This is a genomic window from Methylosinus sp. DMC45, from assembly GCF_056313885.1.
The window spans coordinates 282,641-333,301 of record NZ_JBQUZK010000019.1; the positions used below are offsets into that span (position 1 = coordinate 282,641).

Sequence of the window (50,661 nt, forward strand, 5' to 3'; positions counted from 1 at the left end):
TCGGGATCAGTGATCGGCAGCGAGCGGTCGGTCGTCGGCACATTATGGTCGACGACGGCCAGCGTCTTGCCCGGCGCGCGGACCTTGCGGCCGGAGGTGCGCAGCCCCTCGAAGGCCTGCGGGCTCGTCACCTCATGGATCAGATGGCGATCGATGTAGATGAGGGACGCGCCGTCCTCCTGCTCGTGAACCACATGATCGTCCCAGATCTTGTCGTAGAGCGTGCGCGGGCGTCCTGCCATTTGTCTCGTTCCTGCTCCGAGCCGTAAAAAGAACCGTAATTCGGCCTCGACCGAACCGCGTAGGCTGTTCTACTCGCAACATGGGCGGCTTGGAAGCATGTAATCTCGCCAACGCCCCAGCGGGAGGTCCCTTCGACGTGACGCGAATATCGACGGCGCCGCCACAGGAGCTGACGGCGGCGCTGGAACGCCTATTGGACGAGCGCTCGCGCCGAGCGCTGGCGGAGCGGGCGGCGCGCATTTCCGCGCTCTATCGCTCCGGCGGGACGACGGCGCAGGCGATCCTCTGCGAGGACGACGCTCTCGCCTACGCCCTCTACCGGCTTCCGGCGACCTATGCCGCGACCATCCATATTCTCGGCCGGCTTGCCGAAAGGGCGCCGGGCTTCTCGCCGCGTCGCATGCTGGACCTCGGCGCAGGCCTCGGGACCGCGAGCCTCGCCGCGCGCGCGATCTGGCCGCAAATCGACGAGAATACGCTGCTCGACCGCAGCGAGCCCTTTCTCGCGCTCGCCAGCCGGCTCGCCGGCGCGGCGTTGGAGAAGGCGCGAATCGTCGCCGGCGATCTTTCCGCGCCGCCGGAGCTCGGCGCGCCTTTCGATCTCGTCGTCGCCAGCTATGCGCTGACCGAGATCGCGGAAAGCAGCCTCGACCGCGCCGTGGACGCCGCCTGGGCAAATTGCTCCGGCGCGCTGGTCCTCGTCGAGCCCGGCACGCCGCGCGATCATGCGCGCCTGATGCGCATGCGGGCGCGGCTCGTCGCCGCGGGCGCGCGGGTCTCCCTGCCCTGCCCGCATTCGGCGCCCTGCCCGCTGCAGCCGCCGGACTGGTGCCATTTCTCGGTGCGGCTCGCCCGCTCGCGCGACCATAAGCTGCTGAAAGGCGCCGACGCGCCCTTCGAGGACGAGAAATTCGCCTATCTCGTGGCGACGAGAGAGGAGGCGGCGATCGCGCCGGCCCCGGCCCGCCTGCTGGCGCGGCCGGAGGCTCTAAAGCATGGATTAAGGATAAAGCTTTGCACTGTGGCGGGAATCGAAGAAGTTACGGTGGCGAAGCGCGATAAAGCGGCTTACGCGCCTATAAAAAAGAAAGATTGGGGCGACGAGATCGTCCCTGGGGAAACACCGGCGAGGGAATGACATGCAGCGCCCGAGGGTCGCGCCCTATCTCACCGTCTCGCCGGCCGCCGGCGCGATCGCTTTCTACACCGCCGCCTTCGGCGCGCAGCAAAGGGCGCTGATGCCTTCCGTGGATGGAATGCGCATCGCCCATTGCGAGCTCGCCATCAATGGCGGCTCCGTCATGCTCGCGGACGTCTTTCCAGAATTGGGCCACGCCCGCATGCCGCTGCCAGGCGAGCAGGTCACCGCCTCGGTGAGCCTGGAATATGACAAGGCGCATGAGGTGGACGAGATCGTCACCCGCGCGACCCAGCTCGGCGCCAAGGTCGAGACGCAGCCGACCAATACATTCTGGGGCACGCGCTACGCGGCGCTGCGCGATCCCTTCGGCCACAGATGGATATTGAACGCGCCGCTCGATTCCTCGGGCGGCTGAGCTTCAGCAAGCGCCCGCGTCACGGCTCGACGAAGAAAGACCGCCGCATCGACGTCCAGGTTTCGAGCGCCAGCTCGATCTCCGACGGCGATTCGCAGCAGAATTGCGCGAGCGGCGAGGCGTCGCCGACCAGAATGGACGGAACCACCGCCGCCCGCGCCGGCAGCACGGCGCCGGCCACGCTGGCGGCGATGACGAAAGCCTGATCGAAAGGCCGCGCGGCCTCTATCGCCCGCGCCAACGGCTCCGCGCCCTCGCCGGCGTCATGGAGCCCGACGAATTTGCCGGCGAGGCCCAGGCCTTCCGCCACGGCGGCGAGGTCCTGCGTCCCCGCGGCGAAGGCGATATGGGTCCAGCCCTTGGCGGCCAGCGCCTCCAGCGTCTCCGCCGCGCCCTCCACCAGCCGCCAATCTGGCGCGCGACGCGCGACGACGCCCTCGAAATCCCAGAACAGGATTTTGCTCATCGATTCTCTCACATAGAAACGATGAAGCGATCCTGCGGCCTGCCGCCGGATCGCTCCGCCAAACTCGCAATGTCGGGAAAGGCTCCGGGAGCCTTACTCGGCCGCGGGGGCCGGCTTGTCCTTGGCCTTGGCCTTATTGTCGATGCGCTCGGCGATGCGGGCGGATTTGCCGCGACGGTCGCGCAGATAATAGAGCTTGGCGCGGCGGACCTTGCCGCGGCGGACCAGCTTGATCGAGTCGACCAGCGGCGAATGAAGGGGGAACACGCGCTCCACGCCCTCGCCATAGGAAATCTTGCGGACGGTGAAGGCCTCGTTGAGGCCGCCGCCCTGACGGGAGATCACCACGCCCTCATAGGCCTGGATGCGGGAGCGGTCGCCTTCCTTCACCTTCACATTGACGATGACGGTGTCGCCGGGGCGGAATTCCGGGATCGACTTGCCTTCGAGAAGGCGGGCCGATTGCTCGGCGTCGAGTTGCTCGATGATGGAGGGCATGAAAAAAACTCCTGCCGTTTCGCCTTGCGCCGGACGGCGTGGCGAGCGTTTCGGGACGCTGTTTTGATTTGGACGCGCCGCAATACACGAGGCGGCGCCGATTGTCGAGAGCGGGCGGCGAACCAAGGAACGCGCGCTCACGCTCCCCGGGGCGTCGCCCCTCTCGAAGGGGAGGCGAGCCGCCCTCTTCTCTCTCGGCGCTCGGCCGGTTGGCCCCGTCTTCGCATAGCGCGGCCGGAGCGGCGCCGAGGGCGCCTATAGAAGCGCGAGACCGAACAATGGCGCAAGATTTTCGCAGGATCGACGTCGCCGCCGCGCGCGACGTGATGAGCCGCGGCGAGACGCTCGTCCTCGACGTGCGCGATCCGCAATCCTTCGCGCGCGGCCATATAGAGGGCGCGGAAAACGCCTCCCAGGACGATATGACCTATTATCTCTTCGAGACGCCGAAGGACAGGCCGGTCATCGTCTGCTGCTATCACGGCAATTCCAGCCAGTCCTACGCCCGCATCTTCGCCGATATGGGCTTTGCCGAGGTCTACAGCCTCGACGGCGGCTATGAGGCCTGGGCGGCGGCCGAGCGGGGCTGAGGCGGATAGTTGCGCTCGGGTTCTTGCGCTCGGGCGCCCGCATTGTCATAAGGGCCGCCGGCCTCAACCACTCGGCGCTCCTCATGACCAGCTTTCCGCAGCGCGTCTTCTCCGGCGTGCAGTCCACCGGCAATCTGCATCTCGGCAATTATCTCGGCGCGATCGTCAAATTCGTCGAGCTGCAGCAGAGCTTCGACTGCCTCTATTGCGTCGTGGACCTGCACGCCATCACCGTGCCGCAGGACCCGGTCGCGCTGCGCAACAACACGCGCGAGATCGCCGCGGCCTTCATCGCCTGCGGCATAGACCCGAAGAAGAACATCGTCTTCAATCAGAGCCAAGTGGCCGAGCACGCCGAGCTGGCGTGGGTGCTCAATTGCGTCGCCCGCATCGGCTGGCTCAATCGCATGACGCAGTTCAAGGACAAGGCCGGCAAGGATCGCGAGAACGCCTCCATGGGCCTGCTCGACTATCCTGTGCTGATGGCCGCCGACATTCTGCTCTATCGCGCCACCCATGTGCCGGTCGGCGAGGATCAGAAGCAGCATTTGGAGCTCGCCCGCGACATTGCGCAAAAGTTCAACAACGACTTCGCCGAATCGATCGCGCGCAACGGCTTCAACGACGCTTTCTTCCCGCTGCCGGAGCCGCTGATCTCCGGTCCGGCGACGCGGGTGATGAGCCTGCGCGACGGCACGAAGAAAATGTCGAAATCGGACGCCTCCGATTATTCGCGCATAAATCTCTCCGACGACGCCGATCAGATCGCGCAAAAAGTGCGCAAGGCCAAGACCGACCCCGATGCGCTTCCTTCGGAAGAAAAGGGCCTCGAGGGACGGCCGGAGGCGGATAATCTCGTCGGCATTTTCGCAGCGCTGTCGCAGCGCACGAAAGCCGATGTGCTCGGCGAATTCGGCGGCTCCAATTTCTCGACCTTCAAGGTCGCCCTCGTCGACCTTGCCGTAGCGAAGCTCTCGCCGATCACCGCCGAAATGCGCAGACTGACAGCGGACGCAGCCTATATCGACGATGTGCTGCGCGACGGCTCCGCGCGGGCGCGCGAGCTGGCGCGCACGAATATGGATGCGGTGAAGGATATCGTCGGCTTTTTGCGCTGAGGCGCTGTCATCGCGAGGAGCGCAGCGACAACGCGATCCAGAGCCGCGAGGCGGCCCCTGGATGGCTTCGCTACGCTCGCGATGACGGAAATGGCTTCGGCCCGCCACTCGCCCAATCGAGCAATTGCACGGTGTGGGTGATCGGGATTTCCGTCCCCTGCCCGATCTGAATCATGCAGCCGAGATTGCCCGCAGCGATGACCTGCGGCGCGACCAATTGGATATTGGCCACCTTGCGCTCGCGCAACGCGCTCGCCAGCTCGCCCTGCAACAGATTATAGGTTCCCGCAGAGCCACAGCAGATATGGCTCTCGGGAACGGGAACGACCTCGAAGCCCGCTCTGCGCAGCAGCTCCATCGGCAGATCGGCGATCTTCTGCCCATGCTGCAATGAGCAGGCGGAATGATAGGCGACGCGCAGCCTGCCGACATCGACCGACGGCGCGAAATCGAGCGCGGCGATCACCTCCGTCACGTCGCGCGCCATTGCGGCGATGCGCGCGGCCTTTTCCGCGAGCGCAGGATCGTCGCGGAACATATGGCCATAATCTTTGACCGTGGTTCCGCAACCGGATGTGTCGATGACGATATGATCGAGCCCGCCGCGCTCGATCTCGCGCGTCCAGGCCTCGATATTGCGGCGCGCGAGCGCATGTGAGTCCGCGCTCTTGCCGAGATGATGCGGCAGCGCGCCGCAACAGCCGGCGCCTTCCGCCACCACCAGCTCGGCGCCGAGCCGCGTCAGCAGACGCGCGGTCGCCTCATGGATTTTCGTGTCGAGCACGGTCTGCGCGCAGCCGCTCAGCAGCGCGACGCGCATTTTGCGCGCGCCCTGCGCAGCGACGATTTGCGGGCGATCGATCGGCGAAGGCGCAGGCAAATGCGCCGGCGCCATTGCGATCATGTCTCGCAGACGCTGCGGCAGCAGGCCCGCGAAAGGACGCGCCAACGCCGCGGCGCGCATGGACTGGCGAAACAGCGCCGGCCGCGTCAGCACGAAGGCGAGCGTCGCGCGCAACATGCGATCGAGGAGCGGACGCCGGTAGGTCTTCTCTATATGCGCGCGGGCATGATCGACGAGATGCATGTAATGCACGCTCGACGGACAGGTCGTCATGCAGGAGAGGCAGGAGAGGCAGCGGTCCACATGCCGCACGGTGCGCTCGTCTGCGGCGCGGCCGTTCTCCAGCATCTCCTTCATGAGATAGATGCGCCCGCGCGGCGAATCGAGCTCGTCGCCTGTGAGCAGATAGGTCGGGCATGTCGCCGTGCAGAAGCCGCAATGCACGCAGGCGCGCAGGATTTTCTCCGACTGCGCCATGTCGGAATCGGCCAGAAGCTCGGGTGAGAATTGCGTCAGCATCGCTTCTTTCGACTTGTCTCGAAGAGGCCCCCTCCCTCACCCTCCCCCGCTTTGCGGGAGAGGGTGCTGCCGACGTATCGCGCACTCTCGATGAAGCGCGCAATCTGCTCCCTCTCCCGCAAAGCGGGGGAGGGCTGGGGAGGGGGCGTCCGCGCCATCAGAACTCCGCGCGCAAGCGGCCGCGCTCCAGAATGAAGCGCGGATCGAAAGCCTCCTTCACGCGCCGCGTCAGCGCGGCGAGAGCGGAGGGCTGCGGATGAAACACATCCACGCGCGCGCGAATATCGGCGTCGGCGCGGATCAGCGTCGCATGGCCCCCGAGCGCATCGACGATCGCGCGAATGGCCGTCGCATGGGCGTCGGCGGCCGTCTCGAGGCGCAGCCAGACGAGGCCGCCGGCCCAATCATAGACATGCGCGACGATCGGCGCGCCGGCGCCGCGCAGCCGCTCGACGAAGGCAAAACCGTCCGTCGGCGCGAGCGAAACGCGCCATATGACGCCCTCCCCCGCGATCGGCTCGGCGTCGCGAAGGCGCAACCAGAATGCGCGGCTTTCCTCTGCTGCGAGAACGCTCGTCGCGCCGCCGAAATCAGCGAGAAAGCGCGTGAGATCGTCGCGGCGCGTCGTGACCGAAATCCGAGGCCCTTCGAGCCGCAGCGCAGCGGCGTCGGCCTGCGGATCATAGGCGAGGCTCGACACTTCATAAGGCGAGCCGGACGCCTTGCGCAGCGCTGCGAGGCCCTTTTCGGCGCCGAGGCCGGAGAGCAGCAATGTCTCCTCCGTCTCCGCCTTTGGCAGCACCTTCAGCGTCAGCTCGGTGAGCGCGGCGAGCGTGCCATAGGAGCCGGCGACGAGCTTGGAGAGATCATAGCCCGTGACATTCTTCATCACGCGGCCGCCGGATTTGACGATCTCGCCGCGGCCGGTGACGCTGCGAAAGCCGAGCAGATGATCGCGCGCCGCGCCGGCTTTAATCCGTCGCGGGCCGGAGGCGTTGGTCGCAATGACGCCGCCGATGGTGGCGTCGTCGCGCGCGCCGCCGAGCAGCGCCGCATGATCCATCGGCTCGAACGCCAATTGCTGATTTTGCGCGTCGAGCAGAGCGACGATCTCACGCAAAGGCGTGCCGACGCGAGCGGTGAGCACCAGCTCCTGCGGCTCATAGAGCGTGACGCCGGTGAGCGCGGCGAGCGAGAGCACGCGCTCGCGCTGCGTCGCGCGGCCGAGCCCGGCTTTGGAGCCATGGCCTTCGATCGACAAAGGCGCATCCTCCGCGAGCGCGGCGCGGATAGCCTCGACGACGTCTTTCTCGTCTCTCGGAGTCAGCGGCATAGGACGCTGCTCCCGAGTCGCGGCGCGCGAGTCCTTCTCCCACTCGTGGGAGAAGGTGGCCCCGCAAAGCGGGGTCGGATGAGGGTCCTCGACCTATCGCGAGAGAATTGCGTGCTCGCTCCCGCGCTCAGGCCTGCTGCGCGGACCCTCATCCGACCCTCGCTGACGCGAGGGCCACCTTCTCCCACGAGTGGGAGAAGGGACGCGCGCGAAGATTGTTGGAAAACGGCCGGCGTCATCAAAACCTCGGCAGCTCTGGAAACGGCAGCTTGCCGCTCTGCACATGCATCATGCCGAGCTCGGCGCAGCGATGCAGAGTCGGAAACACTTTTCCCGGATTGAGCCTGTGCTGCGGATCGAAGGCGCATTTGACGCGCTGCTGCTGCGCGAGATCGGTCTCGTCGAACATCTCGCCCATCAGATCGCGCTTCTCGACGCCGACGCCGTGCTCGCCGGTCAGCACGCCGCCGACCTCGACGCAAAGGCGGAGAATATCGGCGCCGAGCTTTTCGGCGCGCGCGATATCGCCCTCTTTCGAGGCGTCATAGAGAATGAGCGGATGCAGATTGCCATCGCCGGCATGAAACACATTGGCGACGCGAAGCCCATGAAGCTTCGCCAGCCCGTCCATGCGCGTCAGCACTTCCGGCAGGCGGCCGCGCGGGATCGTGCCGTCCATGCAGAGATAATCCGGGCCGATGCAGCTCACCGCCGGAAAAGCGTTCTTGCGTCCGGCCCAGAAGCGCAAGCGCTCCGCCTCATTCTGCGAGATTCGCGTCTGCGTCGCGCCTTCGTCGCGGGCGATGCTCTCGACGACGGCGACAAGATGATCGACCTCCGCCGGCGTGCCGTCCAGCTCCACGATGACGATGGCGCCGGCGTCGAGCGGATAGCCGCAGGGCTGGAAGCTCTCGACCGCGCCGATGGTGGCGGCGTCCATCATCTCGAGCCCGCCCGGAATAATGCCATGCGCGATGATGGCGCCGACGCAACGCGCGCCGGCCTCCACAGTCGGAAAAGCGAGCAGCAGGCCGCGCGCGGACACGGGCTTTTGCAGCAGCCGCACCGTCACTTCCGTCACCACGCCGAGCAGACCCTCGGAGCCCGTCATCAGCCCAATGAGATCATAGAGCTCGCTGTCCAAATGCTTGCCGCCGAGGCGCAACACCTCGCCGCCCATCAGCGCGACCTCGAGGCCGAGGATATTATTGGTGGTGAGGCCATATTTCAGGCAATGCACGCCGCCGGCGTTCTCGCCGACATTGCCGCCTATGGTGCAGGCGATCTGCGAGGAGGGATCGGGCGCATAATAGAAGCCGGCGTATTCCACCGCTTTCGAGATGGCGAGATTTTGCACGCCGGGCTGCACGCGCGCGCAGCGATTCTCGAAATCCACCTCCAATATGCGGTTGAACTTGGACATTCCGAGCAGAATGCCGTCCTCGAGCGGCAGCGCGCCGCCGGAGAGCGAGGTGCCGGCGCCGCGCGGCACCACTTTCACATTCATCTCCTGCGCCAGCGCCATGATCGCGCTCACCTGCGCCACCGTCTCCGGCAGCGCCACGACCAGCGGCAGCGCGCGATACATGACCAGCGCGTCGCATTCATAGGCGCGGCGCGCAGTCTCGTCGGCGATGACATTGGCGGCGGGCAGAATGGCGCGCAGGCGCGCCAGCAGCTCCTCGCGGCGCGCCAATATCGCCTGCTCGGGTAGCGGCATGAGAAGGGACATGCGGTCTCGCTGAAAATGCCGAAACTGTGGCTCGGCGCTGCGGCCGGCTTGCGCGCGCCGGCCGTTTCGTGCTCGTTACCTCCCTATTCGAGCGGGCGCCGGCGCGCAAGCCCGCCGCTCGCCGCGGCCGCGAAGGCAAGGGATCCATAGAGATGAAGACCAGATTTGCGCTCACTCTCGCCGACGCCAGACGCGTCGCCGCCGCGGCGGAGGCCGAAGCGGTGAAGAATGGCTGGAGCGTCGTCGTCGCCATCGTCGACGAAGGCGGCCATCTCGTGCTTTTGCAGCGCATCGACGGAACGCAGCCCGCCTCCGCCGAGATCGCGACACAGAAAGCGCGCACCGCGGCTTTGTTCAAGCGTCCGAGCAAGGCGCTCGAGGATATCGTCGCCGGCGGCCGCGTCGCCATGCTCAGCCTGCCCGGGATCACGGCGGTGGAAGGCGGCCTGCCGCTCGTCTATCGCGGCGATATCGTGGGCGCGATCGGCGTCTCCGGCGTGCAGTCCTTCCAGGATGGACTCGTCGCCAAAGCGGGGGCGGAGAGCCTGGATGATGGGCAATCATGACGAAAAACGGCGATGATTCGGCGCCCAGGCTCCGTTGCGCCGCTTTCGCGCCTCATTCCATAATGGGGCCGGACAGCGCCATCAGCGCCGCGACGACGCTTTCGGGCGAAATATTTTCTCCGCTGGCGAAATCGATGAGAAGCGGCTCGTCGCCGCAAATATGCGCGAGCAGAGCGATCTGAAAGCCTTCCTCGGCCATCAGCGCGCGAATATCGCCAGGATCGACGCCCGTGAGCGCCAGAAAACGCCCCATGCGATCATCATCGGCAGCCAGAAAAACCAATGATCGCAAGGCCATAGATCGTGCGTCCGATTTCGATGGCGCCGCCGCCCGCTTTTCGCCACCGAGACGGTGTCTAGTCTTTTCGATTTTCATTTCATCAATCTTCATCTGCTAACCCGAAGGCGAGATCGTCTTCGAACGCACCGGCTTTCGATTTCGAGACGAGACGGAACCTTCCGCCGCCGCCTCCGGGAACGAGACGCCAATGGGCGCGAGCCGCGCCGAAACGAGAGCAGAATCGCGAGAGCGGAGCCAATGCCCAAAACAGTCCTCATCGTAGAGGATAACGAGCTCAACATGAAGCTCTTCAACGATCTCCTCGAGGCCAATGGGCATTCGACGCTGCAGACCAAGAGCGGCGTCGAGGCGATCGCGCTAGCGCGCAGCCACTCGCCGGACCTCATATTGATGGACATTCAGCTGCCGGAGATCTCGGGACTCGAGGTCACGCGCTGGATCAAGGACGACGAGCAGCTGCGGTCCATCCCCATCATCGCGATCACCGCCTTCGCAATGAAGGGGGACGAGGAGAAAATTCGCCAGGGCGGCTGCGAGGCCTATCTCTCGAAGCCGATTTCCGTGGCCCGCTTTCTGGAAACAGTGAACGCATTTTTGGCGGACAGGTGAGAGGCCGAGCGTCATGACCGCACGCATTCTGATCGTCGATGATCTTCTGCCCAATATCAAATTGCTCGAGGCGCGTCTGACGGCCGAATATTTCGACGTCCTCTCGACGACCAATGGGCCGGAGGCGATCGCGCTCTGCCGCGAGGAACGTTGCGACATCGTGCTGCTGGACGTGATGATGCCGGGCATGGACGGCTTCGAGGTGTGCAAGCGCCTGAAGGCCGATCCTCTCACCGCGCATATTCCGGTGGTGATGGTCACGGCGCTCGACCAGCCGGCCGATCGCCTGCGCGGCCTCGAGGCCGGCGCCGACGACTTCCTCACCAAGCCCGTCGATGAGATCGCGCTCATCGCGCGCGTTCGCTCGCTCGCCCGCCTCAAGGTGATGCTCGACGAATTGCGCGCCCGCGCGGACACGTCCGCCAGCCTCGGCCTCGGCGACAAGGGCGCCCGCGCAATGGCGGACGCCGGCAAGAACGGCCGCATTCTCGTGCTCGAGGATCGCGGCGGCTCGGCCGAGCGAATCACCATGGCGCTGCGCGATCAGCATGAGGTGACGATCGTCTCCGATCCGCAGGACGCGCTGTTCCGCGCCGCGGAAGGGAATTTCGATCTCATCGCCGTCAGCCTCGATCTCAATGGCTTCGACGCGCTGCGCTTCTGCAGCCAGATTCGCTCGCTCGAGCGCACGCGCGCGCTGCCCATTCTCGTCATGGCCGATATGGACGATCGCAGCCGCATATTGCGCGGGCTCGATCTCGGCGTGAACGACTATATCGTGCGGCCGGTCGATCGCAACGAGCTGGTCGCCCGCGTGCGCAGCCAGCTGCGCCGCAAGCGCTACGCCGACAGCCTGCGCTCCGACCTTCAGGCCGCCATCGAGCTCGCCGCCGTCGATTCGCTGACCGGCCTCAACAACAGGCGCTATCTCGAGACGCATCTCTCCGCTCTGCTCGACCAGGCCGCTCATAAGGGCCGCGCGCTGACGCTGATGATGCTCGACATCGATCATTTCAAATCGGTCAACGACACGCATGGCCACGACGCCGGCGACGAGGTGCTGAAGCATTTCGCGCAGCGCATGAAACGCGTGGTGCGCAGCGCCGATCTCATCTGCCGCCTCGGCGGCGAGGAGTTCGTCATCGTCATGCCGGACACGCCGCTGGTCGTCGCCGCCAAAGTGGCGGAGCGCGTGCGCGCCGCCATACAGTCCGAGCCCTTCTGCATCGACCGCAGCGGCCGCACCATTCCCGTCACCACCTCGATCGGCATCGCCGAGCGCGGCAAGGACGCCAACGCCGAGGCGCTGCTGCGGCGCGCCGACAAGGCGCTCTATGAGTCGAAGAGCGGCGGCCGCAATCGCGTCACCGCCGCCGCGGCCTGACTTCACCCTCTTAAAAAAAGACCCGCCCGAGACCATCGTCATCGGGCGGGGTTGAAAGTTGGGAGCCCCACTCGGAGGAGAGCTTCCGAGTGAAGAGGAGAGGCGTGCGCCATCTTATGGGCGCTGCGCCGATGGGATCGCCTTCAGAGCCGCGAGCCGATGCGTTTCGAGACGCGATCGCTCGGCGAGACACGGGCGGAAATTCGTCAATTGAAGGACGGGGAAGAGCCGATCGCTCTCCAAACCCGCTTTCAGGCGTCGCGATCGGCGGCGAGAGGCGCTTCGATCGTCGGACGCGGCCTGCTCCCGGGTCGAGGACGGCAAAATGCGCCCCCGATGTCACAATGGGATCAGGCGAAGGCCGCGGGTGGAGCGCGTGGCGAGAGGGGCCGCAGTTCCGGCGGCGCGGCGGCGGCCTCGGCCGTCCGAGCGTCGAACGCCGGCGGAGACGCCGCCGGGAAGTCGAAAGCGAGGACGATGACCACGGCGTCGGAGCCCTCGACCTCGGCCGCCGCGCTGCAATGGAGCATGCAGCAGGGGCCGACATGCTTATCGACAGGCGTGGTGTCAGAGGAGGGAGAACCCGATTGGGCGGTGACGCAGACGACGCCGAAAGCGCTCTGCTTCGCCATGGCCCCGGTGGCGAAGCCGACCGCCACGATCTGCAGCAGAAGAACAGCAGCCGTCAGCATGCCGACGACGGCTCTCTCCATTCTGAAGATCTTGTGGGTCTCGACTTGCACGGGCCGCCTTCTCCGAGCTGCGAGCCTTCACGCTAGGGGAGCGCCAGCGAAGGGTCAAGGCGCCCTCGGACTCTCTCCTGCGGCAAGTTGTCGCGCGCGAAGGCGAAGGCTCAGCGATAGCCTTCCTCGGCCAGCACCTGCCGCACCGTCGGCCGCGTCTTCATCAGCTCGTAATGGGCGCGGCAATTGACGGGCAGCTCCATGCCGATCTTGTCGGCCCAGAACTCCACATAGAACAGGCCGGCGTCGGCGATGGAGAAGGCGCCCGCCGCATAATTCTTGCCGTCGAGCTCGCCACTCACTTTCGAGAGCGCCTCGGCGACGATCTCGCGACCTTGCGCCTTCACCGCCTCTATGTCGCCGGCGACGGCGTAGCGCTCCGGCGTGAAGACGCGGCGGAAGCCCTCGCCATGAATGTAGCGCGTGGCGAAATTGAGCACTTCCATCGCCCGCTCCTTGCCGGCGAGGTCCTCGGGCAGCAGCTTGCGGCGCGGATAGGTCTCGGCGAGCCATGTCGCGATCGAGACAAAATCGCAGAGCGCCGTGCCATCGTCGCGCACCAGCGTCGGAATCGTGCCATGCGGGTTGATGGCGAGATATTCCGGCTTCAAATGATCGCCCCGCGGCAGATTGAGGATATAGGCCTCGAACACGAGGCCGATCTCCTCGAGCAGAATGTGAATTCCGGTCGAGCAGGACCCCGGCGTCATATAGAATTTCATTGCGCGCCTCCGCTATCGCGGGAAGCAAGTTGCGCGCCGGCCCCTCATCCGTCGCACCTTCGCGCGACACCTTCTCCCACAAGTGGGAGAAGGAGAACGCCTCTTCTTGAAAGACGACAGGAATTTAGACGCCGCGGCCCTTCTCCCGCGAGCGGGAGAAGGTGGCCCTCGCGTCAGCGAGGGTCGGATGAGGGCGCGCTCGGCGCGCCCCCTCCTCACGCCGCCTTTTCGGCCCCGAAGCTCCGCCGACCGATCGGCCGCCCATCCAGCGTCAGCCCCTGGCTGTCGGTCGAGACCCACACGGTCGAGCCATCCGCTATGTCGCCGCCGAGCAGCGCCTCGGCGAGCGGGTCCTGCAGCTCCTTCTGGATCACGCGCTTCAGCGGACGCGCGCCATAGGCCGGGTCGTAGCCCTTGGCTGCGAGCAGAGCGCGCGCCTTCTCGTCCAGCTTCAGCGTGATCTTGCGATCGTCCAGCAGCTTTTGCAGCCGCTTGATCTGAATATCGACGATCGCGCCCATATCCTCGCGCCGCAGGCGATGGAACAGAATGATCTCGTCGACGCGGTTCAAGAACTCCGGCCGGAAGTGCGACCGCACCACCTGCATCACCTCGTCATGCACGGCGGAGGAATCCTCGCCCTCCTGCTGCATCACCAGGAATTCGGCGCCGAGATTGGACGTCATGATGATGAGCGTGTTCTTGAAGTCCACCGTGCGGCCCTGGCCGTCGGTCAGGCGGCCGTCGTCCAGCACTTGCAGGAGCACGTTGAACACATCGGGATGCGCCTTCTCGATCTCGTCGAACAGCACGACCTGATAGGGCCGGCGCCGCACGGCCTCGGTGAGCGCGCCGCCCTCCTCATAGCCGACATAGCCGGGAGGCGCGCCGATGAGACGCGCGACCGAATGCTTCTCCATATATTCCGACATGTCGAGCCGCACCAAAGCGGTCTCGTCGTCGAAGAGGAAATTCGCCAGCGCCTTGGTCAGCTCCGTCTTGCCGACGCCGGTCGGCCCCAGGAAGATGAAGGAGCCGATCGGGCGATTGGGGTCCTGCAATCCGGCGCGTGCGCGGCGCACCGCCGTCGAGACGGCGGCGACCGCCTCCTTCTGCCCGACGACGCGGCGCGCCAGCTCGTCCTCCATATGGAGCAGCTTCTCGCGCTCGCCCTCGAGCATTTTATCGACCGGAATGCCGGTCCAGCGCGAGACGACCTGCGCCACATGCTCGGGAGTGACCTCCTCCTCGAGCATCTTCTGCGCGCCCTCTTTCTCGCTCGAGGCGAGCTTGCGCTCGAGATCGGGGATGAGACCATAGGCCAGCTCGCCGGCGCGCTGAAACTCGCCGCGGCGCTGCGCCTGCGCCAGCTCATTGCGCGCGTTCTCCAGCTGCTCCTTCAGCTTTTGCGCATGGCCGAGCTTGTCCTTCTCGGACTTCCAGCGCTGCGTCAGCGCCGATGATTTCTCGGTCAGCTCGGCGAGCTCGGTCTCCAATTTGGCGAGCCGATCCTTCGAGGCCGGATCGGTCTCCTTGCGCAGAGCCTCCTGCTCTATGCGCAGCTGAATGATGCGCCTGTCGAGCTCGTCCAATTCCTCGGGCTTGGAGTCGATCTGCATGCGCAGGCGCGAGCCCGCCTCATCGACGAGATCGATCGCCTTGTCCGGCAGAAACCGATCCGAGATGTAGCGATTGGAGAGCGTCGCCGCCGCCACGATCGCGGCGTCGGTGATGCGCACGCCATGGTGCATCTCGTATTTTTCTTTCAGCCCGCGCAGAATGGAGATGGTGTCCTCCACCGTCGGCTCATCGACGAACACAGGCTGGAAGCGCCGCGCCAGCGCCGCGTCCTTCTCCACATGCTTGCGATATTCGTCGAGCGTGGTGGCGCCGACGCAATGCAATTCGCCGCGCGCCAATGCGGGCTTCAGCAGATTGGAGGCGTCCATCGCGCCATCGGCCTTGCCGGCGCCGACCAGCGTATGCATCTCGTCGATGAACAATATGATCCCGCCCTGCGCGGCGGTGATCTCGTTCAGCACGGCTTTCAAGCGCTCCTCGAACTCGCCGCGATATTTCGCGCCGGCGATCAGCGCGCCCATGTCGAGCGCGAGCAGCTTCTTGTCCTGCAGCGATTCGGGCACGTCGCCATTGACGATGCGCAGCGCCAGTCCCTCGATGATCGCCGTCTTGCCGACGCCGGGCTCGCCGATCAGCACGGGATTATTCTTGGTGCGGCGCGACAGCACCTGAATGGTGCGGCGAATCTCCTCGTCGCGGCCGATCACCGGATCGAGCTTGCCCTCCCGCGCGGCCTCGGTGAGATCGCGCGCATATTTCTTCAGCGAATCATAGGCGCTCTCGGCCGAAGACGAATCCGCCGTGCGGCCCTTGCGCAAATCTTCGATGGCGGCGTTGAGCGTCTGCGGCGTCACGCCCGCCTCGCTCAAAATGCGCGCGGCCTCGGTCCCCTTCTCGAGCGCGAGAGCGAGCAGCAGACGCTCGACGGTGACGTAGGAATCGCTGGCCTTTTGCGCGAGCTTCTCGGCGTTGTCGAAGAGCCGCGCGGTGGCCTGATTGAGCGAAGGCTGTCCGGCGCCGCCGCCGGAAACTTTCGGCAGCTTGGCGAGCGCGGCTTCCGTCTTGGCGAGCGCCTCGCGCGAGCGGCCGCCGGCGCGATCGATGAGGCCGGCGGACAGACCCTGCTCATCGTCGAGCAGAACTTTCAACACATGCTCGGGCGTGAGCTGCGGATTGCCCTCACGCGTCGCGAGCGACAGCGCGGCCTGCACGAAGCCCTGCGCGCGCGTCGTGTATTTGTCGAAATTCATGGAAACCCTCCGGTCTCGAGACGCCACGCAAAGCGGCGCGCCTCGTCCCTATATGGCGTGAAAACGGCCCCTTGCGGCGACCTTCACGGCCGATATGGGAAAGACCCTCGCGCTCGAAAAGAGGGTGCGACGACTGGAGCGCGAGGGAATTCTCGTCAGATCAATCGGCGAGCGGCAGCTCGCCCGTCCGCGGCGTCTCCTCCGCGACATTGCCATTCGCCTCCTCGCCTTGCGCGCGCGTGCGGCGGCGGCGGCGCTGGTTCAGATGAAAGCCGGCGGCGGCTTCCTCATGCTCGCGAACGACGGCGCGCTCGGAACGCGCGAAAGCCTCGCCCTCCTCCGGTCCGGCGGCGCGGATCGGCGCAGTGATGAAGGACGGCAGGGCGGCGGCGGGCGCCTCCTCCTGCGCGGCGGGCTGCACGCGCGGCGGGAAGCGACGCTCGCGATTGCGATCGAAATTCTGGCGATGCGGACGCTCGCCGCCGCCCTCGGCGTTCGCCTCGCCGCCATTGCCATTGTTGCGGTCGCGACGATCGCGGAAGCCGCCGCGATCCTGACCGCCGCGATCTTGCCCACCGCGATCCTGACGCGGCTGGCGCTCGTAGCGCGGCTGCTCGCCGCCGGCGCGATCGCCGATCGGGCGCTCCTCATAGGGCTGCGGCTGCGGCGCGAATTGCGGCTGCGGCGTCGGCTGCGCATAAGGCGCGGACGCATAGGGCTGCTGCGGCGGCGGCTGATAGCCGGCTGTCTGCGGCAGACGCTCGGACAGCGGCGCGAAACGATCCGAAATGCCGCTGAAATCGTCATCGTCGTCGACATCGGAGTCCGATGTCTCATAGGGCCTGCCGCCATAGCCGCCCTGCGCCTGCTGCTGCGCGGCCTGAGCCGCGGCGATCAGGCGGAAATAATGCTCGGCGTGCTGGAGCAGGCTCTCGGCCATGATGGTGTCGCCGGAGGATTGCGCGTCTCGGGCGAGCTGGAGATATTTCTCGGCGACATGCTGCGCCGTGCCGCGGATTTTGACGTCGGGACCGTTCGACTCGTAGGAACGCGTGAGGGGATTGGGTCCTTTTCGGCCGCCATTACGGCCGCGGATGCGTTTATTCTGTCCTGGTCTCATCGAATATCCCCGAGAAGGTCCTTACGCTTTGCCGGCTCGGCGTCGCGCTTCGGCGGAACGCGCCGAAAGGGACGAACGCTCGAAACTGCGTCAGAGGCGGAAGCCGGGCGCGGCCATTGCCACAAGAGCCCGATCCAACGGAGCGGCTCCGCTCGACCTCGAGCGGCGCGTCTATCCGTTCTGTCGCTTGCGCGATCCCGGCATGGATCGCGCGGCCGGCGCGGCGTCCTGATGGAACGGCCTGCGCCGAATTCTCATTTTTCACCCGAGCCAATTCACTCGAGCGTCACGCTCGGCGCCGAACCCACATCGCACGGCCATGAAAGGCGGCGAAAGGTTCGGCTCGCGGCGAGCGCAGCTGCGTGTCTCACGCCGTCTTCGCGGTCACAGTCCGATCACGAAACCGTCGCTCACGCTCGATTGCTCGATCACATTCCGTGTCGCGCCGAACATTCGACCATGCAGTCTTCTCGCATCGTCTTGTCTGGTTCGAGCGGCTGCGCCGGACTCCGGCCCCTGCGGCGCGGGATGCGCGCCATCGGCTAATTCGGGGACCGGCCGTATTCCCCCTCATCCGCGCTCGGCGTCGCTCACGACGTTCAGCGTCTTTTCGCGAGCGACTATAGTCCACCGCAGCCGCCTCGCCAAGGGCGCGAATGTTCTGTCCCTCACATAAATAGGAGGTGTAGCCAATTTGTCACGACCAGCGGATGCGTCAGCTGCGGCGACGCGCCGCGACGGCGCGCTCGCGCCCGCCCGCGTCCTTGCGAATTCCGGCCGGCTCGAGGCCTTTCTCCGCCATCAGCGCGGCGACGCTGCGCGCCTGGCCGTCTCCCGCCTCGAGCACGGCCGCGCCCCGCTCGGCCAGCAGGCGCGGCAGATCGTCGATGATCTCGCGATAGCAGGAAAGGCCATCGGCGCCGCCGTCGAGCGCGAGGCGCGGATCATGGAGACGCACCTCCGGCTCGAGCGCATCCAATTCGCCGCTCGCGATATAGGGCGGGTTGGAGACGATGAGATCGAAGCGCGCGGCGAGCGCATCGGCCCAGCGCCCGCGCAGCAAGGAGGCGCGATTCGCAAAGCCGCAGCGCGACAGATTGAGCGCAGCGGCGGCGCAAGCCTCCGCGGAAAGATCGACGCCGATCGCCTGCGCTGCAGGAAATTCCGAGAGCAAGGCGCAGAGAACGGCGCCCGAGCCGACGCCGAGCTCGAGAATCAGCAGAGAGTCGCGCCGCCGCTCGCGCATCAGCTCGAGCGAAAGCTCGATCAGCGTTTCCGTATCCGGGCGCGGATCGAGCACGCCCGGCGCGACGACGACATCCTGAGTCCAAAAGCCGCGCGCGCCGATAATGCGCGACACCGGCTCGCGCGCCGCGCGGCGCCGCGCGGAATCGCGCAAGGCGGCGCGCGCCGCCTCGCTCAGCTGCGCCATCGGCTCGAGCAGCAGCTCCGCCGCGCCAAAGCCGCCGGCGGCGAATAGAAGCGCGCGCGCGTCGCGGCGCGCATCCTCTATCCCGTTGCGCTCGAGAAAGGCCGCGACCTCCTCGAGCGCCGCGGCGCGGCGCGCATCCTCGAGCGCGGGAGCGATCATGCGGCCGCGTCAGCTCTTGGCCAGCAGAGCGGCGACGCGCTTGGCGAAGGCGGCGGCGTCGAGCGGCGCCTCGCCATCGGCGATGCGCGCCGTGTCGAGCAGCAGCCACAAGCCGTCCTCCGCGCCGGCGCGATCGGCCTTGGCCTTTTGCGCGAGCGCCAGCACCGCCTCATGGCTGGGATTGATCTCCAGCACCGGCTTGCCGAAGACGCCCTTATTGCCGCTCTCCTGCAGCATGCGCGCGAGCTGCAGATCGAAGCCGTGATCAGCGGCGATGAGACAGGCGGGACTTTCGCGCAGCCGAGTCGAGACGCGCACATCGTCGATATGCTCGGCGAGCGTCTCCTTCAGCACGGCGGTGAGCAGCGCGACATCGGCGCTCGCCTCGGCGGGCGGCGTCTCGGAGCCTTCCGGCGCCGGCACGGCGTCTATGTCCGCGGCGCCCTGCGTCACCGATTTGAACGGCTTGCCGTCATAGCCGACGGCGCTCGTCACCCAGAAGGAATCGACCGGATCGTCCAGCAGCAGAACGTCGATGCCCTTGGCGCGATAGCCCTCCACCTGCGGGCTGGAGGCGAGCCGCTTCTTGTCGTCGCCCGTGATGTAATAGATCGCGGTCTGATTGGGCCGCAGATTTTCCACATAATCCTTCAGGCTGCGCCCGCCGTCCTGATGCTGCGACGTCGCAAAGCGCGCAATGGCGAAAATCTCGTCGCGGCGCGCCGGGTCCTCGTGCAGGCCCTCCTTGATGACGGCGCCGAAATTCTTCCACACGGATGCGAATTTCTCCGCGTCATTTGCGGCAAGATCGGCGAGCTCCTTCAGCACGCGCGTGCCGATCGCCTTGCGGATGGCGCCGAGAATCGGATTGTTCTGCACCATCTCGCGCGAGACGTTGAGCGGCAGATCGGCGCTGTCGACGACGATGCGCATGAAGCGCAGCCAGGGCGGCAGAAGATCGGCCTCGCGCGAGATCAGCACGCGGCGCACATAGAGCTTGGAGCGGCTCTTGCGCTGCGGATCGAAGAGATCATAAGGCCGCGAGCCGGGCGCGAAAGCGAGCACCGTATATTCGGTGCGCCCTTCCGCGCGCCAATGAATGGTGAGCGCCGGCTCGTCGAACTGGCCGGAGATCTGCTGATAGAAATCCTTATAGTCCTGCTCGCTGATTTCCGATTTCGGCCGCGTCCACAGCGCCACGCCGTCGGTGAGGCGACGCGGCTCCTTGCCCTTCTCCTCGACGAGGTCGATCGGTATCGCTATGGCGCCCGAATGCTCGCGCAAAATCTGCTCGATGCGATAGGGCTCGAGGAACTCCTCCGATTCCGCATTGAGATGCAGCGTCACCTTCGTGCCGACGGCGGGCGCATCCTCCAAGGCGAGCGGCGCGATCTGGAACGAGCCCTTGCCTTCCGACGTCCACAGAAAGGCTTCGGACGCGCCGGCGCGACGCGTCGCCACCTCTATGCGGTCGGCGACCATGAAGGCGGAATAAAAGCCGATGCCGAAGCGCCCGATCAGCGAGCCGCCTTTGTCGGCGCCGCCCTTGGCCTCGAGATCGTCGAGAAAGGCGCGCGTGCCGGAGCTGGCGATGGTGCCGAGCGCGGCGACGAGATCCTCGCGCGACATGCCGACGCCATTGTCCGCGACGCTGAGCGTGCGCGCCTCCTTGTCGAGCGCGATGGTGACGAGCGGCGCGCCGGCCTGCGCCGCCAGCCCTTCGTTCGCCACTGTCTCGAAGCGCAGCTTCTCGATCGCGTCCGCCGAATTGGACACGAGCTCGCGCAAGAAAATATCGCGCTCCGAATAGACAGAATGCGTCATGAGCTCCAGGAGCCGCGCGACATCGGCCTGAAAGCCGTAATCGCTGCGCTCGGTCGTCTGGGTCTCGGCGTGGTCGTTCACGGGCGTCGTCTCCGCTTTTCTGTCGGCTCCCGCCGCGCGCGCCGCTTTCCGCAAATGAAAGCGTGGCCGACGGCGCGCTGGCTCTGGCCGGGATATAGAGATCGTCATTGATCGGCAATGGCGTCCGCCGAGCCGCCTCGAGCGGAACGCGCCTGTGATATCGGGGATCGTCCGCGAAGTTGCAAGACAGCCGAAATCCAGACGGCCGCAATCGGGCCTCGAAGGCCGCGCGACTTGCGAGAGAGAGGAAAGCCGAAAACAAGACGGGCCGCCCGAGCGTCGCCCGGCCGGCCCGTCCATCGCCACGAACTCATGTGCTCGAAAAGCGCCCTTCCGGGGGGCTGGGGGGCTGACGAAATCCGGAAAAACCGCTTCTCGAGCGTGTCGAGGCAATGGGCTAGATATTGGTCGGCTCCTTTGGCGGACAAGGGGCTCGATATTGGCGAAAATGTGAAATCTCGGCTTTGCGCGCACGGACGTCGTCGTCTCATTGTCATCTTTGTCTTGCTCTCGCGCATTCGCCGCGCGATCATGCCCGAGAAAATCGGGGAAAACGGCATGAGCGAGACGGAGACGACCGATCCCAGCCGGCGGCGCGGCCTGCTCTCTGTCGTGGCAGGCCGCGCGAGCAATGAAGCCGATCGCGCCAGAGGCGCGCCCGAGCGCAGCGCTCCGCTCGTGTCCTTCGACCGACGCGAGCTGCGACTGCTGCTCGATCTCTATGGCGCCAAGGTCGCCGCTGGCGAATGGCGCGATTACGCCATCGATTTCTCGCCCGCCAAAGCGGTGTTCTCGATCTTTCGCCGCGCCAGCGAGGCGCCGCTCTATCGCATCGAGAAAAATCCCGATCTGGCGCGCCGCCAAGGCGCCTATTGCGTCGTCGCCGCCGGCGGCCTCGTCATGCGCCGCGGCCCTGATCTCGCGCGCGTCGTCGCCGTGCTGCAAAAGAAGCTGGAATTGGTGCGCGACTGACAAAAAGAAAAGGCCCCGCCGGAGCGGGGCCTTCCTTTATCCCGGATCGGATCCGCGATCCGATCAGTCGTTGCGCTCGCCGAAGAGGTAGAGCAGCGACTGGAACATGTTGATGAAGTCGAGATAGAGCGACAGAGCGCCGAAGATGCTCTGCTTCTGCACCATCTCCTGGCCATAGCCGGCGTTCTGATAATAGCCGTCCTTGATCGACTGCGTGTCCCAGGCGGTGAGGCCCGCGAAGATGAACACCGACAGGATCGACAGAGCGAACTGCATCGCGCTGCTCTGGAAGAACAGATTGACGAGGCTCGCCAGCACGAGGCCCCAAAGGCCCATCACCAGGAAGGAGCCGAAGGCCGAGAGATCGCGCTTCGTCGTGTAGCCATAGAGGCTGAGGCCGCCGAAGGCCGCCGCGGTGATGAAGAACACCTTGGCGATCGACGCGCCGGTGAAGACGATCATGATCGACGACATCGACAGGCCCATCACCGCCGAGAAGGCGAGGAACAGGTTGCGAGCCGTCGCCGCGGAGATGCGGTCGGCGCGATAGCCGAGGAAGAAGACAAAGGCCAGCGGCGCCAGCATCACCGCCCATTTCAGCGGGCTCGTGTAGAGCATCTGGCCGAAGGGCGTGAGCGCGATCTGCCGGCCGCCTTCCTTGGCGACGGCGAGCATATGCGTGCCGAGCGCGACGACGCCGGTCACGCCGAGACCCAGGACCATGTAATTATAGACGCCGAGCATATAGGCGCGCAGGCCCTCGTCGATCTCGGCCGTGCCGGCTCTGGAGACGCCGCCCCGGTAGCCGAAGCTCGTGTTGCGGTCGAAATTGGACATAGCATCCTCTCGAAAAAGGCCGCGCGGCCCGGTGCATCCGGCCAATCGGCGCGGTCCTCGCCGTCGAATATGGCGTGAGGCCCGCGGAAAAACAAGAGTCCGCGGACGCAGAGCCGCAAAGTTCACGCCATGTCCAGCAAAACACAAGCAAAAGACGCAGTATAGGATGCGGAGCCGCGCCGCAATTCTATGCCGGGAGGCGGACAAAAGCCGAGCCCGCGCACGCTCTTGCCGCTCGCGAAGAATGCGCTAACATGCCGCATTGTCGCAGGCGGCGAGCGACCGGGTCGGCCGAACCGGCTCTCGCTTCGTCGTCGGAGCGAAGGCGCCCACGGAACGAGGCCCGCAACACATGCTCCATGGGGGAATCATCATGTCCGACAGCGGTCTTGCCCCGTTCTGGCGGTCGATCGATGGGTTTCTGCGTCCTGCGACTCGTTCCGCGCCGCCCGTTCTTCTCGTCCTGCTGATGACGCTTCTCGGCGCGGGGACGCCCGCCTCCGCCCATGGCCGGCTCGGCTCCGCCGAAGGGCGATGCCGCCTCTATGTCGGCCCGGACATAATGAACTTCACCGGCTATATGCCGGACGCCTCCAAGAACGAGTTCTGCGAGGACATTCCGGCGACTGGCCATATGATCATCGCGCTCGACGCCGAGCAGGACGAGCTGCGCGACATGGCGGTGGAGATCAGAATCGTCAAGGATATCGGCGGCGAGGAGAAGGAGAACGCAGATCTCGACGCCGCGACCGTCGCCTATCGCGGCCCGCGCACCTATCCGACGGGCACGATCAATTTCGAGCACGACTTCCCCGATGCGGGCTATTTCGTCGGCATAGTGACCGTGACCGGCGAGCATGGCGAGCGCTGGGTGTCGCGCTTTCCCTTTTCCGTGGGCAAGAGCTTCATGCGCACGCTGCCGCTCTATCTGCTGATGGGCGTCGGCGTCATCGCCATGTTCTTCATCTATCTACGGCACCGGCCGATCCATTCGCTGAAGACGGCGGAGGCCGAGCCGGCGGAATGATCCTCCGCCGGCCGCGGGAGGCGGCCGCTCATCGCGCCGTCTCGACGGGATCGCCGATTCCCGATGCGCGCGTGTCGCCTTTGATCTTGTCGGCGAGCAGAGCGATGGTCTTGGAATAGACCTTCGCCTTGTTCCATTCGAGCAGCGCCGGAAAATTCGGCTCGCCCTCGTCCCAGCCGGCGCCCGGCTTCCACCCGTAGCCATGCAGAAAATTGGCGGTGGAGGCGAGCACATCCGCCGTATTGTGAACGAGATCGCGCTTGCCGTCGCCGTCGAAATCCACTGCGAATTTCAGATAGGACGACGGCATGAACTGCGTCTGGCCGATCTCGCCGGCCCAGGCGCCGCGCATTTGCGCGGGATCGAGATCGCCGCGCTCCACGATGCGCAGCGCGTCCAGCAGCTCGGCGCGGAACTTGTCCGCGCGGCGACAATCATAGGCGAGCGTCGCCAGCGCGCGAATCGTCGCGAAATCGCCGAGATAGGAGCCGAAATCCGTCTCCAGCCCCCAGATCGCGACGATGACCGGCCCCGGCACGCCATATTTCTGCTCGATGCGCTTGAACAGCGCCGCGTGCTTCTGCAGCAGCGCGCGCCCCTTGCTCACGCGGAAGGAATTGGCCATGCGCGCGGAGAATTGCTCGAAGGTCTGGCGGAACACTTTCTGCCCGCGATCATGCGAGATCACCGAGCGGTCGTAATAGACGTCGCGCAGCGACGAATCGATCGCCGCCTTGGAGATTCCCGCCGCCGCGGCCTCCTTCTCGAAGCCCGTGAGCCAGGCCTCGAAGCCCTCGCCATTGCGCCCGCATTCGGCCGCCAGCGCCTTTGGCGCGCCGAAGCCGATCGCCAGAGCCAAAGCCGCGGCGCCGAGCGCCGTCGTCATCCGATTCATCTGCGACATATCGCCGACCCCATCTCTCGGGCGAAGCCCTTTTGCGCTCTAGAGGCGTATCCCCCGGCGCGAATTCCGATCGATCGAACGGCCGATCGCAAAACGCTTTAGCTCACGAGAGCGCGGCCGCACGATGGCGACGCTCTCGCGAGAGCCGAAATTGCCGATGCTGAAACCGGCCCCAGACTAGCTCTCGCCGGTTAGCGCCCGGTTGCCGAAGCATGGCCAATTTTCGTTCTCATATTGTTCTTGCGAGGGCGAAATCGCACGTCTACTATGGCGGCGGTTGCGTCAGAGCGATATCGGGGTCTCGGAGCTTTCGTCATGGTGGTCAGAGTCGCGACGGTCGCCTTCGAGGGCATCGAGGCCAAGCCCGTCGACGTCCAGGTGCAGATCGCCAGCGGCAATGTCGTTTTCACCCTGGTCGGCCTCGCCGACAAGGCGGTCGCCGAATCGCGGGAGCGGGTGCGGGCGGCGCTGGTCGCCTCCGGCCTCGCCCTGCCGGCCAAGCGCATCACCGTCAATCTCGCGCCGGCCGACATGCCCAAGGAGGGCAGCCATTATGATCTGCCGATCGCGCTCGGCGTGATGGCGGCGATCGGCGCCATTCCGTCGGATGCGCTGGACGGCTTCACCGTGCTCGGCGAATTGGGGCTCGATGGGGCGATCGCGCCGGTCGCCGGCGTGCTGCCCGCCGCGGTCGCCGCCAACATGCGCGGCCATGGGCTCATCTGCCCGCGCCAATGCGGGCCGGAGGCCGCCTGGGCGTCGAGCGACATGGAGGTGATCGCGCCGCGCTCGCTGATCCAGCTCGTCAATCATCTCAAAGGCGTGCAGGCGCTCTCGCGGCCGGAGCCGGCCGTGCGCGCGGCGGCCGCGGCGCTGCCGGATCTCTCCGACATAAAAGGCCAGGAGAGCGCCAAGCGAGCGCTGGAGATCGCGGCGGCCGGCGGCCATAATCTGCTGATGAACGGCCCGCCCGGCGCCGGCAAATCCATGCTGGCGGCGCGGCTTCCCTCCATTCTGCCGCCGCTGTCGCCGCGCGAGCTTCTGGAAGTCTCGATGATCCATTCCGTCGCGGGCGAGATCGCCGGCGGCGAGCTCACCGATCGGCGCCCGTTTCGCGCGCCGCATCATTCCGCCTCCATGCCGGCGCTCGTCGGCGGCGGCGCCCATGCGCGCCCGGGCGAGATCTCTCTCGCCCATAATGGCGTGCTGTTCCTCGACGAGCTGCCGGAGTTTCAGGCGCAGGCGCTCGACGGCCTACGCCAGCCGCTGGAAACGGGCGAGGTCGCCGTCTCCCGCGCCAATCACCGCGCCGTCTATCCGGCCCGCTTTCAGCTCGTCGCGGCGATGAACCCTTGCCGCTGCGGCCATGCGCTGGAGCCGGGCTTCGCCTGCCGGCGCCAGCCCAACGACCGTTGCATCGCCCAATATCAGGCGCGGCTCTCCGGCCCGCTGATCGACCGTTTCGACCTCAGAATCGAGGTTCCGGCGGTCTCGGCGGCCGATCTCGTGCTGCCGCCGCCGGCCGAAGGCTCGGCCGAGGTGGCGGCGCGCGTCGCCGCGGCGCGCGAGCGGCAAAGCCGACGCTATGCGGCGCTCGGCCTCGCCGGCTCCACCACAAACGCCAGCGCGCCGGCCAGCGCGATCGAGAAGGCCGCCGCGCTCGACGCCTCTGGAACGGCGCTGATTCGCGAGGCGGCCGAGCGCCTCGGCCTCTCGGCGCGGGGATTTCATCGCGCGCTGAAGCTCGCCCGCACCATCGCCGATCTCGACGGCTCGGACGCCATAGCGCGCCGCCATCTCGCCGAAGCGCTCGCCTATCGCGGCGGCGGCGCCGGGGCCCGCGTCGCCGCCTGAGCCCAATTCACACTTTTCTGTCGATTGCCGTGGAATAATTGCATCTTCGTCGAATGTCCTTGGACCGCCCGCATGCCTGCTGTTCCGCCTTGCGTTTTCGGCCTTCTCGCCTTTTTCGCCATTCTCGCTCCCGCCGTCTGGCTATGGCTCTCCCGCGCGCGGCGGGCGCGCCGGCGCCGGGCGGTCGAGACCGAGCTCGAGGGATTGCGCGACGAAATCTGGGAGCTGCGCGCCGCCGCCGCCGCGCGTGATCGCGCCGAGGCGGCGAGCCAAGCCAAATCACGCTTTCTCGCCACGGTGAGCCACGAGATCCGCACGCCGCTCAACGGCGTGCTCGGCCTCGCGCAATTGCTCGCGGCGACGCGCCTCGACGCCGAGCAGGCGAGCTATGTCGAGGCGATCGCCGCCTCCGGCCGCTCGCTCGCCCAGCTCATCGACGATATTCTGGATTTCTCCAAGATAGAGGCCGGCAAGATCGAGCTTTCGGTCGAGCCTTTCGCGCTGACGCCGCTCGTCGAGGGCGTCGTGGAGCTGCTGGCGCCGCGCGCCCAGGCCAAGCATCTCGAGATCGCGAGCTATATCGCGCCGGACGCGCCGGAGATCGTGGCCGGCGACGCCGCGCGCGTGCGCCAGGTGCTGGTCAATCTCGCCGGCAACGCCGTGAATTTCACTGCGAGCGGCGGCGTCGGCCTGCGCGTCGAGCGCGACGCCAAGGGCGCGCTAGCGTTTCGCGTCGCCGACACCGGGCCGGGCGTCGCGCCGGCGGCGCGCGAGATCATCTTCGAAGAGTTCGAGCAGGGCGACGGCTCGTCGACGCGGCGCCATGGCGGCACCGGCCTCGGCCTCGCCATCTCCCGCCATCTCGCCGCGCTGATGGGCGGTCGGCTGGAGATAGAGGAGCAGGCCGGCGCCGGCGCGGTCTTCGCCTTCACCCTGCCGCGTGGACCGCATGCGCTCTTCGACGACCGCACGCGCGAGCGCAAGCGGCCGCTCGCCGGCTCGCGCGTCCTCATCGTCTCGCCGACGATCTTCGAAGGCCCGTTCATGGCCGAGATTTTGCGCGCCGCCGGCGCGCAGACCGAGATCGCGCGGGAGGAGACGAGCGGCGCCGGCCGCCTCGGCGACGAGCCCGACGGAGGCTTCGACGCCGTCATCGTCGATTGCGCCTTCGGCGAGGCGGCGACCGAGCGTCTCGCCGACGCGGCGCGCCGCGCCGGCGCCGGCCGCGTGTTCCTGATGTTCTCGCCCATGGAGCGGCGCGCCTTCGGCGAGGCGGCGCTGCGCCATTTCGACGGCTGGCTGGTGAAGCCGGTGCGCGCCGCCTCGCTGGTCGAGCGCCTGTCCGCCGCCCCGCCGCCGTCCCGCAACGACGCGGATTATGTCGCGCCCGAGCGCACGCTCGCCGGCCGCCGCATGCTCGTCGCCGAGGACAATGACGTCAATGCGCTGATCGTCTGCCGCCATCTCGAGAAGCTCGGCGCGCTGGTCACGCGCGCGGAGGATGGCGCGCGCGCCGTCGAGCTGGCGCGCTCCTCCATCGGCGGACGGCTGCGGCCCTTCGACGCCATATTGATGGATGTTTTCATGCCCGAGCTCGACGGCCTCGAGGCGACGCGCCTCATTCGAGCGGAGGAGGCGCGCATGGGCGCACGGCGCCTGCCGATCATCGCGCTCACCGCCAGCGCGCTCGAGGAGGACGAGCGCGCCGCGCGCGGGGCGGGCGTCGATTTCCTGCTGACCAAGCCGGTCGAGTTCGACGCCCTGTCGAGGACCATCCTCGAGGCGATCGAAGCCTCCCGCCGCGCCGATGGCGCCCGCGAGGCGATCTGACCGCGCTCCGCCATAGCCACAAAAAAGAAAAAATTTCGCCCCGCGCGCGGGCCACAACGGCAGCGCGGGGATTGCGATAGCTCACGCCCTTGACGGGAGAACACGATGTCGAGACGAAAAAATTTGCTGCTCGCGGGGCTGATGACGCCGTCGCTGGCGCTCGGCCCGCAAGCCGGACTCGCGCCGGCGACGGCCGCCGAGACTCTGCAGCTGGCCCAGGCCGCGCCGCAGGGCTTCGACCCCAATCATGAAAAGCGCCCGCCGGCGCAGCGGCCCGCCCAGCCGGCGCCCGCGCCGCGCCCCGCCCCGGCGGCCCCGCCCGCTTTCCATCCGGCTCCTGCTCAGCATGCGCCCTCCGCGCCGCCGCCCGCTCCCTATCCAGGCGCCGGCGCCCCGCCGACGCCCCGCCCGCAGCTGCGCGCCGCGCCGCCGGCCCCGCCCGCCCCTGCCATAATCCATCCGCCTCAGCAAGCCGCGCCGATTCGGCAAGCGCCGCCGCCGCATCCCACGGCGGCGCCTGCGGCCATTCCCACTCCCCATCCGATCGCGCCCGCCAATCCGGCCGCCGCCCACAGCCCCTCGCCGGCCATCCCGCATGAGAGTGCCGCTCCCGCCGCCGGCCGGCCCCCTGCTCCCGCTCTGAGCGGCGACCATGGCGCTGGCGCAGGCGCAGGCGCGCCAGCCGCGCGCATCCCGCCGGCCGCTCCGATCGTCACGCCCGCCATCGGACAACAGCAGCCTACGCCCGCCGTCCCGGCTCCGCCGGCGCATTCCGCCGCCCCGCCGGTCGGAGGCGGCCAAGGCCTTCCGCCCAATGGCGCGAATGGAGCGCCCGTGCATCTCGGCGGGCCGCAATCCGCTCCCGCCGCCGGCGGCGCGCCCGAGACGCCGGCGCCGCATGGCCAGCCGCCGGCCGGAGCGCCGGCGCAGGGCGGAGGCTTCCTGCCGTCCACGGCCCAGCCCGGCGCCGCGCCGCGCCCCAATGGCCCGCCCCCCGGCGGCGTCCCGGCCGGAGACCACGCCGGCGCGCCGCCCGCAGGCGCCGGCGGACGCTTCCTGCCGCCGCCCGGACAGCAAGGCGCGGTCCCGCCCGGCGCGCCTCCCGGCGCCGGCGCCCCTCAGCATGTTCCGCCGCAGGCTGGAGGAGCCGCCTATGGAGTTCCGCCGGCGGGCGGCCCTCCCCCGTCTGGCGCCGCCTATGGCGCGCCGCCCGCCGCGCCTCATCCCGCCTCGACTCCCGGCGCTCCGCCGCCCTATGGCGCCCCGCCGGCCGGCGGCGGACCGCGCGTGTCGCCGGCCGCAGCGGCGGCGATCGGCGCGGCGGCCGGCCTCGTCGGCGGCTTCGTGCTGAGCCAGCCCGGCGCGCATCGGCTCGACGATGTGCACGCGCGTCGCCAGCAGTTCGAGCGCGACGGCGTGCTGGTCGTGCAGGAGCCAGGCCGCACCATCGTGCGCGAGGGCGGCGGCGCCTTCATCCGTCACGACGAGAACGAGCGTTTCCGCGACCTCGGCGGCAATCTGCGCAGCGAGCGTCACGGCGAGGAATATGTGAGCGTCTACGCCCGCCGCGACGGCGGCGAGGTGCTGACCTACACGGACGCCAATGGCGTGCTGCTGCGCCGCTTGCGCCGCTTCCCCGACGGCCGCGAGATCATCCTCATCGACAATGGCTTCCGCGGTCCGCCGCGCGGCTATGCGGAGGAGGTGGTCGTGCTGCCGCCGCCGCCGGTGGAGATCGCGCCGGACGCCTATGTCGTCGACTACGGCGCCGCCGACGAGCGTCTCGTCTATGAGACGCTGACGGCGCCGCCGCTCGCTCCCATGCCGCGCCGCTACACGCTCGACGAGATTCGCTACAGCCCGTCCGTGCGCGCCTACACGCGCAGCGTCGATATCGACACGATCAATTTCGACACGGGCTCCTGGGCGATCACGCCGGATCAGGCGCAACGCCTCGTAACGGTCGCAGAGGCGCTCAACGAGGCGATCAAGCGCAATCCCGCCGAGGTCTTTCTGATCGAAGGCCACACGGATGCAGTGGGCTCGGACGTCGACAATCTGTCGCTCTCCGATCGCCGCGCGCAGGCGGTCGCGACGATATTGTCGCGCGACTTCGGCGTGCCGCCGGAGAATCTGACGACGCAAGGCTATGGCGAGCAATATCTCAAAGTGCAGACGCAAGGCCCCTCGCGCGAGAATCGTCGCGTGACCGTGCGTCGAATAACGCCGCTGCTGGGCGGACCGCAGGCCGAGACGCATCGGCGCTGAGGAAAGACGAACGAGACGGCGCGCATCGTCGCGCGCCGTCTCCCGAGAGCTGTTTGCGCACGATGCGAGCCTTAAGGCTCGCGATCCGAACGGCGCGCGTCGTCACAAAAGCTTCGCCCCCTCGTGATCTAAGGCGTCGATCGCAAGCGCTCGAAAAGCGCGAGCGCGACACGAGCGGAGACGATACGCGACATGTGGGCGATCCACGCCGACGCCGGCCGCAAGATCATCGCAGGCGCCTTTCCCCTGCTGAAGCCGCAAAATCTGCTGAAGCCGAAAAAGAAGAAGCATGGCGGGCTCGAAGGCCCGCTCGCGCTGCTCGGCTCGCTCGAGGTGCGGCTCGCCTGCAGCAAGAAGGAAATCCGCAAGGCGCAAAGGCTGCGCTTCAAGGTTTTCTTCCGCAAGGGCGGCGCAATTCCCGACGCCAAGGCCGCGATCACGCGGCGAGACGCCGATCGCTTCGACAAATTCTGCGATCATCTCATCGTCATCGATCATGCGGCGCGCAACCGTTTCGGCAAGATCAAGCCCAAGGTCGTCGGCGCCTATCGCCTGCTGCGCGGCGATGTCGCGGAGAAGAAGGGCGGATTCTACTCGGCCGGCGAATATGACGTCGCGCCGCTGCTCGTCCGTCACGGCGGAGCGCGCTTTCTCGAGCTCGGCCGCTCCTGCGTGCTGGAGCAATATCGCGGCAAGCGCACGATCGAGCTCTTGTGGCGCGGCATACTCGCTTATGTGCGGCATCATCGCATCGATGCGATGATCGGCTGCGCGAGCCTCGAGGGCGCCAATCCGCTCGCCCATGCGGCGGCGCTGAGCTTTCTCGCGCATCATGCGCGCGCCGACGAAGATTGGCGCGTGAGCGCGCGGCGCGAATTGCATGTGCCGATGGAGATGCTGGCGAAAGAGGCCGTCGATCCACGCAAGGCGATGAGCGCACTGCCGCCGCTGATAAAGGGCTATCTGCGCTGCGGCGCCAAATTCGGCGACGGCGCCGTGGTCGATCGCAAGTTCAACACGACAGATGTGTTCGTCATCATGCGCGTCGCCGAGATCGACGCGCGCTATCTCGATCATTTCGGGCCGGCGGAAGCGCGCGACGCCGCGTGAACGACGGAGCCTCTCTGGTCACTCCCGACGCGCGCATTGCGCGCGATCGGGAGTCGGTCCACGCGCTCAGCCGAAGGCGAAGCCGGAGATCGCCTTGCCCACGGCCGCATCGTGAAAGACGCGGCGTCCCACATCCGCTCCAGCCGCGCCGGCGACCACCATCAACGGCAGAAGATGCTCCTCGCGCGGATGGCACGCGCGCGCGAACGGCGCCTCGCTCCACTGCGCGAGCCGCGCATTGCGTTCCTCGGGCTTCGGCTTCGTCGCGGCCTCTGTCAGCCAGGCGTCGAAACCGGCGGCGGCCTTCGCCTCGCCATTGAAGAATGTGCGCAGATTGTGGAAGCTGTTGCCACTGCCGAGGATGAGAACGCCCTCATCGCGCAGAGGCGCGAGCGCCGCGCCGACGCCTATGTGAAAGGCGGGATCGAGATCGTCACGCAAAGACAGAGTGAGAATCGGAATCGTCGCGCCGGGCTCGACGATCAGCATGGGCACGAAGACGCCGTGATCAAAGCCGCGCGCGGCGTCCAGCGCCGTCTCGACGCCGCCCGCGGCCAGCAGACCACGCGCCTTCTCGGCCAGCTCCGGCGCGCCGGGCGCAGGATAGCTCAGGCGATAAGTGTGCTCGGGGAAGCCGTAATAATCGAAGATCATGCCGGGCGCTTGCGCCGCGCCGAGAGTGATCCGCTTCTCCTCCCAATGCGCCGACACGATGAGAATAGCGCGCGGACGCTCCGGCAGAGAGGCGAGCAGGCCGCCGAGATAGGCCTTCAACCCATCGAAGGCGCGGGCCATGGGTCCGTCCACCCAAAAGCAAGGGCCGCCGCCGTGAGAGATGAAAATCGCCGGCTGCCGCATCGAAGCCTCCGCTACATGTGACCTGCAGATAGGCCGAGCGACGCCGGGCCGCAATCCGGCGCGCCCTTTTCCCCGCCGCCCGCGCTTTTATATGACCCCTCCGAGGATTTCTGGAGGACGAAGCGATGCACTCACAGATCACCGGATTGAAAGTGGCGGCGGTCATTTTCGGCCTGATGGCGCTCGGACAGGCGGGGCGGCTGGCGACGCAGCCGGATATTCAGGTCAGCGGAACGGCCATGCCGCTGTGGCCGAGCGCGATCGCGCTCATCGTGCTGCTCGGCTTGTGCCTGTGGCTGTGGCGGCTGGCGAAGGCGCCGTGAGCGCGCGCATGCGGCGGGCGGTCGCGATACGCCGTCAGCGCCCGGCGGCGACCTGGTCCACCCACGCCTTGGTGGCGGGACACGCCTCCATCGCCCGCGCATAGGCGTCGCGCCGGGTGACGCGGGCGACATAGGCCCGCTCGACCTCGCCGAGAACGAAGCACCCGGTTCGCTCGGCGAACTCCAGGGCGTAGGTCACGGAAATATCCGCCGCGGTGAAGCCCTCGCCGGCGAGATAGGACGCGCTCGCGAGCCGACGCCTGACCAGCTGCAGCCGGCTCTCGAAAATTTCCAGCGCCTTGCGGGCGCCCCAGTTCCGCCGTTCCGCCTCCGGCGCGAGATTGCGGCTCACGACGGCCAGATACATCGGCATTGCGAGGCCGGCCTCGCCGAGGTGAAGGAACTGCTGATAGGCGGGGAAGGCGGGATCGCACGAGCCCGGCGCGAGCGGCGTCGGCCCGTAGCGCGCAATCAGATATTCCATGATCGCGATCGATTCCACCATGACGGCGTCGCCATCCTGGATCGCGGGGATGAAGCCGGCCGGATTAATGGCGAGAAACTCCGCGTCTCGATCGACGCCGGCGAGCAAATCCACCGGCCGCAGACGATAGGGGAGCCCCATCTCCTCCAGCAGCCAGACGACCCGGAACCCTCTCCCTTCGCCGAAGACGGTGATCATCTCCCGCGCTCCTTCCTCGGCCCGGCCGCTCGATCGTCACAGGCGCGCTGCCGTTACGGCGATGGTCGTCCTCGCCGTTACGAATGCGGGACGGCGCGCCCGCGGCTCTATCCATTCCCCGAAGGCCGGAACAGCATCGCAAACCTGCTTTCCGGCCGCAATAGCGGCGTTGGCGCATGCTCTGGCGGCGCGAGCGGCGGCGTTGCGTAGGCCAGAACGAGGTGCTATCTGAAACTGCAGCGCCGCCACGAATCGCCATTCGAGAACGCTGCTTTTCGGGGCTGTGCAGGGCGCTCGCATGGAAAGCCGCAGAATTCTCGTTACGGGTGGCGCGGGCTTTCTCGGCTCTCATCTTTGCGAGCGGCTGCTGGCGGCGGGACACGAAGTCCTCTGCGTCGACAATTTCTTCACCGGCCAGCGCAGAAACGTCCATCATCTGCTCGATCACAATAATTTCGAGCTGCTGCGCCACGACATCACCTTTCCGCTCTTCGTCGAGGTCGACGAGATTTATAATCTCGCCTGCCCTGCGTCGCCGATCCATTATCAGTTCGATCCGGTGCAGACGACCAAGACCAGCGTGATCGGCGCGATCAACATGCTCGGCCTCGCCAAACGGCTGAAGGTCAAGGTGTTTCAGGCCTCCACATCGGAGGTCTACGGCGACCCATCCGTGCATCCGCAGCCGGAATCCTATTGGGGCAACGTCAATCCGCTGGGGCCGCGCGCCTGCTATGACGAAGGAAAGCGCTGCGCCGAGACCTTGTTCTTCGACTATCATCGGCAGCATAGGCTGAAGATCAAGGTCGTGCGCATCTTCAATACTTACGGGCCGCGCATGCACGCCCGCGACGGGCGCGTCGTCTCCAATTTCATCGTGCAGGCGCTCAAGGGTGAGCCGATCACCATCTATGGCGAAGGCCAGCAGACGCGCTCCTTCTGCTATGTCGACGATCTCATCAGCGGCTTCACCGCGCTCATGAATTCGCCCGACGACATCGTCGGGCCCATCAACATCGGCAATCCGAACGAGTTCACCATTCGGCAGCTGGCCGAGCAGGTGATCGACCTCACCGGCTCCTCCTCCAAGCTCGTTTTCGAGCCGCTGCCGGCGGACGATCCCAAGCAGCGCCGGCCGGATATTTCCGCGGCGGAGCGCCTGCTCGGCTGGGGACCGACCATTCAATTGCGCGAGGGGCTGCTGCGCACCATCGCTTATTTCGACGAGCTGCTGCGCGAGGCCTGAGCCGCATTCTGACGGCGAGGCCGGGCGCGGAGCGACGATTATTCGGCGCGCGCGCCGGCGTCATGAAAATGCGCGCCAGACCGTCTCATATTCGAAGCTGCGTGGCGGATATATTGCATCCATCGCTTGTTCCCGTCACGGATTTCACCCATGCACAGTTCAGCGCCGCCGCAATTCGAACGCTTGGCCGATCGCATCTACGAGGCCGCAGTCGTTCCAGAGCTGTGGCCGGAGGTGCTGGACGCCATCTCGACGCGCAGCGGCTCTTTCGGCGGCATTCTCTTCGCGGCCAATTCGCAATTTTCCGGCTGGACCGCATCGCCGCGCATCGCGCCAATGTTCGCGGATTTCGTCGCGCAGGGATGGGCGGCGCGCAATCCGCGGCCGGCGCGCGGGCTCGCCTTCGGCGCCGCGGGCTTCGTCAGCGACCATGAGCTGTTCTCGCCCGAGGAAATGGACGCCGATCCGACCTACGCCTATCTGCGCGGCGTCGGACTCGGCTGGTGCGCCGGCCGCATCGCCGTCCCGCCCTCGGGCGACATGCTGATCTTCAGCTGGGAGAGGCGCTTCGTCGACGGCCCTTTCGATCGCGCCATGCTCGACGCTCTGGATGCGATCGGCGGCCATCTCGCCCGCGCGGCGCTGATCGCGGCCCGGCTCGGCCTCGAGCGGGCGCGCGCGGCCGCGGAGACCATGCGCGCGCTCGGGCTGCCGGCGGCCGTGCTGTCGCGCGCGCATCGGCTGCTGCTGGCCAATGATCTCTTCGCGCGCTTCGTGCCGTCGCTGGTGCAGGATCGACGCGAGCGCGCCGTCATCGCCGATCCGCGCGCCGATGCGCTGTTCGCGCAGGCGCTCGCCCGGCTGCGCATCGTCGGCGCGCCGGCCGGCGTGCAATCGCTGCCCGTGCCCGCGCGCGAGGGCGGAGCGCCGCTGGTCCTGCATCTCGCGCCGATCCGCGGCGCCGCCCAGGATGTGTTCGCGGCCGGCGAGCTGCTGCTGATCGTCACCGAGCTCGCCGTCGGCGCCGCGCCCAGCGCCAGCCTGCTGCAAGGGCTGTTCGACCTCACCCCCGCGGAGGCGCGCGTCGCCCGCGCCATCGCCGCGGGCCGCGCCGCCTCCGAGATCGCGCGCGAGCATGGCGTCTCGGGCGAGACGATTCGCTCGCAGCTGCGCGCCATATTCGCCAAGACCGGCGTGTCGCGTCAGGTGGAGCTGGTGCGCCTGCTGTCCGGCGCGACGCTGCCCTGATCGCATCTCCTCCATTCGGGGGATACGCCGAAAGCGCAGCCGCTATAGGAGGGAACGCAGCCCTCTCGCCGAAAGCGCCAGCGACGCGCTTTCGCGCCGCAGACGGCGCGCGGAGACCTTTGTGATCGATGGACGGCTGGACGATGACGAATGGGCGCTCTGCGCGGGCTTCGTCATCGAGACGGGAGCCAAGCGCGGGCGGCCGCCGCGCGACCACCGCCGCGTCGTGGACGGCGTGCTGTGGATCGCGCGGACGGGGGCGGCCTGGCGGGCGCTGCCGCCGCGCTATGGCAATTGGAGCTCGGTCTATCGGCAGTTTCTGCGCTGGTCCGACGCTGGCCAATGGCGGCTGCTGCGCGAGGCCGCGCAAGCCGCCGGCAGCGGGGAGCTGGAGACCGCGCTCGCCGCCGTTTGCGCCCTGCCCGGCCGCCGCAAGGCGCGCTGATCAGAAGCTCGGGTCTATGCCGCCCGTCGCCAGAAAATGCTCGAGCCAGTGGATGTCATAGACGCCGTTCTGCACATCGGCGTTGCGCACCAGCGTGCGGAACAGCGGCAGCGTCGTGTCCACGCCATCGATGATGAACTCGTCCAGCGAGCGCCGCAGCCGCATAAGCGCCTCGGTGCGGTTGCGGCCGTGGACGATGAGCTTGCCGATCAGCGAATCGTAATTGGGCGGGATCGTGTAGCCCTGATAGGCGGAGGAATCGACGCGCACGCCGACGCCGCCCGGCGGATGGTAATAGGCGATGCGCCCGGGCGAGGGCCGAAAGCTCGACGGATGCTCGGCGTTCACGCGGCATTCGATCGCATGGCCCCAGAACCAGATGTCCTCCTGCCGTAGCGACAGAGGCGAGCCGGCGGCGACTCTGATCTGCTCGCTGACGAGATCGACGCCGGTCACCGCCTCCGTCACCGGATGCTCGACCTGGATGCGCGTGTTCATCTCGATGAAATAGAAGGAGCCGTTCTCGTAGAGGAACTCGATCGTCCCGGCGCCGGCATAATGCATTTCGCGCATCGCCTTGGCGCAGATCTCGCCGATCTCGGCGCGCTGCTCGTCATTGAGCGCGGGCGACGGGCTCTCCTCCCACACTTTTTGGTGACGGCGCTGCAGCGAGCAATCGCGCTCGCCGAGATGGATCGCCTGACCCTTGCCGTCGCCGAAAATCTGAATCTCGATATGGCGCGGCTTGTCGAGATATTTCTCGAGATAGACGGTGTCGTCGCCGAAGGCGGCCTTGGCCTCGGCGCGCGCGGTGGCGATGGCGGAATGCAGCTCCGCCTCGCTGCGGGCGACCTTCATGCCGCGGCCGCCGCCGCCGGAGGCCGCTTTCACCAGCACCGGATAGCCGATCTTCGCGGCGACCTTCGCGCCTTCCTTGCCGTCGGCGATGGGGCCGTCGGAGCCGGGCACGCAGGGAATGCCGAGGCGCTTCGCCGTCGCCTTGGCCTCGATCTTGTCGCCCATCAGGCGAATATGCTCGGCCTTGGGGCCGATGAAGGTGAGGCCGTGCTCGGAGACGATCTCGGCGAAACGGGCGTTCTCCGAGAGAAAGCCATAGCCCGGATGCACGGCGTCGGCGCCGGTGATCTCGCAGGCCGAGAGCAGCGCCGGAATGTTGAGATAGGATTCGCGCGCCGCCGGCGGGCCGATGCAGACCGATTCGTCCGCGAGCTTCACATGCATGGCGTCGGCGTCGGCCGTCGAATGCACGGCCACTGTGGCGATGCCGAGCTCCTTGGCGGCGCGCAGAATGCGAAGCGCGATCTCGCCGCGATTGGCGATGAGGATTTTGTCGAACATGGGCGCCCTACTCGATCACGAGGAGCGGTTCGCCATATTCGACCGGCTGTCCGTCTTCGACCAAAATGGCCGTCACCACGCCGCCCTTGGGCGCGACAATGTCGTTGAAGGTCTTCATCGCCTCGATCAGCAGCAGCTTGTCGCCGGCGGTGACGCGGGCGCCGACCTCGACGAAAGGCTTGGCGTCCGGGCTCGGGCGTAGATAGGCGGTGCCGACCATGGGCGATTTCAGCGCGTCCGCATGCTCGGCCGGCGCGGCGGCGGGGGCCGCGGCCGGACGCGCGGCGGGCGCCGGGGCGGCGACGGGCGCGGGCGCATAGGCGGCGGCCGGCAGAGCGATGGTCGCATGGGCGGGCGCGGCCGGCGTGCGCGCGGCGCGAATGCGCAGATCGCCCTTCTCGACCTCGATCTCGGTCAGATCGCTCTCGCCGAGCAGGCGCGCGATCTCACGCAGCAGCTCGGTGTCGACGCCGGCGGCTCCGGCGGCGGCGGCTTTCGGTTTTGCGGCGGGGGTAGTGGTGCGACGAGTCTGGACTTTGCGCGCCATGATTGCTCAGGTCTTTCTTTCTTCTCGATCGAACAATGCGTTCAGCGCCAGCACATAGGAATCGGCTCCGAAACCGGCGATGACGCCGCGAGCCACAGGCGCGATGAAGGAGTGACGTCGAAAGCTCTCCCGTGCGTGCACATTGGAGAGATGCACCTCGACGACCGTCGCTCCCGAGCCCTTTATGGCGTCATGGAGGGCGATCGACGTGTGGGTGAAGGCTCCGGCGTTGAGAATGACCGGCGCGCCGGCCTTGCCCGCCTCCTGTATCCAATCCACGAGGTCGCCCTCATGATTGGACTGCCGGAACAAGAGCTCGATCCCGCGGGCGGCGCAAATCTCGGCCAGCCGCGTTTTTATGTCGTCGAGCGTCGCGCGGCCGTAGACGTCGGGCTCGCGCGTCCCCAGCAGATTGAGATTTGGACCGTTTAGAACATGGACGGCGGGCATAAAGGGTCCTGACGAAGGGCGCGCGCCGCGCCGGCGCGCCCCTTCTAGCCTCATTGCCGCCGCGAAGGAAGCCCCGCCTCCGTCAGCAGACGGTCTTGCCGCATTTGCGGGTATTCTCGATCTTGGTTTTGAGCGGCTGGAAGCCGACCGCGCCGACGATCACCTCCTTGCCCAGCACCCAGGACGGCGTGCCGGTCAGATTGAGGCTGTCGGCCAGCTCCATGACCTCCTTGATCGCGGCCTTGACCTCGGGGCTCTTGGAATCTTTCTCGAGCTTCGCGGTGTCGACGCCCAGCTCCTTGGCGACGGCGATGGCCTGCGCCTTGCCGACGGCGCCGCGCGTGTTCAGCAGCTTGCGGTGGAATTCATAGAATTTCTCGGGCTTGAGCTGCAGCCGCGCGGCGGTCGCGATCTCGGCCGCCTCGACCGAGCCGGCGCCGAGAACCGGGAAATCCTTCAGCACGACGCGCAGCTTGGGGTCGCCCTCGATCAGCTTGGAGACATCGTCCAGCGCGCGCTTGCAGTAGCCGCAATTGTAATCGAAGAACTCGACCAGAGTGACGTCGCCGGACGGATTGCCGATCACCGCCTGGCTGGCGGAGTTGAACAATTTGTCCGCGCCCTGGGTCACGGCCTTTTGCCGCGAATCGGCCTCGGCGACCTTCTGGCGGCGGTCGAGCTCGTCTATGGCGTCGCGAATCACCTCGGGATTGGCCATCAGATAATCGTGGACGATCTTCTCGATCTCGGCCTTTTGCGGAACGGCCGTCTCGGCGCGCAGCGGGGCGGCGACGGCGACGAGGCCGATGACCATGGCGGCCGCGGCGCGGGCCAGAGCGCTCTGGTCGAAGATTTGGGCGAGCCGCATCGGCATGGGAAACTCCTCGAAGGGTTCGGCAACGTCGTCACGACGTTCGCTCGTCAGGGCTGAGTGCGCACGCCGTCGTTGAGCTGGAGCGAGCCGAGCCCATAGTTGAACTTGGCGTCGCCCAGCGTGCGCAATTGCAACGACACCATGATCGTCTGGTTCCGCGAGAGACCGGTGGAGGTGTTCCCTTGGAAGACCGACGAATAATTGATGGAGAAGGTGGTGCACTCGTCCTTGTAGCCGCCCCCCAGGCCCAGCGCGGCGACCGAGAACAGCGGAGCCGATCCCGTGATGGTGCTGCCCGTCAGCGTGATATTCGTCGCCGGCGAGACGGTCAAGGAATTGTAGAGATAGCGGCTCATGTCGAAAGTGGCGGAGCCGGTGAGAAAATAATTCTTGGTGATGTCGTAGCGGCCGTTCACCGACAAGCCTTGCCGGCGCTGGTCGAAGCCGATGACGGGCTGCGAGGCGTAATTGGCGTATTGCAGGTTGACGGTGAGCGGATCGAGCTTGAACGAGGCGACGACGTCTATGCGCCGGCCGCGCAATCCGTCTGGATCGAAGCGCCCCTTGCCGACGATGCTGAAGAATGAGGAGGGCGCGATGGCGAGGCGGCCGACCCAGTCCGAGGTGCGCGTGTCGAGGCCGGAGGAGAGGCCCACATTGGCCGCATCCGCGGTCGAATAGCCGTTCTTGCCGGCGAGCTGCCGCGACTGGCCGGCGAGCGCGTTGATGAAGCCGCCATTGGCGAAGGTCATGGTCGCCTGGCCGCCGTAATTGACGCGCGTGCCGGTCTCGAAACGGTCGTAGCCGGAATATTTGCTCCATTCGAACAGGTTGGAATCGTCGAAGACCAGGCTCTGCGCGTCCATGTTGACGAGCGAGGGAATCGACGTCTGGTTCGGCCGCGCCACCAGCTGGGCGATCGGCTCGACGACGAGGTCGCCGAGATTGCTGCGCGCCAGAATGGGATAGCGCCATTCGACGCCGCCGCCCGGCGTCGCCTGACCGCGAAACACGCTGTCCGAGCCGTTGACGAACAGCGATTGCGCCGAATTGGGAATCGGCTGCCAATAGCTGTTGTAGGCGGCGTAGGAATTATTGGTGTCGTAGTTGAGATAAGAGCCCGTCACGCGGGTGAAGGCGAAAGGCGCCCAGACGCCGCCGAGCGGATCGATGATCCGGCGCTGCCAGGAGGCCATCGCCGTCGCATGCTCGTAATTGCCGCCGACGCCGCGCAGCAGGCAGCCGCTCTTATAAGGGTCCGCCGAGGGCGAGTAGAGCTGGCAGACATTGTAGAGGCCGTAGACCGAATCGAGCGTGCGCGGCTGAATCGACTCGTAATTGGCGATGCTGGCCGAGGTGCTGGTGAAATTGGCGTCCAGCGTGATCTGGCCGCCTATGCCGAAGGTCTTGGCCGGATCGACGTCGAATGCGCGATTATAGTCGAGCAGCGGATGCACGATCGGCTGCTGCGCCTGCACGTCGGTCGCCGACAGGCCCTGGAAGTAATAGCCGCGCAGATCGAAATAGCTGCGCGGCCCCTGCCCCGTCAGATAGACGGTGGAGGACGCCTCGCGGAAGAAGTAGTTCTGCAGGAAGCTGTTGTACTGCTTGTAGTCCTGCAGGAAATAGCGATCGCTGAGCGCGGTGACGTCCCAGCCGAAGCGCCAATTGTCGTTGAGCGCGAATTCGCCATTCGAATAGACCGAGCCGCGCCAACGCTCGTTGCGCGCGCCATAGGGCGCGATGGTGAAGGCGCTGGGGTCGCTGACATGCGTGCCCTCGGCGCGGATGATGTAAGAGCCGTTCTCCATCCGCTGGCGGAACTCGGCCGAGAGGAACGGCCCCTGCCGAGTGAAGCCCGTCGGCGTGATGGTGAGATCGTAATCCGGCGCGATCGCCCAATAATAGGGCACGCCGACGCCGAAGCCGAGCTGCTGGCGATAGGTCAGCTGCGGATTGAGGAAGCCGGACTTGCGCTTGACCGAGGGATCGGCCGACCAGAAATAGGGGAGATAGGCGATCGGCGTCCCGAACAGCTCGAGCGAGGCGTCCTCGTAATAGATCACCTTCTCGTCATTGTCGTGAATGATGCGCTTGGCGTGCACCGTCCACAGCCGCGGCTTGGTCGGATCGTCCTGGCAGGCGTCGCAGGCCGTGTAGGCGCCCTGGTCGAAGGTCATGACCTCGCCCGTGCGCTCGGCGTGGGGCGCGGTGAAATGCGTGCTTTCGGCGCTCTCGACCTGCAGGCTCTCGATGAAGCCGTTCTTGAAGTCGTCGGTGAAGTCGAAGCGCTCGGCATAGGCGACCGTTCCGTCCTTCTCCGTCAGCTTGGCGTGGCCCTCGGCGAAGACGCGCTGCGTGTTGCGGTCATAGACGACGCGATCCGCCTCCAGCACACGGCCCTTGTAATAGATCTGCACGGAGCCGCGCGCGGTGACGACATTGCGGCGCTCGTCATAGGCGAGCTCCTTGGCCTCCACAACCATGCGCTGTGCGCTCTCCGCCGGCGGCGCGGCCACAGGCTGCGCGCGCGCCGTTATGGGCGCGAGGGCGAGCAAGGCCGCGAGAGCCGGGAAAAGGACAGGCAGGACCTTGGAGACGCGACGCGACACAGCCGGCGCGGAGCGGAGGCGCTCCACGCTTGGCCTATGTTCGCGAGTGCGGCGACGACGGCGAAGGCCCATCAGCCGTCCTCCGAATGCAAGAGAGCGAGCGCACCCAACATGCTTCCGACGAGAGCAGGCGACCAAGCAGCGACGAGCGGGCTGATGACGCCTGCGCCACCCAGATCGGAAAAGATTTTCGTGCCGATATAAAGCACGAAGCCCGACGCGACGCCACCCGAAATGGTCCGCGCGATTCCGCCAAATCGAAAGAATCTTAATGAAAAGGAAGCGGCCACGAGAACCATGGCGACGAGCAGCAGCGGACGCGCCAGAAGCGTCTGGAATTGCAGCGCATAGCCGGTCGGGTCGAGGCCCGCGTCGCGGCTGCTGTCGCCGAGCCGCGGCAGATCCCAGAAGGGCGCCCCCTGCGGCGGCGTGGCGGCGGAGGCGAGCTGCTCGGGCGTCAGATCGGTGGCCAGGAGATAAGAGCCGACGGCGCGCGATTCCTCGCCCGGCGCGCTGACGCGGGCGTCCTCGAGCACGAAGACGCCGGCTTGCAGCCGCGCCCGCTGCGCCTCGACGCGCTCGAGGAAGACCCCGTCCTTCTGATAGACATTGACGCTGACGCCGTCGAGCGCGAGCCCCCCCGCCCGCACGTCGACGGCGTGCATGATCGCCTGGCCGTCGACGCCATTGAGGCGGAACCATTTGCCGTGATCGATGCGCACGCTGCCCTCGACGCCGAAAAGATCGAGCTCCATCTGGTCGGAGCGCATCTTCATCATGGCGGAGACAGGATTGTAGAGCGTGACCGAGACGACCCCGATCGCCGCCGCCACCAGGGCCGGCGGCAGCAGGAACTGCCAGACCGACATGCCGGCGGCGCGGGCCACCACCAGCTCGAGCTTGCGGGTGAGATCGACGAAGGTCGCCATGGAGCCGAACAGCACGGCGAAGGGGAGAATCATCTCCGCCGTGGCGGGAACGCGCAGCAGCGTCATCAGCGCCACCGTGCCGGCGCCCGCCTGCGGCACGTCGCCGGCGCGGCGCAGCAGCTCCACGAAATAGACGACGAACATGAGACAGAACATGGTAACGAAGATCGCCATGATCGTCCGGGTGAAGCGCGCGGCGAGATAGCGCGTGATGGTGACGCCGATCATGCCGCCCTCGCGCGGCGCGACGACGCCGGCACATGTCGCGCAGAACCAATCGCCATCGCCCGTCGTCGCCCTTCCCCCCGATGCGCCCCGCCCGGGCGCGGCTGATCCGAGCCGCTTGGCTAGACGCTCCGCCGCCGCGGCGCAAGCCGAGGCCGGCGCCAGGGTCGATCGGCGGCAAGAGCAAGCTGCCCTCGGCTCGAGGCTTTTCCTGGGCGAAGCGCCCGCCCGCCAACGCTTCCTTCACAGGAATTCGAGGAGTCCGCCTCGCCATCGCTCCGCCGGGAGGCGATCGGCCTTACGGCCCATCCGAATGCGCCGAGGACTGGCCGACGCTTATCCGGCGCGCCGCCCAATTAGGGCGCGGCTTTGCTCTATTAGAGTTTGATTTTTCTGGCGCGCCGGCCAGGATAAAACTTTGAACACATATATAATTGAATTCACGTTGTAATCTTTTCGCCTTAAAGCGCCAAAGCTCGTCAACCGATCCCTCATGTCATAGGCGATCGGCCGTGAAGCCGCCGGCGGCTTCCGCCCCGCTCTTCGTCTTCTCCCAAATTTTCGGGTCGCGGACGGAATCCAAGAAGTCGTGCCCTGCCCATGTAATGGCTTTTATGAGGTATGACCAGGCGCCGAGACGCGCCTCGATTTCGACGAACCCTCCTTGCTCGAGCAAGGCGAGGCGCCCTGCGAACTGGTCGGCCTCCTCTCGGCTCATCGGATTTTCGACTTCGATTCCGAGGCAATTGGCGACATCGCTGGAAATCGGCTCGAACATGTTTTGCCCCGCCTCGATCTTCGAGAGAAGCTCTCGAATGAGGCCCATGTCGCGCTTCAAATCAGCCTCCTAAAATATGTGATAAAGGATTATCATATATAATCTCAAGCTGAGGCCGAACGCAGCGGCACGCCAGAGGCGTCTTGCACAGCCTTCAAGCTCAAGAAATGACTCGATTGTCTCGCCCGCCGGCTCTCAAAGATCATCGATCTCTTCGACGAGGCGTGAATGTCCTCGCGCAGGTGCAATAAAGTCCAGATCAGCTACTGTCGCGCAGAGTAAGTATCCCCCGGCATAGCCGGGGGCTTTAGGAAGTGAGCCGCTCAAAGCGGCTGGGAAGGCCGCTGTCGCGGCCTACACTTTGTTCGATCTGCATCATTTGGGAAGAGCGGCGAATTCCTACAGCTTCACGCTGTTGCGCTCCCCTTTCGGCTTCCTTTTCGGATCGCGAGACACGAGAAAAGCAGCGAATTCGACGCTGTTCCCTTCAATGGTCGCATCTGCGGCGAGATACTGCGGGAAATGTCAAACTCCTACTGGCACCCCGGCAGAGCCGGGGGAACTCTCATTTCGTTTAGATAAATTTCTTCTTCTCCTGTACGTGTCATGTTCGATCCGCTGAATTTATCTCTACTCCTGGCCTTCATATCTTCGAAATCTGTGCCGGTCAGCGCCATTGCTTCCACGTGAATCTTTCACGCTGAGGCTACTCTTTTTCCTGACGGGTCGCCCAGTCGGGAAAAGCTACCCATGCTTCCTTTTGTAAAAAGTCAACATACACAAAGTCTATCTTGGCAAAAAGGTAAAATTCATCTTCAACATTCAAACGAACAATATCACTCCTCTTTAAATCCAATTTATCCACTTCATCTTCGAGTGGCTTTCCATCGTGATATAGCAACCAAACCAATCCATCACTCGATGATTGGATATCTGCGTACAGCTCTAGCATTTGTTTGCTTCTTTCCATTTCCAGCTCCAAGTTTAATCGGCTCGGAAATAAGGGTTAGAAACTCTCTCAAAAGCAGCGCTCACCGCATCAAATATGCCAGGAGGCGGGGGATTGGGAATAATCACAGTCCCATGATATGCTCCCTCCCCCGGCGTAGGAAAAATGACTTTGACGCCCGGAATTGCCTGCAGGCGCAGAACTGTTGACACACTGTATTGTCGATAAAGTTCAATACGAAATGCTTGGCTAGCTAAAGCATTGTGACTAAGTCCTGGCGCCGTTTGAACAGAAAATCCAAACCCATTTTTCCCTCCCGTGCCTTTTGCAAGCGAATTCGGCTGAGATATACCGGCTCTTACGACGTATTGCACCTCATCATGTGTCCGATCTGCGGTCGGAGACACCGATGCGGCAAGAATTCCTGCCGCCAAAACGGACGGCAGCGCTGCTGCCGCCGCTCCGCCTCTTACCGCACTGGAAACAATCAAGCTTTCAACTTCTATTGCTGGCAATGCAACCACGGATGCAGAATTAGCGCTTGCCTTCTTGTCATCTTTGTTCAAACCGAAAAGATCGACGTTATTGATCGGATCATTCCCGACATAGGCGTAAGTGTTGATTCCTCCTGCGAGCCCAATGGGGTCGCTTTCGACATAGCGCCCCGCCGCCGGAAGATAATCCCGGGCCCCGTTGTTATACAGCCCCGTCTCGACGTCGAAGACCTGTCCCGGAAAGCGCAGATCATGCGCAAAGCCCGCGGCCGACCAGGGCGCGCCCTGGCCGAAGGGATCGTGATCCCAGAACCAGACTTGGCCGTTCCCCGAATTCACGATCTCATGCGGCGCGCTGAGATGGTCCGGCGCGATATAGAACGTCGAACCGTTCTGCCTCGTCACGATCGGCAGATCGCCGAGCCAGACGATCTCCTCTCGAACCGCACCGCTCTGCCCATAGATCCCGATCACCCGCCCCGAAAGGTCATAGGCGTATTCGACCGGCCCGCTCGACGGCCCGTTTTTCGACACGCGCTGGCCGAGCCCGTTGACGCCGTAGCTCGTCACCAGGGCGCCGACATTCGTCTGAACGAGGCGGTTGCGCGCATCATAGGCGAGGGAATAGAGCCCGGCGTTGCTCGTCATCCCTCCTGCGGCGTCATAGGAGAACCCGCCCCCGCCCGCCACGCCGATCAGGCGATTGCTGCCAGGATCGATCGTGTAGGAGAAGGAGCTGTCCGAAATCCGATTGCCCGAGGCGTCATAAGCGTAGAGGATCGAGGTTCCGCCATAGCCATAGCCCGTCAGCCGATCCCTGGTGTCATAGGCGAAGGACTTGGTCGCGCGACCGCTCTCGTCGATCGAGACGATCCGGCCAGCGGGATCATAAGCGAAGGAAAGCGTGTTTCCGGTCGAGGAAACGATGACGGAGATGCGTCCATCCTGGTCGAAGTTGCGGACATAGAAGCCGCCGAAGGCGGAGTTTCTCCAGGAGGCGACGGGTCCGAAAGGGCTGTAGGCGATCTGGTCGACGAGCGTCGCCGGCCCCTGTCCCGGAGGCTGCAAGCCGATCGCGCTCACTCGCGCGTTTGCGTCATAGGCATAGAGGACCACGGAGCCAGACGGATAGGTCACGCTCACGAGCCGGCCGCTCCCGGCATCATAGCTCCATTGCGTGACGAGCGTCACATAGCCGGTCGTCTGCGTCTTCTGCACGACATGGCCGAGGGCATCGTAGGCGTAGCTTGTCGTTCCGCTCGGATCGCTCATCGAGGTGAGACGCCCGACGCCATAAGCTCCCTGGTCATAGCCATAGGCGATGATGGAGCCGTCCGCATGCGTGACCCTCACGAGCCGGTTCAGCCCGTCATAGAGATAGCTCGTCGTCTGCCCGCGCGCGTCGGTCGAGGTCGCGACATTGCCGACCGCGTCGAACGTCTTGGTGGTGGCCCCGGTGTCCGGGCTGGAGATCGTCGCACGCTGGTCGAACGCGTTATAAGTGTAGCTCGTCACGAGCCCACGTGGGTCCATCACGCTGGCGAGGCGGCCATTGGCGTCGAAGGTGTAGCGGGTGAAGACCATGACGTTCGGATCAGGACTATGGATATTGACGCTCTCCGCCTTGACATAGGCCCGGTTGAGCGCGTCATAGGCGAAAGTGGTGCCATTGCCGTTCGGATCCTCGACGCCGACGACGTTATCGTTGGAATCGTAATAGACCGTCGACGTCTGACCCGATGCGCCGAATTCCTGGTTGAGGCGGTTGAGGCCATCATAGGAGCGGCTGTGCGTGCGTACGAGCGCGCCGCTCGGATCGAACGCCTCTTCCTTGGTCCGATTCCCGGCTCCGTCGAGCGTGTAGGCGAGGCGATTGCCGAGCGCGTCGCTGGTGCCAATGAGGCGATGCGCCCCGTCATAGCTGAAATACTGGACGGCCCCGGACGGCGATTGCAGCTGCGTGAGCTGGCCCACCGCGTCATAGGTGTACGTGGTCGTCTGTCCCTGGGTGACGCTCGATGTGACTTGGCCACGGAAGTTGTAGCTCAGAGTCGTGACAACGCCATTTGCATCCTGGATCGTCAGAGGCCGGCCATTGGCGTCGTAGCTCGTGTAGGCCACGGTCTGTCCGAGCGCATTGGTCACGCTCGTGAGATTGCCCGCGCCGTCATAGGCGTATGTCGTCACATGGCCGAGCGGATCCGTCGACGTCAGCACTTGGCCAGCCCAGTTGTAAGTGTATGTGATCGTGCTCGTCGACGTGGGAGAGGAAACCGTGGAGGTCAGTAAATTGCCCTTGACGTCATAGGTGAAGGCGAAACTACGCTCGCCGTCGCCGATGGCGGTCGGCAGGCGGAAATCGGGATGCCAGCCCGTGGTGATCGTGCGGGCGATCGGCGATCCGGACGCCAAAGTCTGCGACGTCGGTAGATTGCGCGCCGTGTCGTAGGCGACAACGGTCTGATTGCCGTTGAAGTCGGAATAGCTCGTCAGATTGCCCTGGCCATCGTATGCGCTCCACTCACTCTGGCCCCATATGCTATTGGGATTGCAGAAGAAGCAGCTGGTCCATTTATTGGTCTGCTTTGCTATGCCGTTGATGGCGGTAAGCGTATATCTTTCCGTGCCGCCGACGGGCGTCGACACCTGGACTGTGCCGCCGCCAATGGAGTCATAATCGATCGAATAGTGTTCGGCTCCTCCGGCTCGCTGTGTCGAGGTGGCGCGGCCGTACCAATCGTAGCCATAGGATGTGAAGAGAGAGCCGTTTTCGTCGTAGACGGCCGTCACGGCGTTCGGGTAATTGAAGTCGTCGTAATGATATTGGCGCTGCGTGCCATTGGGGTAGGTGACAGACGCCAAGCGATTGGACCCATCATATCCATATGTGTAGACGGTTCCGTCGGGAGCCTGCGCCTGCGAAATCAGCGAACCATTGTAGGAGAAAGTCAGAGTCCGGCCATAGGCGTCTGTGACCGTCGATAGACGGCTCTGCCCATCATAGGCGGCGCTTATCGTGAGCCCTGCCCGATTTGCGTAGGAGAGAAGCTTCCCCGCGGAGCTGTATGTTTCCGTCTCGTCCTGATCCGTTATCAGCGTGAACCCACCGCCGTTCTGCGACAAGCGATAATTCGAGCCGACTGGCGGCGACCATGCGCCATTCGATTGAGTGAATTTCAGTTCCTGCCCATCGTCGCGCGTTACCGTGGCGGTTTGCCCGTCGCCGGAAATCGAAATCGATCGGCTATAGGCGACGCGCCAATTGTTTCCGAATTCGTGCTGTCCATTCGGATCATCGCTGTTGTAATGACGCTCGAGCGCGAGCGGGAAGCTTCCTGCCGTCGTGTAGTCAGTTTCGTTCTGGTAGGCGTTGCCTGTGGCGTAATTGATCGGATCAGCTACGTACGTAGTCCCCGAGCCGCCACGGTTCTTCGATCGGTTCGATTGGCTGGTCGTAGCCGCAGCAGGATTAAAGGCGGATACACTGAAGCCTCCGGATCCATAAGAAGGATAGGACGCATTGCCTCCATACCACGATGCGTAACTGTAATTGTCCAACCCCTGCCACCCGCGGTTCGCTGCTATGTCGATATACGGCAGCGATTCTTGCGCGTGCGCGGATCTCAGGATTCCTAGTCCGGAGATCAGAGGAACGACGAAAACTGCGAGGAATCGAATGAGCGCGACGAACTTTCGCATATGCTGCTCCAGCGCAAGCGGCGTAGAAAATCGATGCTGTGAAATCCACGACTGCGCCGCGCCAGGCCGCATATTTTCTGGTTTCGGCACAGTCTGGTTTACGGTAATAGCGATCCAACGAATACTTGTCCAGAGCGCTACCCCAAAGAAGAACTGTTCAAATATTTGACACTACGCCGACCGCGCGCGAACGGCATGTCGCTGCCGCTTCCACCGGTGTCGAACCAGCCGATAAAAGTCTCGATCAGACGTGCGCATTGAAGCGTTTCATAGGGAGCGATCCCGTTCGGAGCAATGATGGCTTCTGGCAATAAGCTTCGCTGGCTCACCGCGCTTGTCGCCTCCACGCGGATCTCGCCTCTCATGATGACGATCCTGCTTTGTGAGGCGGCCATGGTCGTTGCGGCGATGGCTTTTGCAGTATCTGCCTTTTTCACCGCGGTGCCGGCGCCGACGGGCCCGAGTTTCGAATGGAAGGCTCCGACATCGACTCACGCCGCTCCGAAAGGCGCGCGTAGCAATAAAGTCGATTTGCATACTCTGTCTCGACCGATCTTTTCCAAAACCAGACGCCCTTCGAGCGCGGCGAGCGCTGGTCCTCGGACTCCCGAACCTGCTGCTCTGCCGCCGCCGCCCGGCGTCTCGTTGAAGGGGATCGTGAGCTACAAGTCTATGGTGCGGGCTTTTCTGACGTCGGCGAATAGCCCTCAGGGCGAGTGGAAAACAATCGGCGACAAGCTCGGATCGTGGACTGTCGATCGGATCGAACGAGATCATCTGGCGTTGAAAAATGGAACGCGGTCGCTCAAATACAGCCTCTATCCGGAACTCGATCCGGATGCGGTACGATGATCTGGCCGACATTTGGACCAGATCGCCAAGAGCGCCTTCTCGTTCGGCGCCAACGAGTGCGAATACAGCTGCATACGCTGCTCATCCAGTTCGTCCGCCGCGACGAGCTCTGCCGCCGCTTCATGACGATTCCGGGCGTCGGCCCGGTGACGGCGCTGTCGTTCAAAGCGGCGGTCGACGATCCGACCCGCTTCGCCAAATCCAAGACAGTCGGCGCGCATTTCGGACTGACGTCGCGCCGCATTCAGAGCGGCGATACGATCGCTATCGACGGCCACATCTCCAAATGCGGCGACGGCGAAGTGCGCGCGGCGCTCTACGAAGCGGCCAGCGCCATGCTCGTGCGCTCGAAGAAATGGTGCGCCGTGAAGGCGTGGGGCGTCAAGATCGCGGCGAAGCGCGGCCACAAGCGCGCAGTCGTGGCGGTCGCGTGCAAGCTCGCGGTGATCTGCATCGGATGTGGATCGACGCAGCGCGTTCCGCTTCTCGGCGCAGGAAGAGTCCTCGGGCTCGCCGAAAAGCGGAGCGAAGTGGACGCTGACGATCGCATCGTGAGCGCGCCGCCGTAGTTGATCGAAGCGCGCAGGAACGACGACATGACGACGAATTGACGGCGCA

General features: G+C 65.6%; 45 protein-coding genes and 1 pseudogene (1 of these 46 running past the window's edge). 19 read left to right on the forward strand and 27 right to left on the reverse strand.

Annotated features, from left to right (window positions below; all coding sequences use genetic code 11):
* Nucleotides 1-242, reverse strand: partial view of a 3-isopropylmalate dehydratase large subunit gene (gene leuC, locus ACT53T_RS05905; protein ID WP_476160502.1) — the beginning only. Its footprint begins 1,168 nt before the window's first position; the window shows 242 of its 1,410 coding nt (coding positions 1-242); its start codon is at nt 240-242; its stop codon lies off the left edge, out of view.
* Nucleotides 243-379: 137 nt separating this feature from the next.
* On the opposite strand from leuC, the gene ACT53T_RS05910 reads away from it, so the two are divergent.
* Both ACT53T_RS05910 and ACT53T_RS05915 read left to right on the forward strand, forming a co-directional pair.
* Nucleotides 380-1,381 carry a small ribosomal subunit Rsm22 family protein gene (locus ACT53T_RS05910; RefSeq protein WP_476160503.1) on the forward strand — a complete coding sequence of 334 codons (1,002 nt, stop codon included), beginning with the start codon at nt 380-382 and terminating at the stop codon, nt 1,379-1,381.
* A gap of 1 nt (nt 1,382) precedes the next feature.
* Nucleotides 1,383-1,799, forward strand: coding sequence for a VOC family protein (locus ACT53T_RS05915; RefSeq protein ID WP_018266312.1), 417 nt, complete (start codon nt 1,383-1,385; stop codon nt 1,797-1,799).
* Between the two features lie 19 nt (nt 1,800-1,818).
* Here the strand turns inward: ACT53T_RS05915 and ACT53T_RS05920 are convergent, their stop codons facing one another.
* Together ACT53T_RS05920 and rplS are read right to left on the reverse strand one after the other, a co-directional pair.
* Nucleotides 1,819-2,265 (reverse strand): hypothetical protein, encoded by a 447-nt coding sequence (locus tag ACT53T_RS05920; protein WP_476160504.1) that lies wholly within the window; start codon nt 2,263-2,265, stop codon nt 1,819-1,821.
* Nucleotides 2,266-2,358: 93 nt separating this feature from the next.
* Nucleotides 2,359-2,763, reverse strand: coding sequence for a 50S ribosomal protein L19 (gene rplS, locus ACT53T_RS05925; protein WP_018266314.1), 405 nt, complete (start codon nt 2,761-2,763; stop codon nt 2,359-2,361).
* A 278-nt stretch (nt 2,764-3,041) separates the two neighbouring features.
* Here rplS and glpE point away from each other — a divergent pair, with 278 nt between their 5' ends.
* Together glpE and trpS are read left to right on the forward strand one after the other, a co-directional pair.
* On the forward strand, nt 3,042-3,353 hold the full coding sequence (gene glpE, locus ACT53T_RS05930) for a thiosulfate sulfurtransferase GlpE (RefSeq protein ID WP_018266315.1): 312 nt from the start codon (nt 3,042-3,044) through the stop codon (nt 3,351-3,353).
* A gap of 83 nt (nt 3,354-3,436) precedes the next feature.
* A complete protein-coding gene (gene trpS, locus ACT53T_RS05935) occupies nt 3,437-4,471 on the forward strand; it encodes a tryptophan--tRNA ligase (protein WP_018266316.1) in 1,035 nt (344 codons plus the stop codon).
* 70 nt (nt 4,472-4,541) lie between these two features.
* Here the strand turns inward: trpS and glcF are convergent, their stop codons facing one another.
* From glcF to ACT53T_RS05950, 3 genes are all read right to left on the reverse strand, one after another.
* Complete coding sequence (gene glcF / locus ACT53T_RS05940; RefSeq protein ID WP_476160505.1) at nt 4,542-5,834, reverse strand: glycolate oxidase subunit GlcF; 1,293 nt, start codon at nt 5,832-5,834, stop codon at nt 4,542-4,544.
* Between the two features lie 157 nt (nt 5,835-5,991).
* Entirely contained in the window at nt 5,992-7,167 is a 1,176-nt protein-coding gene (gene glcE / locus ACT53T_RS05945) for a glycolate oxidase subunit GlcE (protein WP_476160506.1), read from the reverse strand.
* A gap of 238 nt (nt 7,168-7,405) precedes the next feature.
* Nucleotides 7,406-8,899 (reverse strand): FAD-linked oxidase C-terminal domain-containing protein, encoded by a 1,494-nt coding sequence (locus ACT53T_RS05950; protein ID WP_476160507.1) that lies wholly within the window; start codon nt 8,897-8,899, stop codon nt 7,406-7,408.
* A gap of 152 nt (nt 8,900-9,051) precedes the next feature.
* Between ACT53T_RS05950 and ACT53T_RS05955 the strand changes: the two genes are divergently transcribed.
* On the forward strand, nt 9,052-9,465 hold the full coding sequence (locus tag ACT53T_RS05955; RefSeq protein ID WP_400769279.1) for a GlcG/HbpS family heme-binding protein: 414 nt from the start codon (nt 9,052-9,054) through the stop codon (nt 9,463-9,465).
* Between the two features lie 52 nt (nt 9,466-9,517).
* Here the strand turns inward: ACT53T_RS05955 and ACT53T_RS05960 are convergent, their stop codons facing one another.
* The gene (locus ACT53T_RS05960) at nt 9,518-9,856 is read right to left on the reverse strand and encodes a DUF3572 domain-containing protein (protein WP_476160508.1); all 339 of its coding nucleotides are present in this window, start codon (nt 9,854-9,856) and stop codon (nt 9,518-9,520) included.
* Between the two features lie 147 nt (nt 9,857-10,003).
* Here ACT53T_RS05960 and ACT53T_RS05965 point away from each other — a divergent pair, with 147 nt between their 5' ends.
* Both ACT53T_RS05965 and ACT53T_RS05970 read left to right on the forward strand, forming a co-directional pair.
* Nucleotides 10,004-10,375, forward strand: coding sequence for a response regulator (locus ACT53T_RS05965; RefSeq protein ID WP_018266322.1), 372 nt, complete (start codon nt 10,004-10,006; stop codon nt 10,373-10,375).
* A gap of 13 nt (nt 10,376-10,388) precedes the next feature.
* Nucleotides 10,389-11,759, forward strand: a complete 1,371-nt coding sequence (locus ACT53T_RS05970; RefSeq protein WP_018266323.1) for a PleD family two-component system response regulator — start codon at nt 10,389-10,391, stop codon at nt 11,757-11,759.
* A 350-nt stretch (nt 11,760-12,109) separates the two neighbouring features.
* On the opposite strand, the gene ACT53T_RS05975 is transcribed toward ACT53T_RS05970, so the two are convergent.
* The 6 genes from ACT53T_RS05975 to htpG form a co-directional block, all read right to left on the reverse strand.
* The gene (locus tag ACT53T_RS05975) at nt 12,110-12,472 is read right to left on the reverse strand and encodes a hypothetical protein (RefSeq protein WP_476160509.1); all 363 of its coding nucleotides are present in this window, start codon (nt 12,470-12,472) and stop codon (nt 12,110-12,112) included.
* 140 nt (nt 12,473-12,612) lie between these two features.
* Nucleotides 12,613-13,224 carry a glutathione S-transferase family protein gene (locus tag ACT53T_RS05980; RefSeq protein WP_476160510.1) on the reverse strand — a complete coding sequence of 204 codons (612 nt, stop codon included), beginning with the start codon at nt 13,222-13,224 and terminating at the stop codon, nt 12,613-12,615.
* Nucleotides 13,225-13,439: 215 nt separating this feature from the next.
* A complete protein-coding gene (gene clpB / locus ACT53T_RS05985) occupies nt 13,440-16,055 on the reverse strand; it encodes an ATP-dependent chaperone ClpB (RefSeq protein WP_476160511.1) in 2,616 nt (871 codons plus the stop codon).
* A 160-nt stretch (nt 16,056-16,215) separates the two neighbouring features.
* On the reverse strand, nt 16,216-17,175 hold the full coding sequence (locus ACT53T_RS05990; RefSeq protein WP_476160512.1) for a DUF4167 domain-containing protein: 960 nt from the start codon (nt 17,173-17,175) through the stop codon (nt 16,216-16,218).
* A gap of 715 nt (nt 17,176-17,890) precedes the next feature.
* The gene (gene prmC / locus ACT53T_RS05995) at nt 17,891-18,766 is read right to left on the reverse strand and encodes a peptide chain release factor N(5)-glutamine methyltransferase (RefSeq protein ID WP_476160513.1); all 876 of its coding nucleotides are present in this window, start codon (nt 18,764-18,766) and stop codon (nt 17,891-17,893) included.
* A 9-nt stretch (nt 18,767-18,775) separates the two neighbouring features.
* The gene (htpG, locus tag ACT53T_RS06000) at nt 18,776-20,725 is read right to left on the reverse strand and encodes a molecular chaperone HtpG (RefSeq protein WP_476160514.1); all 1,950 of its coding nucleotides are present in this window, start codon (nt 20,723-20,725) and stop codon (nt 18,776-18,778) included.
* A 504-nt stretch (nt 20,726-21,229) separates the two neighbouring features.
* Between htpG and ACT53T_RS06005 the strand changes: the two genes are divergently transcribed.
* Entirely contained in the window at nt 21,230-21,643 is a 414-nt protein-coding gene (locus ACT53T_RS06005) for a DUF2794 domain-containing protein (RefSeq protein ID WP_476160515.1), read from the forward strand.
* A gap of 63 nt (nt 21,644-21,706) precedes the next feature.
* Here the strand turns inward: ACT53T_RS06005 and ACT53T_RS06010 are convergent, their stop codons facing one another.
* Complete coding sequence (locus ACT53T_RS06010) at nt 21,707-22,480, reverse strand: Bax inhibitor-1/YccA family protein (RefSeq protein ID WP_018266331.1); 774 nt, start codon at nt 22,478-22,480, stop codon at nt 21,707-21,709.
* A gap of 373 nt (nt 22,481-22,853) precedes the next feature.
* Between ACT53T_RS06010 and ACT53T_RS06015 the strand changes: the two genes are divergently transcribed.
* The gene (locus ACT53T_RS06015; RefSeq protein ID WP_157235066.1) at nt 22,854-23,507 is read left to right on the forward strand and encodes a hypothetical protein; all 654 of its coding nucleotides are present in this window, start codon (nt 22,854-22,856) and stop codon (nt 23,505-23,507) included.
* Nucleotides 23,508-23,535: 28 nt separating this feature from the next.
* Here the strand turns inward: ACT53T_RS06015 and ACT53T_RS06020 are convergent, their stop codons facing one another.
* On the reverse strand, nt 23,536-24,402 hold the full coding sequence (locus ACT53T_RS06020; RefSeq protein WP_476160538.1) for a lytic murein transglycosylase: 867 nt from the start codon (nt 24,400-24,402) through the stop codon (nt 23,536-23,538).
* 324 nt (nt 24,403-24,726) lie between these two features.
* Between ACT53T_RS06020 and ACT53T_RS06025 the strand changes: the two genes are divergently transcribed.
* The 4 genes from ACT53T_RS06025 (at nt 24,727) to olsB (ending at nt 31,473) form a co-directional block, all read left to right on the forward strand.
* Nucleotides 24,727-26,265, forward strand: a complete 1,539-nt coding sequence (locus ACT53T_RS06025; RefSeq protein ID WP_476160516.1) for a YifB family Mg chelatase-like AAA ATPase — start codon at nt 24,727-24,729, stop codon at nt 26,263-26,265.
* Nucleotides 26,266-26,337: 72 nt separating this feature from the next.
* A complete protein-coding gene (locus ACT53T_RS06030) occupies nt 26,338-28,095 on the forward strand; it encodes an ATP-binding protein (RefSeq protein ID WP_476160517.1) in 1,758 nt (585 codons plus the stop codon).
* A gap of 105 nt (nt 28,096-28,200) precedes the next feature.
* Nucleotides 28,201-30,363: an OmpA family protein gene (locus tag ACT53T_RS06035; protein WP_476160518.1), complete on the forward strand. Its 2,163-nt coding sequence runs from the start codon at nt 28,201-28,203 to the stop codon at nt 30,361-30,363.
* A 192-nt stretch (nt 30,364-30,555) separates the two neighbouring features.
* Nucleotides 30,556-31,473: a l-ornithine N(alpha)-acyltransferase gene (olsB, locus tag ACT53T_RS06040; RefSeq protein ID WP_400769301.1), complete on the forward strand. Its 918-nt coding sequence runs from the start codon at nt 30,556-30,558 to the stop codon at nt 31,471-31,473.
* A gap of 66 nt (nt 31,474-31,539) precedes the next feature.
* Here olsB and ACT53T_RS06045 read toward each other — a convergent pair whose 3' ends face one another.
* A complete protein-coding gene (locus ACT53T_RS06045) occupies nt 31,540-32,331 on the reverse strand; it encodes a DODA-type extradiol aromatic ring-opening family dioxygenase (RefSeq protein ID WP_476160519.1) in 792 nt (263 codons plus the stop codon).
* 125 nt (nt 32,332-32,456) lie between these two features.
* Here ACT53T_RS06045 and ACT53T_RS06050 point away from each other — a divergent pair, with 125 nt between their 5' ends.
* Entirely contained in the window at nt 32,457-32,654 is a 198-nt protein-coding gene (locus ACT53T_RS06050; RefSeq protein WP_476160520.1) for a hypothetical protein, read from the forward strand.
* Between the two features lie 34 nt (nt 32,655-32,688).
* Here the strand turns inward: ACT53T_RS06050 and ACT53T_RS06055 are convergent, their stop codons facing one another.
* The gene (locus ACT53T_RS06055) at nt 32,689-33,336 is read right to left on the reverse strand and encodes a glutathione S-transferase family protein (protein ID WP_476160521.1); all 648 of its coding nucleotides are present in this window, start codon (nt 33,334-33,336) and stop codon (nt 32,689-32,691) included.
* Between the two features lie 298 nt (nt 33,337-33,634).
* On the opposite strand from ACT53T_RS06055, the gene ACT53T_RS06060 reads away from it, so the two are divergent.
* The 3 genes from ACT53T_RS06060 to ACT53T_RS06070 all read left to right on the forward strand — a co-directional run bounded on the left by ACT53T_RS06060 (nt 33,635) and on the right by ACT53T_RS06070 (nt 36,275).
* Nucleotides 33,635-34,582, forward strand: a complete 948-nt coding sequence (locus tag ACT53T_RS06060) for a UDP-glucuronic acid decarboxylase family protein (RefSeq protein ID WP_018266341.1) — start codon at nt 33,635-33,637, stop codon at nt 34,580-34,582.
* A gap of 150 nt (nt 34,583-34,732) precedes the next feature.
* Nucleotides 34,733-35,830, forward strand: coding sequence for a helix-turn-helix transcriptional regulator (locus ACT53T_RS06065; RefSeq protein ID WP_476160522.1), 1,098 nt, complete (start codon nt 34,733-34,735; stop codon nt 35,828-35,830).
* A 121-nt stretch (nt 35,831-35,951) separates the two neighbouring features.
* Nucleotides 35,952-36,275, forward strand: a complete 324-nt coding sequence (locus tag ACT53T_RS06070; protein ID WP_476160523.1) for a transposase — start codon at nt 35,952-35,954, stop codon at nt 36,273-36,275.
* On the opposite strand, the gene accC is transcribed toward ACT53T_RS06070, so the two are convergent.
* The 10 genes from accC to ACT53T_RS06120 all read right to left on the reverse strand — a co-directional run bounded on the left by accC (nt 36,276) and on the right by ACT53T_RS06120 (nt 49,556).
* Complete coding sequence (gene accC, locus ACT53T_RS06075; RefSeq protein WP_400769312.1) at nt 36,276-37,634, reverse strand: acetyl-CoA carboxylase biotin carboxylase subunit; 1,359 nt, start codon at nt 37,632-37,634, stop codon at nt 36,276-36,278.
* A gap of 7 nt (nt 37,635-37,641) precedes the next feature.
* Complete coding sequence (gene accB / locus ACT53T_RS06080; protein ID WP_476160524.1) at nt 37,642-38,181, reverse strand: acetyl-CoA carboxylase biotin carboxyl carrier protein; 540 nt, start codon at nt 38,179-38,181, stop codon at nt 37,642-37,644.
* Between the two features lie 6 nt (nt 38,182-38,187).
* Nucleotides 38,188-38,631: a type II 3-dehydroquinate dehydratase gene (aroQ, locus tag ACT53T_RS06085; RefSeq protein WP_400769315.1), complete on the reverse strand. Its 444-nt coding sequence runs from the start codon at nt 38,629-38,631 to the stop codon at nt 38,188-38,190.
* A gap of 82 nt (nt 38,632-38,713) precedes the next feature.
* Nucleotides 38,714-39,505: a DsbA family protein gene (locus ACT53T_RS06090; RefSeq protein ID WP_476160525.1), complete on the reverse strand. Its 792-nt coding sequence runs from the start codon at nt 39,503-39,505 to the stop codon at nt 38,714-38,716.
* A 47-nt stretch (nt 39,506-39,552) separates the two neighbouring features.
* Nucleotides 39,553-42,117 (reverse strand): LPS-assembly protein LptD, encoded by a 2,565-nt coding sequence (locus ACT53T_RS06095; protein ID WP_476160526.1) that lies wholly within the window; start codon nt 42,115-42,117, stop codon nt 39,553-39,555.
* A 71-nt stretch (nt 42,118-42,188) separates the two neighbouring features.
* Nucleotides 42,189-43,274 carry an LPS export ABC transporter permease LptG gene (gene lptG / locus ACT53T_RS06100; RefSeq protein ID WP_018266349.1) on the reverse strand — a complete coding sequence of 362 codons (1,086 nt, stop codon included), beginning with the start codon at nt 43,272-43,274 and terminating at the stop codon, nt 42,189-42,191.
* A 493-nt stretch (nt 43,275-43,767) separates the two neighbouring features.
* Nucleotides 43,768-44,109, reverse strand: a complete 342-nt coding sequence (locus ACT53T_RS06105) for a DUF2513 domain-containing protein (RefSeq protein WP_476160527.1) — start codon at nt 44,107-44,109, stop codon at nt 43,768-43,770.
* 646 nt (nt 44,110-44,755) lie between these two features.
* Nucleotides 44,756-45,019 (reverse strand): hypothetical protein, encoded by a 264-nt coding sequence (locus ACT53T_RS06110; protein WP_476160528.1) that lies wholly within the window; start codon nt 45,017-45,019, stop codon nt 44,756-44,758.
* 14 nt (nt 45,020-45,033) lie between these two features.
* Nucleotides 45,034-49,263: an RHS repeat-associated core domain-containing protein gene (locus tag ACT53T_RS06115; RefSeq protein ID WP_476160529.1), complete on the reverse strand. Its 4,230-nt coding sequence runs from the start codon at nt 49,261-49,263 to the stop codon at nt 45,034-45,036.
* A gap of 65 nt (nt 49,264-49,328) precedes the next feature.
* Nucleotides 49,329-49,556: a hypothetical protein gene (locus ACT53T_RS06120; protein WP_476160530.1), complete on the reverse strand. Its 228-nt coding sequence runs from the start codon at nt 49,554-49,556 to the stop codon at nt 49,329-49,331.
* On the opposite strand from ACT53T_RS06120, the gene ACT53T_RS06125 reads away from it, so the two are divergent.
* Together ACT53T_RS06125 and ACT53T_RS06130 are read left to right on the forward strand one after the other, a co-directional pair.
* Nucleotides 49,555-50,043 (forward strand): hypothetical protein, encoded by a 489-nt coding sequence (locus ACT53T_RS06125; RefSeq protein ID WP_476160531.1) that lies wholly within the window; start codon nt 49,555-49,557, stop codon nt 50,041-50,043. The genes ACT53T_RS06120 and ACT53T_RS06125 overlap by 2 nt on opposite strands.
* A gap of 101 nt (nt 50,044-50,144) precedes the next feature.
* Nucleotides 50,145-50,584: pseudogene (locus ACT53T_RS06130) on the forward strand (transposase); the annotation flags it as partial.
* Nucleotides 50,585-50,661 lie beyond the last annotated feature (77 nt).

Bases quoted from the DNA above. Each gene is read 5' to 3' on its own strand.
- olsB (WP_400769301.1), top strand. From the start codon at position 30,556: ATGTGGGCGATCCACGCCGACGCCGGCCGCAAGATCATCGCAGGCGCC.
- ACT53T_RS06015 (WP_157235066.1), top strand. From the start codon at position 22,854: ATGTCCGACAGCGGTCTTGCCCCGTTCTGGCGGTCGATCGATGGGTTT.
- accC (WP_400769312.1), bottom strand. From the start codon at position 37,634: ATGTTCGACAAAATCCTCATCGCCAATCGCGGCGAGATCGCGCTTCGC.
- glcF (WP_476160505.1), bottom strand. From the start codon at position 5,834: ATGCTGACGCAATTCTCACCCGAGCTTCTGGCCGATTCCGACATGGCG.
- ACT53T_RS06050 (WP_476160520.1), top strand. From the start codon at position 32,457: ATGCACTCACAGATCACCGGATTGAAAGTGGCGGCGGTCATTTTCGGC.
- ACT53T_RS06030 (WP_476160517.1), top strand. From the start codon at position 26,338: ATGCCTGCTGTTCCGCCTTGCGTTTTCGGCCTTCTCGCCTTTTTCGCC.
- ACT53T_RS06120 (WP_476160530.1), bottom strand. From the start codon at position 49,556: ATGAGAGGCGAGATCCGCGTGGAGGCGACAAGCGCGGTGAGCCAGCGA.
- rplS (WP_018266314.1), bottom strand. From the start codon at position 2,763: ATGCCCTCCATCATCGAGCAACTCGACGCCGAGCAATCGGCCCGCCTT.
- ACT53T_RS06045 (WP_476160519.1), bottom strand. From the start codon at position 32,331: ATGCGGCAGCCGGCGATTTTCATCTCTCACGGCGGCGGCCCTTGCTTT.
- ACT53T_RS05970 (WP_018266323.1), top strand. From the start codon at position 10,389: ATGACCGCACGCATTCTGATCGTCGATGATCTTCTGCCCAATATCAAA.
- glpE (WP_018266315.1), top strand. From the start codon at position 3,042: ATGGCGCAAGATTTTCGCAGGATCGACGTCGCCGCCGCGCGCGACGTG.
- clpB (WP_476160511.1), bottom strand. From the start codon at position 16,055: ATGAATTTCGACAAATACACGACGCGCGCGCAGGGCTTCGTGCAGGCC.
- ACT53T_RS05955 (WP_400769279.1), top strand. From the start codon at position 9,052: ATGAAGACCAGATTTGCGCTCACTCTCGCCGACGCCAGACGCGTCGCC.
- ACT53T_RS06035 (WP_476160518.1), top strand. From the start codon at position 28,201: ATGTCGAGACGAAAAAATTTGCTGCTCGCGGGGCTGATGACGCCGTCG.
- accB (WP_476160524.1), bottom strand. From the start codon at position 38,181: ATGGCGCGCAAAGTCCAGACTCGTCGCACCACTACCCCCGCCGCAAAA.
- ACT53T_RS05965 (WP_018266322.1), top strand. From the start codon at position 10,004: ATGCCCAAAACAGTCCTCATCGTAGAGGATAACGAGCTCAACATGAAG.
- ACT53T_RS06065 (WP_476160522.1), top strand. From the start codon at position 34,733: ATGCACAGTTCAGCGCCGCCGCAATTCGAACGCTTGGCCGATCGCATC.
- ACT53T_RS05950 (WP_476160507.1), bottom strand. From the start codon at position 8,899: ATGTCCCTTCTCATGCCGCTACCCGAGCAGGCGATATTGGCGCGCCGC.
- ACT53T_RS06115 (WP_476160529.1), bottom strand. From the start codon at position 49,263: ATGCGGCCTGGCGCGGCGCAGTCGTGGATTTCACAGCATCGATTTTCT.
- ACT53T_RS06110 (WP_476160528.1), bottom strand. From the start codon at position 45,019: ATGGAAAGAAGCAAACAAATGCTAGAGCTGTACGCAGATATCCAATCA.
- aroQ (WP_400769315.1), bottom strand. From the start codon at position 38,631: ATGCCCGCCGTCCATGTTCTAAACGGTCCAAATCTCAATCTGCTGGGG.
- ACT53T_RS06060 (WP_018266341.1), top strand. From the start codon at position 33,635: ATGGAAAGCCGCAGAATTCTCGTTACGGGTGGCGCGGGCTTTCTCGGC.
- lptG (WP_018266349.1), bottom strand. From the start codon at position 43,274: ATGATCGGCGTCACCATCACGCGCTATCTCGCCGCGCGCTTCACCCGG.
- ACT53T_RS06055 (WP_476160521.1), bottom strand. From the start codon at position 33,336: ATGATCACCGTCTTCGGCGAAGGGAGAGGGTTCCGGGTCGTCTGGCTG.
- ACT53T_RS06025 (WP_476160516.1), top strand. From the start codon at position 24,727: ATGGTGGTCAGAGTCGCGACGGTCGCCTTCGAGGGCATCGAGGCCAAG.
- prmC (WP_476160513.1), bottom strand. From the start codon at position 18,766: ATGATCGCTCCCGCGCTCGAGGATGCGCGCCGCGCCGCGGCGCTCGAG.
- ACT53T_RS05960 (WP_476160508.1), bottom strand. From the start codon at position 9,856: ATGAAGATTGATGAAATGAAAATCGAAAAGACTAGACACCGTCTCGGT.
- ACT53T_RS05915 (WP_018266312.1), top strand. From the start codon at position 1,383: ATGCAGCGCCCGAGGGTCGCGCCCTATCTCACCGTCTCGCCGGCCGCC.
- ACT53T_RS05975 (WP_476160509.1), bottom strand. From the start codon at position 12,472: ATGGAGAGAGCCGTCGTCGGCATGCTGACGGCTGCTGTTCTTCTGCTG.
- ACT53T_RS05920 (WP_476160504.1), bottom strand. From the start codon at position 2,265: ATGAGCAAAATCCTGTTCTGGGATTTCGAGGGCGTCGTCGCGCGTCGC.
- ACT53T_RS06125 (WP_476160531.1), top strand. From the start codon at position 49,555: ATGATGACGATCCTGCTTTGTGAGGCGGCCATGGTCGTTGCGGCGATG.
- ACT53T_RS06005 (WP_476160515.1), top strand. From the start codon at position 21,230: ATGAGCGAGACGGAGACGACCGATCCCAGCCGGCGGCGCGGCCTGCTC.
- trpS (WP_018266316.1), top strand. From the start codon at position 3,437: ATGACCAGCTTTCCGCAGCGCGTCTTCTCCGGCGTGCAGTCCACCGGC.
- ACT53T_RS06090 (WP_476160525.1), bottom strand. From the start codon at position 39,505: ATGCCGATGCGGCTCGCCCAAATCTTCGACCAGAGCGCTCTGGCCCGC.
- ACT53T_RS06010 (WP_018266331.1), bottom strand. From the start codon at position 22,480: ATGTCCAATTTCGACCGCAACACGAGCTTCGGCTACCGGGGCGGCGTC.
- glcE (WP_476160506.1), bottom strand. From the start codon at position 7,167: ATGCCGCTGACTCCGAGAGACGAGAAAGACGTCGTCGAGGCTATCCGC.
- ACT53T_RS06020 (WP_476160538.1), bottom strand. From the start codon at position 24,402: ATGAATCGGATGACGACGGCGCTCGGCGCCGCGGCTTTGGCTCTGGCG.
- ACT53T_RS05980 (WP_476160510.1), bottom strand. From the start codon at position 13,224: ATGAAATTCTATATGACGCCGGGGTCCTGCTCGACCGGAATTCACATT.
- ACT53T_RS05990 (WP_476160512.1), bottom strand. From the start codon at position 17,175: ATGAGACCAGGACAGAATAAACGCATCCGCGGCCGTAATGGCGGCCGA.